Source organism: Zongyangia acetica (assembly GCF_038739695.1).
Lineage (GTDB): Bacteria > Bacillota > Clostridia > Oscillospirales > Ruminococcaceae > Zongyangia > Zongyangia gallinarum.
This window is the reverse complement of record NZ_JBBEWN010000007.1, coordinates 57,098-114,768: the sequence shown is the minus strand read 5'-3', so window position 1 is coordinate 114,768 and position 57,671 is coordinate 57,098. Positions and strand designations below refer to the sequence as shown.

The following is a 57,671-nucleotide window of genomic DNA, read 5'->3' as shown; positions in this document are numbered from 1 at the left end:
GGCCAGCTTTGGCCCAACGGTATCCTAAGCCAAAGCCCAGATCCCCGGTGCCTCCTACAATCACAATATTCATAAGGATTTCCTCCTTCGTTTGCTGTGTCTTAGTCGAGTACGTATTTGGAGATGATCTGCAGGGATTCCATGGGATCTATCCCCATGACCTCGAAGGCCACCGGGTTGTCCACCCCGGCCTCGTTGAGGGCCTTCAGTTTTGCTTTACACTCGTCGGGATCCCCGGCGATGGCCAGCAGGTCCACCATCTCGTCGGTGACAAGCTCGGTGGCGAATTTCCCCTTCATAACCCCTTCCTTAAAGGGCATAATCTGCTCCTCTGTCATGCCGGTGCAGGTCAGGATGGGGTGCACGCCGTGGATGCCCACGAATTTAGCGATCACTTCTTTAACCGCCTGTTTTGCCTTCTTGGAGTCCTTGTCCACATGCATGGGGAAGTATGCGGAAATTTTGATCTCACTGGGATCCCTTCCCGCCTCTTTCGCGCCGGCCGCGATGTGCTCCTTGGCATAGGCTACATAGGGAAGGCTTGTCATGGTGGAGAGCAGAACACCGTCCGCAATCTGTCCGGCGATATGCAGGGCTTTGGGTCCCTTAACACCCAGATAGACTGGCAGGTCTTTGCGGTAGGGGACGAAATCCAGCTCTACATCCCCGGTTTTGAAGATTTCTCCGTCGAATTTCACATGGCCCTTGCCGATGAGTTCTTTAATAATCATAGCACACTCTTTGGTGGATTGGATCGGTTTTTTAAAGGGGATGCCCGCCATATCCTCCATCCAGCGCTTGTTGGAGCCTCCAAGGCCCAGGATGATGCGGCCTTTGGAAATGGCGTCCAGGGAAGCGCTCTCCATGGCGGAGAGAACCGGATGGCGGGTAAAGGGGTTGATGACGCCGATACCGATCTGGATTTTGGAGGTCTGCACCGCGCAGGCCGCCGCTGTGGAGAAAGCGCCGCCATAGAAATAGTCCTCCGCAATCCAAACAGATGCAAAATCATTGTCCTCAGAAGCTTTGACCAGTTTCATAACGGTGTCGCAGTCGTGACCGCCGTAAAATCCGAAGCCTAAATTATAGGGATTTGCCATAATAGATTACTCCTTTCTCTATTTCATTTCATATCCGTAATTTTCTTTCAACGCTTTGGCAAGCTCCTCAAAGGTGGGCTGAATGGTGGGCACTGCCGGCAGATGCTCCGCCGTGGTGGCGGGGTCTTTCAGCCCGGTAGAGGTGATCACCGCGACCGCCTTATCATCAGGCCCGATCTTTCCAGCCTTAGCCAGTTTCTCAATAGCTACCAAAGAAGTGACCGAAGCAGCCTCCCCATAAATCCCTTCTTCCCGGGCCAGCCGCAGCTGCATGGCCATGGTCTCCTCATCAGAGCTGGTCTCGGCGTAGCCTTTCGATTCCTTCAGCGCGGCATAGCCTTGGTAGGTACCCTGGGGTCCGGCGATGGAGAAGGAGATAGACCACTCGGAGGGGACTACTACCGGCCCATCGGCGTTTTCTTTCAGGGACTGTTTCAGGGAACCGAAGACTTCTGAAGCGATCATCTTTGTCTTTTTCTCAGAAACACCGATGGTCTGTAGATCCTTAACCCCTTTCCAGACGCCGTAAAGGCCGTCGGAATAAGCGGAGGGAACAGCGATAAACTCAGGCAGATCCCCCAGCTGCTCATACAGTTCAAAAGCGATGGTCTTATATCCGTCGATGCCAAAACAGTTGCTGCCAATGGGCGGGGACATATATCCGCTGAGAGGATACCAGCCCTTCTCTTTGACACAGGCCTTCATGATAGTCCAGCGGTCGATGGGCTGGGGAGTCACCATGACATAGGCCCCAAAGGACTGCATGAGTGTTTTCATGGTTGTGGGGACCTGGGGCAGGGTAAAGATGACGCAGGGCTTATCCGCCGCAGCGCTGTAAGCCGCCGTGGCCGCACCGTGATTTCCGGTAGAGGAAACGGTGACCACCGGCCGTTTTTCCTGGACAGCCCGGGTCACTGCCACGCTGCACAGCCGGTCTTTATAGGACCAGGTGGGATTGACCGACTCATTTTTCAGATAGAGGTGATTTAGCCCCATGCTTCTGCCCAATTTCTTTAGGTGGAGCAAGGGAGTGTCCCCTTCCCCCAAGGTGACAGGCTCTGTCTCGGGCGCGATGGGAAGAAATTCACGGTGTTTCCACAGCCCCTTTCCCTTGGCGGAGAGGAACGTCTCCTTGGCTTTGGCTTTATCGCCAAAGTCATAGACGGTTGTAAAATTCACATTGATGCCCTTGGCTCCGCAGACAGGGCAGGCGTCGAAAGCCTCCTCCAAGGTGCCTTCATAGCCGCATTTGATGCATTGAATTCCCAGATAATAACTCATAGCTTACTATTCCTCCTACAGGCTCAGTTTGATCAGTTTCCGGGAGGACTTGGTTAAATACCGGGCACTGTCTTTCTCTACGGCCACCGTATCCTCTACCTGGACACCGCCCCAGCCGATTTCATAGTAGGGAGTCTCCACATTCAGGGTCATCCCTTCCTGGAGGACGGTCTTATCTCCAGGTGCCACAGACGGCGGATCATAGACCTCAATGCCAATGCCATGCCCGCAGTGATGACGCTGATAGTGGCGCATCTTCTCCTGGGTTGTGCGCAGGGCAATCTGGAAGATTTCTTCCGCCGTCACGCCGGGACGGATGGCGTCAATGGCCTTTTCCTCCCCCTCCAAGATGGCGGCATAATAATCTTCCGCCTTTTGATTATTGCCCACAACAACAGTCCGGGCAATATCGGAACGATAGCTTTCATAGATACAGCCCAGGTCAAAACGGATCACGCTGCCATCCTTGACTACCTGGGTCCTAGTGTTGATGGTATCAGAATAGGCCGCCCGCTCATCAATGGTGATGACGCAGAAGAAGGGTAGAGCCCCTCTTTTTCCACAGCCCTCGGCAAAAAGCCGCGCGATTTCGTATTCGCTCATTCCCAGTTTGATTTGATCGATAGCCTCATACATGGCATCTTCCGCAATATTGGCGCTGCGTTGGATCAGGGCAATCTCATCCGGATGCTTAATTAGCCGGATCTGGGAGAAAATCCCCGCCGCCGGGATAAGCTCGTGATGGGGCAGCTCCTGCTCCAGCCATTTCCAGGCGGTAATGGGGGTCCGGCTTTCATCCAAGCCGATCCGGCCGCCGGTAGGGCACGCCGCCAAAATCGCTGATTTCAGCGCTTCGATAGCGGAAGGATAACGGTACTGAATGGCTTTTTGCAGCTTCTCCCCCAAGGGGCCAATCCCCTGGTCGCAGTAAGAGAATTGGAATCCTCCCACAGCCAGAATCTCATCTACCTGGCCCGCCTCCAGCAGGGTGGGGACATCAGAAGCGGATGTGACGATGGTTTTTTTGTCCTTCGCCAGGTTATACACCAAATAGGACTGGGTTTTGCTCAGAATCTGCTGCCCTACATTGTCAAAGCCGCAAAGATAATAGATATTCTCCGGCAAAGAGGCCACCAACAGGTCCAAGCTGTTTTTTTCCATTTGGGAACGGGTCCGTTCCCTTTTAAACACAAGCAAACTGCTCATAGGCTTTCCTCCGCGCCGCCGCACCCGGCATAATTTCTCCATGTGCGGTAGATTCAAAAAGGGATTCTATAAAAATGCGGCCGAACTTAGCCGGCCGCATGATTTGCCAGCGGCAGGGTGATGTACCACACACCGGCAATATTGATCATTTGAAGTTTGGCATAACCTCTTCCGAGAACAGCTGCATATCCTCGATGAAAGAATCGACGGTATTTGCGGCAAACAGCATGGCGGAGCAGGTGGTCACGCCGGCTTCTTTATATTTCTGGATCTGCTCGGAAATTTCATCCGGTGTGCCGATCAGGTTTCGCTCCATATAGTTGCTAGCGTCCTGATCCTTTAAGGTAGATTTCTTCAGGCTCACCAGGTGTTTATAGAGCTGGGAGCTTTCAAACTTCTTGCAGGCTTCCTCTTTAGTCCGTGCAATAGAGATGGAAAGCTGAGGCGCAATGTCGATATCCTTGATGTCCCGGCCTTCAGCCTCGCACAGTCTGGCGATATCCTCTACGCCAGCCTTAATTTCACCAGGGGTCAGTACGGCGGGCAGCCAGCCGGTGCCATATTTCGCAACCCTTCTACGGCCGTTGGGGTTGTTTCCACCGATGTAGAAGGGGAAGGGATCCTGAACCGGCTTAGGATAGGACTGTACCCCTTGCAGGTCAAAGTATTTGCCCTTCATGGTTACCCGTTCCTCTTTAAACAGGCGAGCAACCATCTCCAAAGACTCGTCCAGCATCTCGCCCCGGTTGACACCCTGGGCGGCCGCGCCTTCCATAGCTTCGAACTCTTCGCGGTATGCGCCGATGCCTACACCAATGATGGCGCGCCCACCGGAGAGCTGATCCAGAGTGGCCAGTTCTTTCGCGATGATAGCAGGATTGCGGAAGGGGAACACCAACAGGGCGGTAGCTACCTTCAAAGTCGTGGTGTTTTCCGCAATGGCAGCCAGGGTGATCAGGGGAGCGTAGTAGTTGGGGGCGCAGCCGAATTCCTCGCTGACATAATGCTGGGTGGAAACATGGTCATTGCCCCACACAGAATCAAAGCCCAACTTCTCTGCCGCTTTGGCCATTTTAATATTGTCCCGCACATGGGCGAAGGGGATGGGGTACATAAGCCCCTCGGTGCCGGTAGGGATACCAATACCAAATTTCATAAGAACCTTCCTTTCACCGGCCCGCGCCGGTTATTGAGATTTTTAAGAAAGACACACCGGGCGGACAAACTCCTGCCCGGTGTGCGACAGCAAATCTAAATTATTTCCCAGAAGTTTCTTCTGCAACCGCCATGGTGAAGGTTTCACCCTTGGTGCTCTCTTTGTTCTTAAAGATGAGTCCGATAATGGCATAGATAACGATAGCGGAAAGCAGACCGATAATAGCCGGAATGGTCACGTTGGAAACCTTAGCAATGACAACGGCCAGGATCCAGGACACAAAGGCGGTCCAACGGAAGCCAGAGGGCATAAAGACTTTCTTCTTATCCCGGTGGATAATCCAGAAGTGGGCGATAATAATACCGGCAAAGGGAGGCATAACGGTGCCGATAAAGTTGAGCCATACCACAAACTTGGAAGCCAGGCCCAGCATAGCGACTGCAACCGCAATCAGGATAGAGATGACGGTCCAAACAGGCTTGCTTACCTTAATGTGAACCATTTCACTGAGGTTTGTAAACGCCAGAGCCGAGGAGTAAAGGTTGCTGTTGGTGGTGGTCCACAGGGCCAGGGCTAGGATGATAATGCCGGGGATGATCAGGCCCAGGATGGTCATGGTCTGGACAAAATCGCCAGTACCGGTGGCAACAGAGGACAGGACTGCCACGGCCTCATAAAGTCCGGAACCCAGGATATAACCTGCGAAAGCGCCCAGGATAACATGGGAGGCCTTTTTGCAGTAACGGGTAACGTCGGAAACCAGGGCGGCGCCGGTAACCCAGGTGGCGATGGCCGCGCCCATAGCGGTGGAGAAGGAGATGGGCTCCTCAGGCTGGATGGCGAAGATAGCGCCTAAGCCGCCGCCATGCATTATAGTACAGATGAACAGGACAATCAAAAGGATCCACAGAGCCGGGCTGGCAATGGTGCCAACGATAGACAATCCCTTAAATCCAAAGAGTGCGGCCGCGCCAACCAGGATAGCAAACACAATGACCGCAATCCAAGACGGGATCTCTGGCACCAGAGAATGGAGCGCGTCGCCAAAAGAGTTGAGCAGGACGCCGATGAATCCCATAGAAAGAATACCCATGAGCAGGGATGAAATAATCGAACCTTTCTTACCAAAAACAATACGGCCAATAGAATAGGTGGTCAGACCAGTGCGATAACCGATGAGGCCGACGAAAACGGCAATAAGCATCAGTACCAGGTTGCCGGCGAAAACAGCCAGGATGCCGTTTCCTGCCGTACTGCCGGATCCGATGGTACCGCCGGTCATAAAGGCGCTCAGGGAAATACACCAGCCGATCCAGACGGTGGCGGTGGCGATCAGGCTCCGGCGTTTGTCCTTGGGGACAGTATCCAGAGAGTAATCGTCCTGAATGTCATTCTGGATGTCGCTCGTTTGTTTCTTAACTTCTTTGACTTCGTTTGTACTCAATGTTCTCCCTCCAGTTGAAAAAATAAATTTGTATCTCATTACCTCGCCTCTAAAGCCCAATAAGAAGGCTTTATCATTACCTGCTGTAGGCAAAATGCGGGGCAAATTAGCCTTGATAAGCCACCAATTCAATCTCAACCATAGCAGCTTTAGGCAAGGCTGCTACCTGGAAAGCAGCTCTAGCCGGCAGAATGGCGCCATTAAAATACTGGGCGTAAATCTCATTGACAGTGGCAAAATCCCCCATATCAGCCAGAAGCACTGTAGTCTTAACCACATTGTCAAAGCTCATGCCAGCCTCTTCCAAAATTGCCTTCAAGTTTTTGAACACCTGATGGGCCTGGGCCTGAATGCCGCCTTCCACAACAGCGCCTGTCTTGGGATCAATGGGCACCTGACCGGAAACATAAAGGAAATCTCCCGCCCTCACCGCTTGGGAATAAGGGCCAATAGCGTCTGGTGCATTTTTAGTACAAATTTCTTTTTTCATGGGAACAGCTCCTTACCTGTTTGAAATTCAAATCTCCTTCAGGTAACGGTAAACGGTCTGCTCGGATACATCCAGCGCTTGGGCGACTTCACCTACTGCGCCTTTGAGTAAAAACGCTCCTTTACCCTGGAGAGTTGCGACAACTTGTTTTTTCTTCTCAATGGTCATGCGGGAAGCGTCCACCGCATAATCCCCCATGGCAGTCTGGACCATTTGGGAGAGCATTTCTTCAAAGGAAGACGCAAAACTTTCTCTCTGCTCCTGATCCTCCCCATCTTGTATAGCAGTTGTACCCGAAAACATCAACATTCCATCCAATTGCTGACGAACCCGCAGGTAGGGCGAGATGTCGATGTTGATACAAAACATGCCGATCAAATTTTTATCTTCATCTTTTATAAAATAGGTGGACGAACGGAAAATTCTTCCGTCTTCTTTCATCTTTCCGGTGTAATTGGTGATGTAATCTCGGTGTTCATATTCTTTACCATGGATCAGCCCCAAGGCAAAGTCGGTAATCGTTCCTCCTAGTTTTCTTCCCGTTAGGGTGTGATCGCTCAAAGCGATGATAGATTTTTCCAGGTGACGGATATCGTGGAGCACTACCTCCGCATTTTCTCCAAACACCTTTCCTATAAATTTGACAAAGGGGATGTACATTTGCAAAATGTCATCTGCTGTCATTATGTCTTTCCTCCCGATTTTATTAGGGCAGGCCGGCCCTGATTATGTGCAACGAGATAGAAAACTTGTGCCGCCGGCTTATGGAGGAATTATACTCCTATGGATTTAATAAAAAATTATTATCTCAATAAATTATTATTATAATACCTGGTTGCACAGAGTATGTCAATAGACAAAACAGCCTATTTTTTATTAAAATCTCGTCGTTATGCCCAATTTTCTCCTGCTGGAATATCATTTCCTTGTATTTTTTCAAAGTTCCTACCCTGTGGTGAGAATTTTTTCTCACCACAGGGTATTAAAAAAGGCGGTACGATTTGTACCGCCTTTTTGCTAGAAACCAGCTTATTTGTTCAGGTTTTCTTCCAGAACCGCCAGCTGATGACGGAGTTCCTCCGGCAGTTTGTCGCCGAATTTTCCATAGAACTCATGGATGCCCTTAGCTTCCTCTTTCCAGAGGTCGACGTCAACATCCAGCAGGCCCTTGATGGTATCCAGATCCAGGTCCAGGCCGTCGATGTCGATATCCTCGGGCTTGGGCTCGTAGCCGATGGGGGTCTCTACTGCGTCAGCTTTGCCTTCGCAGCGGTTGAGAATCCACAGCAGGACACGCATGTTGTCGCCAAAGCCCGGCCAGATGAAGTGGCCTTCGTCATCGGTGCGGAACCAGTTGACGTTGAAGATCTTGGGAGCTTTGTCGCCCAGCTTCTTGCCCATGTCGATCCAGTGCTGCCAGTAGTCGCCCATATGGTAGCCGCAGAAGGGCAGCATAGCCATGGGGTCACGACGAACAACACCTACAGCGCCGGTTGCAGCTGCAGTTGTCTCAGAAGCCATGATGGAGCCCACAAAGACACCGTGGTTCCAATCGCGGGACTGGTAAACCAGGGGAGCAGTCTTTGCACGGCGGCCGCCGAATACGATAGCGGAAACAGGAACGCCTTTGGGGTTGTTGAATTCTTTGCTGATGCAGGGGCAGTTTCTCGCCGGAGCGGTGAAACGGCTGTTGGGATGAGCGCCCTTGGAGCCGTCGGTGCAATCCCACTTCTCGCCCTTCCAGTTAATGGCGTTCTTCGGCGGGTTCTTGTCCAGGCCCTCCCACCAAACAGTGTTGTCATCCAGGTTGTGGACAACGTTGGTGAAGATGGTGTCGCTTCTGGTGGTTGCCAGAGCGTTGGGGTTAGATTTCTCGTTGGTGCCAGGTGCAACACCGAAGAAACCGTTCTCCGGGTTGATGGCCCACAGGCGGCCGTCAGCACCGATGCGCATCCAGGCGATGTCATCGCCGACGCACCAAACTTTGTAGCCCAGATCCTGATATTTCTTGGGAGGAATGAGCATAGCCAGGTTGGTTTTACCGCAAGCAGAGGGGAATGCAGCTGTGATGTATTTGATTTCGCCCTGGGGATTCTCAATGCCCAGGATGAGCATATGCTCTGCCATCCAGCCTTCCTTCCAGCCCTGGTAGGAAGCAATTCTCAGTGCGAAGCACTTCTTGCCCAGCAGCACGTTGCCGCCGTAACCAGAGTTGACGGACCAAATGGTGTTGTCCTCGGGGAAGTGGACAATGTATCTGTTTTCTTCGTCCAGCTGTGCCTTGGAATGGAGGCCGCGGACAAAGTCGTTGGACTCATCTCCCAGGTGTTTGAAAGCGTCGACGCCCATTCTGGTCATAATGTCCATGTTGAGTACAACGTAAATGGAGTCGGTCAGCTCAACGCCTACCTTGGACAGCTCGGAACCGATGGGGCCCATGCAGTAGGGGATGACATACATGGTACGGCCTTTCATGCTGCCGTCAAAAAGTTTTCTCAGTTTGGGATACATGACCTTCGGGTCTTCCCAGTTGTTGGTGGGACCTGCATTTTCTTTTTCTCTGGAGCAGATGAAGGTTCTTCCCTCCACCCGGGCCACGTCGTTGATCGCTGTTCTGTGCAGCAGGCAGCCGGGCAGCTTCTCTTCATTAAGCCGCTCCATTTCGCCGGTGGCAATCGCCTGATCCCGCAGCTCGCTGAGCTGCTCCTCGCTTCCGTCCAACCAGACGATCTTGTCCGGTTTTGTCAGGGCCGCCATCTCGTCGACCCAGTCAAGAACATTCTTGTTTTTTGTAAGCATTGTCCTATCTCCTTTCGCCGATTGCTTTGGCAATCGGATATAAGCAAAAGTTCCACAAGTACCATTATAAACGGTATGTCCAGGGTTTTCAAGAAAATATTGTTACATTCTTATCAAATTTTCAAAACCGAAACAAATTATACCTCTTTTACCCCAGAAATCTGGTCAATTGGTAGGCTGGCACAGGCATTTAACGCCATATCCGCCACATGTCCGGCCAGAAATTCATGGTAGGCCTGGGCCCCCACCATGGCCGCATTGTCGGTGCAGTAAATGGGGGAGGGGACAGTCAGGGTATAGCCCCTGTCGTCGCACAGCTTTTGCAGATATTCCCGAAGGCCGGAGTTGGCGCTGACGCCTCCTGCCAGAACAATCCGGCGGTAGCCCAGTTCCTGGGCCGCCAGCAGCAGCCGGCCGGAGAGAATCTCCACCACCGCCTTCTGGAAGGAGGCGGCCAGGTCATCCCGGTTGTACCCTTCCCCTTTCTGGGCGCAGTTGTGGATCAGGTTAATCACCGCTGTTTTCAGCCCCGAAAAGCTAAAGTCATAAGGGCTTCCCTCCACCTTAGGGTGGGGGAGTTTGTAGGCGTCAGGGTTTCCCACCTTGGACGCTTTATCAATATAGATGCCTCCGGGATAGGGGAATCCCATGGCCCGGGCCGCCTTGTCAAAGGCTTCTCCCGCCGCGTCGTCCCGGGTCCGGCCCACAATCCGGAAATCGGTATAATCCCGCACCTCGATAATATGGCTGTGCCCTCCCGAGGCCACCAGGCAGAGGAAAGGGGGGACAAGATCCGGATGTTCGATATAGTTGGCGGCAATGTGGCTGCGGATATGGTGGACGGGGATAAGAGGCTTTCCCGAGCCAAGACAGAGCCCTTTGGCATAGTTTACCCCCACCAGCAGGGCCCCGATGAGCCCTGGATAAGCGGTGACAGCCACAGCGTCCACCCCGTCCAGGGTAAGGCCTGCCTCCGCAAGGGCGGAGGTGACCACCCCGTCAATGGCCTCACAGTGTCGGCGGGATGCAATCTCCGGCACCACGCCGCCGTAAATTTTGTGCTCCTCCACCTGGGATGCGATGATAGAAGAAAGGACCTTCCTTCCGTCTTCCACCACAGCGGCGGCGGTCTCGTCGCAGGAGCTTTCAATGGCTAATATCTTCAAAGGTTTTCCTTCCTTTCTTCATTGAGCTGGCGTGAGGAACTCGGCTCCATGCACCTGTTCGGGGAATGCCCGGTCGTGCCAATAATCCTTGGTCATAATCAGGGCGTCCTCTTTTGGCTTCTGGTAATAGCCAGGCCGAAAGCCTACCTGGACAAAACCCAGCCGCTCATACAGGGCAATGGCCCCGGCATTGGAGGCACGAACCTCCAGCGTCACCAGGCGCAGATGGTTTTCTTTTGCAAAGTGAAGCAGCGTCTCCATGAGGGCACGGCCAATCCCCCTTCTCCGGCAGGAGGGACACACCGCCACGTTGGTGACATACCCTTCCCCCACAATGTTGTGCATCCCCGCATAGCCTGCTACCCGGCCTTTGGGATCCAGCGCCACATAAAAAGCCGCCAAGGGGTTGGTCAGTTCATATCGCAGCCCATTTTCATGCCATGGGGTGGAAAAGCACTCCCTTTCCAGCCGGGCCACCTCTTTGATGTGGGAGCCTTCCATCTTTACAATCCGGATTCCTTCTACAGCTTCCATACCATTTCCGTCCTTTGTCCTCAATTGTATTTTTAGCTTCGGTAGGCGGCAATTCGCGCCCTAAATTTTATTTGCGACACCGCCGCGGCCCATGCGATTTTGTCTCGAACAACACCACAGCGCGACTTGGCTGCGGACACTGTCCACCGGTAGGTGGCGCGCCTGGAGGCGGGTAATCCGCGCCCATGGCTTTGATCGTGACACTGCCGCGGCACACGCGCCTGGCGGCGGGCAATCCGCGCCCATGGCCTAGCTAAAATCACCGCCGCGCTGCCCGCGACTAGCGGCGGGCAGGTCGCGCCCATGGCTTTGATCGTGACACTACCGCGGCACACGCGCCTGGCGGCGGGCAATCCGCGCCCATGGCCTAGCTAAAATCACCGCCGCGCTGCCCGCGACTAAGTTACCCATTGCGCCACAGCGCGACTTGGCTGCGGCGACTCGCCGCCCGCCGGCAGGTGGTCAGCCCTTGGCAGCCAGCCAGTTTTCCCCGGCGTGGACATCCACCTCCATGGGGACCTTGAGGTGAACAGCATTTTCCATCTCCTCTTTGAGGATGGCAGAAGCCCTGTCCACCTCCTCCGGCGGAGCGGCCAGAATCAGTTCGTCGTGGACCTGCAGGATCAGTTTTGTCTGTAGTCCCGCTTTTTCCAGGGCCTCGCTGACCCGGACCATGGCGATTTTGATGATGTCTGCCGCTGTGCCCTGAATGGGGGTGTTCATGGCCACCCGCTCTCCAAAGTTGCGCATATTCCGATTGGAGCTGGAGAGCTCCGGCAGATACCTGCGGCGGCCCATCAGGGTTACCACATAACCGTTTTCCTTGGCAAATTCCTTAATATTCTTCATATACTGGGCCACCCCGCGATAGGTGTCCAGATAGCCTTTGATATAGCTGTCGGCTTCGGCTACGCTGACCCCAATGTCCTGGGAAAGGGAGAAGGCGCCGATGCCGTAGACAATGCCGAAATTAACCGCCTTGGCCCGGGAACGCATGAGGGGCGTCACCTCCAAAGGGGTCAGATGGAATACCTGGGCCGCTGTCTGGCGGTGGATATCCTCATGGTTGCGAAATGCCTCGATCATATGCTCATCCTCGGCAATGGAAGCCAAAACCCGCAGCTCGATCTGGGAGTAGTCTGCGTCGATGAGGGTCCAGCCCTTAGGCGCGGTAAAAAACTTCCGCAGGGTGGAGCCCAGTTCGGTGCGCACCGGGATGTTCTGCATATTGGGCTCGGTGGAACTGATCCGGCCGGTCCGGGTTTCGGTTTGGTTAAAGCTGGAGTGAATCTTGCCGTCGGGCTGCACTGCCGCCAGCAGCCCGTCCACATAGGTGGATTTCAGCTTGGTCAGCTTCCGGTATTCCAGAATATCCTCAATGATGGGATGCTTTCCCCGCAAGGATTCCAGCACATCCGCATTGGTAGAATAACCGGTCTTGGTCTTCTTCCGGGCGGGCAGCTCCAGCTTTTCAAAGAGGATCACCCCCAGCTGTTTGGGGGAGTTGATGTTAAAGACCTCCCCGGCAAAGCCATAGATCCGCTCCTGTAAGGAGAGGATGTCCCTATCCAGGCCCTTGCCAAACTCCGCCACCCCAGCGGTATCGATGTCAAAGCCCACATGCTCCATCAGCGCCAGCACCCGGGAGAGGGGCATCTCAATCTCAAAGAGCAGCTTCTCCTGGCCGTTTTCCTGGATGGCGGCCAGCAGGGACGGATACAGCGCCAAGGTCATGGCGGCATCCAGGGCCCCCCGCTCGTCTTTGCGCTCCCCGGTCAGCAGGGGCACCTTGGCGCCGTACTGGGAGGAAAGCATGGTCAGGTCATAGCTTGCCGAGGTGGGGCTGAGCAGATAGGCGGCCAGGGAAACGTCAAAGGCCAGATTGTCCACCCTGTAGCCCCGGCTGATGGCGTGGTGATGGAGGGTCTTGCCATTGTCGGTGATGATTTTCACCTGATCCGCCTGCAAAATCTGATCGATGGAGGCGGTGTCCTCGGTGTGATAAACCCTTTCAGCTGTGGCGGCCCAGGCTTCGGTGATTTCTTCCCCCTGACTCCGTACACAGAGGGAGAAAGGCTCTGCCTCTCCCAACAGCGTCTTTAACGCGGCGGCGTCCAGCTCCTCTACAGGGATGGAGGCCACCGACGCTTCTTCCGTCCGCTCCTTTGGCGCCGGCGCGGAGACCGCTTCAGCCCGCAGCCCCAGCCGCTGGATGGTGGAATACATCTCCAGCTTGGAGAGAAGCCGCACCGCGGCTCCTTCGTCCGGCTCTCCCCGGACATAGCAGCTGGCTCCGCACTTCACCGGCGCATCCACGTCGATGGTGGCCAGGATCTTGCTCATCTGAGCGATGCCCTGGGCGTCCTGGAGCTTCTTGCGGACGCCGGGTTTTAATTCGATTTCCTCAAAGTGCTCAAAGATATACTCAATGCTCCCAAAGCGGGAGATCAGATCGGTGGCGGTCTTCTCCCCGATGCCGGCCACTCCGGGAATGTTGTCGGAGGTATCCCCCATGAGGGCTTTGACATCGATAAACTGCTTGGGGGTGACGCCGTACTTGGCTTTGACCTCCTCGGGGCCGTAGACGGTGTATTCCGCTTTCCCCATCTTGGTAGCGGCCAGCAGCACCGTGACCCCATCTCCCACCAGCTGAAGGGAGTCCCGGTCCCCGGTGGCGATGACGCACTCGTCCCCATCGTTTTTGCAGTGCTGGGCCAGGGTGCCCAGGATGTCGTCGGCTTCGTAGCCCTCTTTTTCCACAATTTTATAGCCCAGGTCGGCCAGCAGCTCCTTGACTAAAGGCAGCTGGACCGCCAGTTCCTCCGGCATCCCCTTTCGGTTGGCCTTGTAATCGTCAAACATGAGATGGCGGAAGGTGGGGGCCTTCAGGTCGAAGGCAAAGGCCACCGCATCCGGTTTCACGTCCTCCATGAGTTTGAGCAGGATATTGACAAACCCAAAAATGGCGTTGGTATAAACGCCGTCCTTATTCGAAAGCAGCCGGATGCCATAAAAGGCCCGGTTGAGAATGCTGTTGGAATCCACTGCCAGTAATTTCATAGCTTCACCTCATCTGCGGCCGGGCAAGCTCTCGATTTCGCCGCCTATTTACCTCTTGGGTAGAAATGGTGCCCATACGAAAGATATTATACCACATTTGTTGCACCTCTCCCACAAATTTGCTAGAATTAATTTTACGCATCAAACAAAGGAGACTATCCATGGAATATATCACCATCGGCAACGTGAAAATCGATAAAACCGCTACCCTGGCCCCCATGGCCGGGGTGGGAGACCGCGCCTTCCGGCAGGTGTGCAAGGAGTTTGGCTGCGCTTATGTGGTGGGGGAAATGGCCTCCTCCAAGGGACTGACCTACTCGGACAGAAAGACCAAGTCCCTGCTCACCGTCACCGACAGGGAGCGGCCTATGGCGGTCCAGCTCTTCGGGGACGAACCCGCCACCCTGGCCGAAGCCGCCCGGCGGGCCATGGAATTTGACCCCGACATCATCGACATCAACATGGGCTGCCCCGCCCCCAAGGTGGCGGGCAACGGCGGAGGCTCCGCCCTGATGAAGCACCCGAAGCTGGCCGGGGAGATTGTGGCCGCCGTGGTGAAGGCAGTTCCGGTGCCGGTGACAGCCAAATTCCGGAAGGGCTGGGACGAGGAGCATGTCAACGCCGTGGAGTTTGCTCAGATTTTGGAGGGGGCGGGAGCCGCCGCCCTCACCATCCACGGCCGGACCCGGCAGCAGATGTACTCCCCGCCTGTGGATATCGGCATCATCCGCCAGGTCAAGGAGGCTGTCTCCATCCCCGTCTTTGGCAACGGAGATGTGACCAGCTTGGAAGGGGCCCTGGCTCTGTATGAGGAAACCGGCTGCGACTGTGTGGCCATCGGCCGGGGCGCTTTGGGCCGGCCTTGGATCTTCGCCCAGATCCGGCGGTATTTCGAGGACGGCACCGTTCTGCCCGAGCCCGATCTGCCCCAGAAGATGGAAACCATGCTTCATCAGATGCAGCTGGCCTGTGAGTACAAAGGGGAATACACCGCCATGCGGGAGGCCCGGCGCCACTGTGCCTATTACATGCACGGGCTGCGGGGAGCCGCTTCCCTGCGGCGGATGGCAGGCTCCCTCCGGGAGTTTGCCGACGCCCAACGGCTGGCGGAGGAGGCGCTTCGGCTTAATCTGGATACCGCGGATCAGTAAGGCAAAAGGCTCCAGCACGAGATAACAGTGCTGGAGCCTTTTGAACACAAAGAGCCGGTCCCGAAGGACCGGCTCTTTGTGTTTGGAGAATATTTTGAGAAGAAGAAGTATTCTTTCGAAGTACGCTCAATCAAGTCGGCCAGTTTGTGGGGAATCAATATGTCACCGCAATGGTTTCATCCCCTGGCCTTTGCTTTTCATCTATCAATATATTGCCTCATCCTGCCGGATCTTATTCACCTTAGTTATAGGTGGTTTCCGCCAGCGTCACTGCAAGAGACACCTGCTGGCCGTTTCTTTCCACTACAATTGTGATCTTATCGCCAGCGGTGTGGCTCTGGATGATCTCCTTAAGCTGAGAGCCGCTTTCAATAGCAGTGCCGTCTACCGATACGATCCGGTCGCCTGCCTGCATACCGGCTAAAGCCGCATTTCCATCTACATTAACCTGCTGGACATAGACGCCCTGTTGATCAACACGGTATCTGGCCTGCGCCTCATCACTGGTAATATCAATGGTGGTGACGCCCAGCTCAAAACGGCCTCTTACATAGCCATAGTCGATCAGGCTGTCTAAAACCTCCTTGACATCATTGATGGGGATAGCAAAGCCCAAGCCTTCCACATTTTCACCGGTGGATTTTGCCACCACCAAGCCGATTAGTTCGCCTTTGTCGTTAAAAAGTCCACCGCCGGAGTTGCCAGGGTTGATGGCTGCGTTGGTCTGCAGCAGGTTCATGGTCTCTCCATCCAGGGTGATCTCACGATCCAGAGCGCTAATGATACCGTTGGTAACGGTACCGCCCAACTGGCCCAGAGGATTGCCGATGGCAATGGCTGTCTGGCCCACCTGAAGGGTGTCGGAATCTCCTAAGGTTGCGGGAGTCAGTCCCTCGGCGTCAATCTTGATGACGGCTACGTCTGTCTCAGGATCGGTGCCCACCAACTTCGCATCATAGGTATCCCCATTTTTCAGCCGGACGGTCACTGTGTTGGCGTCCTCAATGACGTGGTTATTGGTGATGATATATCCATCCTCCGAGATAATGACACCGCTGCCGGCGCCGGAGGAAATATATTGCTCCATAAAGAATCCGCCGTTGGTCACGCTTTCTGTGGTAATCTCTACCACAGAATTCTGGGTCATTTCCACCACCTGCTGTACTGTCAAGCTGCCGGTATCGGCGCTGACGGTAGAGGCCGGTGCGGAGGTGCTTCCGCTGTTGGTCTGTGCCGTTGACCCTTGCCGTAGGCTGGCGGAGAGATATCCACCGCCAAAGCCCGCAGCGGCTGAGACCACAACTCCTGCGGCCAGGATAAAAGCCGCCGCCTTCATCGTCATGGGACGGGATGGCTTTTTCTCCTTAGGCGCTTTCGGTTTTTTCTCCTTTGGCGCCTGTCTCGGCTGGGACGCATACCAATCGGTGCTGCGTCCGGCGCTTCCACCATCCTGCTGGCCGGAAGGTGCGTCCGACATGGTCCAACCGGTTTCCGGTGTGGCGCCGCCGTAAGTTGTCTGACTGTCATCCGGCTGGGGTGCGAAACCGGATGCGCTGGTCTGTTGGGAATCGGATGGGGCCTCATTATCTTTTTCCTGTTGGAACTTATTTTCTTCCCGTAAAAATTCAAACAAACTGTTCTCCTCATTATTTCTGTCGTCATACATAACAGGTTCCTCCTCATTTATATTCATTATCTTTGTCATTTGATATTGGTTGTTTCTTCTGTTCCTGATTACGTTTTATAGTATAACCAGGCCAAGTGACAGTTTTTTGAATGGAAACTGAATAGCGAATGAAAGTAAATCATTCATTTTGTAAACAAAACCGCCGTTTATGGCCAAACAACGAACAACTCTTAAACAATCTTTTATCTGGACTTTTCTGTGATTTTCACCAAGAGATCCGTCAGATTTTCTGAAGGTCCTTTCCTTGCAATTCCCTGTGGGGACAACTATAATAGAGACAGGCGTTTTCACTATTTTTATAAAAGAGGTGTGTGTATTATGAAAAATAATCCCGTCGGTTTGGCCCACATCGGTCTGCCTGTGAAAGACTTTAAAAAATCCGTGGAATTCTATAAGAGCCTCGGCTTTAAAGAAGTCGTTATGCTGGAAGAATCCTGCATGCTGGAGAACAATGGATGTACCATGGAAATCTATCAGCGCCATGACGACCTTTCCCAGAAACCCATCGGCATTATCGACCACATTGCCTTTGTCTCCAACGACATTGACGCCGCCTATGAAGAGGCTGTTTCCTTAGGATACAAAATTACCACCCAGGGCATCGAATCCAATGATATGTTCGCCCCCAAGTCCAACCGGTATTTTAAAATTTCCGGTCCCGACGGCGAAGAACTGGAATTTGCCCAGGTAAAATAAGAGAATCTAAAAAGCACCGGCTAGGCCGGTGCTTTTTTTATCGGATATGATAGGAGTTACCGTTCCATGGGCTCATGGTCCAGAGTGCGGATTTTTTTGACGGACATCGGCATCTCTTTCCCTGAAGCGCGGCGGACAATCCCCACCACGACGCCCATGCAGTATAAGTCGTCGCCGTCGTCCACCTGAATAATCGGCACCTTTCGGTTGATGGAGATCAGCTTGGTAACGCCCTTGCTGTGAAAATATCTTCGCACAAAGCCCTCCCCATTGAGGAGGAACGCGCCGATCTGGTTGTGCTTCGCCTCGCCCTGCCGGACCCCCAGCAGATCCCCTTTGTTGTAAAGAGGCGCCATGGCATCACCCATGACCTGGACCACAAAATCAGATTGGCGGGAGATGTTGTCGTCCTGGATGAGCATTTCCTCCACCAGCGCCGCGCCTATGGCCACGCCCTGTCCGCCGGCGGCCGCTGCCAAATATACCGGAAGCCGCCTGCTCCCGGCCTTTTCTCCCATTCCCCTGACCTGCTGCAGCTGTCCCGCCAGCCGCTCTACTACCTCTTTTTCTCGGGAGGTGCAACATCGGAATCTTTCTACCAATAGCCGTTCCCTCTCACTGATGGCATAAAAGTCGTACTTTTCCGCCAGCGCCGTCACCGCGCCCTCAGCGCATTCCACCGGAACATCGTCGTCCATCAAATAGCGCACCGCTACATCGAAAGCCACCGCCAACCGTTCCACACTGCTCAAAGACGGCCGCTTGGTTTCCCCGCATAAAATTTTGTTCAGGGTACCGATGGGTATCCCGCTCTTTCTCGATAGCTCCCGGGTCGTCATCCTGTCCCGTTTTTTTAGATAAATGAGCTTTTCTACCATGCACGATTTCATCATAATCCCTCCTCAATTATCCGTTTATGGTAAAAAATCCCTATATTTCTTTTGTTTTTCACAAACAGCCCTTGACAATACCAACCGTTTCTTTATAATCAAAATATACAAATTGTAAAGGAGTTGCCATGGGATGAACAGGTACTACGTGGTGAAAAGCCCATCCAACGGTTGCTTTAGCATTCATGCAGTAACCGGTGAGAAAGTTGAGGGCCTTTTTCCCAACCGCCAGATGGCGGAAAAAATTGCACAGCGATTCAATGAGTTGGAACTATCGACCATACATTTTTATGAGGTCATCGAAGATTTGCTGTGCTCCTATAATAAAGCGCTAGAGGTTGCCGGATTGCAGTGGCTAAACCAGCAGCAGTTGCGTTTTTTATGATATCGAATCTATTATATTTCTGTTATAAAACGATGTCAATATGATGTCGTTGTTGGTTTAAAAAGGGCGGCGGACTACGAGTCCGACGCCCTTTTTCTCTGGTCTATTGTTTTAAAAACGTTTCGATAATATACCGAGGCCGATGCTTGACCTCACCATAAATTTTACCTATGTACTCCCCGATGACACCCAAACAGAGCAGCTGGATGCCGCCGATGAGCCAGATGGACGCGGCCAGGGTGGTCCATCCCGGGACGGTATGTCCCATCAGCCACACGATCAAGGAATAGAGGAGCACCAGAATGGAGACAAAGAAGATGACAAAGCCGATGGTGGCAATGAGCCGGATGGGCTTGACGCTAAAGGAGGTAATTCCATCAAAGGCAAAGGCGATCATCTTTTTGAGGGGGTATTTGGATTCCCCGGCAAAGCGTTCGTGGCGTTCATAGGTGACAATCCCGCTTTGATAGCCGATGAGGGGAACGATCCCCCGCAGAAACAGGTTGACCTCATCAAATTGGGAGAGGGATTCCAGCGCACGCCGGCTCATAAGGCGGTAATCCGCATGATCCTCCACAATATCCACCCCAAGGGCCTTCATGAATTTGTAAAAGCCCCGGGCCGTACTCCGTTTAAAGAAGGTGTCGGTATCCCGCTTACTGCGCACGCCGTAGACCACGTCGCAGCCTTCCTGGAATTTTTCCAGGAAGCCATCCACCGCCTCAATGTCGTCCTGGAGATCCGCATCCATGGAGATAGCGCAGTCACACAGCTCTTTGGCGGTCATCAGCCCCGCCAGCAGGGCGTTCTGATGCCCCTTGTTCCGGGAGAGCTTCAGGCCACAGACATAGCTATTTTCCTGACACAGTTCCTCAATGATGCTCCAGGTGGCGTCCTTACTGCCGTCGTTGACAAAGAGCATCCGGCTGTCGCCGGAAATTTTCCGCTGGGCCATCAGGCTTTCCAGCTTGGCGGTCAGCCGTTTGGCCGTTTCGTGGAGCACCTCCTGCTCGTTATAGCAGGGCACCACAATATAGAGTACCGGGCTTGTCACATTCTTCACGCCTTTCTTTTATTTCTTCTCCTGATCCGGCGGATTCTCTTCGCCGGAATCTCTTTCATCGCAATCCTCCAAAAGGTCTTCCCAGTCCTGCGCCGCCGGGATGATTTCCCCCGGCCGGGGCGCTGCCAGCGCCTGGGCGGAGACCCGCTTTTTGCTGCGGCGCACCCACAGCAGATAGGCCGCCAGCACCAGGATGCTGGCCCCTGTCACCCCAAGGCCCGGAATCAACCCTGGCGCCACATATTCAAAGCGGATTTCACAGGGGCCTGCCGGCACCTTCACCGCCATAAAGCCAATGCTCACCTGTTCGATTTCCACCGGTTCCCCGTTGACGGTGGCGCTCCATCCGTCGTCGTAGGGGACGCTGAAGAACATCAGGTTTTCCCTGTCCAGATTGGCCGTGGCCGTAAAGCCGCGGTTGTCGATTTCAAAGGTGTCACAGCTCATGGAGCGCCGGTCCAGGCAGTCCTCCAGATACTGTTCCCGGGTAAGGTCAGGGAAGGCGCTGTTGGGCAGCGGCTCCAATATATCCCCATACTCCGCGATCTGCTCGTCGGTCAGGTAGAGCGCCTGCATCAGCAGGTTGGAGCGTTTGGACTCGGTGCAGGTCTCAAAAGCGGTGTCGTCGATATAGTAATCATAGGCAAAGCCCATGGGTACAAAATACTGGCTTTCGTAGATATCGTGCCCTAACTGGTTGTCCACCTTTTCAAAGCCGGGAAGATCCGGCGCCTCTTCCGCGTCCTGGTCGGCAAAAAGATATTTGACCGAAAAGAGCCCCCGCAGGGCATACAGGGAGATATCCGGCTTGGAGGAAACATCCCGGGTTACCCCCACCTCCGGGTAAAACTCCATGAGGGAAACCGGCACAATGGAGTGGAAGGCCTGGATGTTGGGCAGATGCCAGAACATCCCCAGATTGGTGGTGGTCTCGTAAAAATCGCTGCGGTAGAAGGCGTCATCCTCCGGCAGCTGGAGCTGATCCCGCCCCTGGATGGCGGTCTCTACAATCTCCCCGCCGTTGGTGCTGAAATAGCCCATGCCCAGATAGATCATTCCGAAGCAGGCGCTCACCCCCATGACCCCGCTGAGGAGGAAAGCGATAAACCGGGGATCCTTCCGGTAGTGATGCATAATCAGATAGCACACCACAAAGCAGACCGCCGCCATGAGCACATAGGCCCAGAACTGGCCGGCATCAGCGGCAAGGCCGATCCGCCATTCCCCATCCACCTTCTGGGGGGTGAGCCCCACCGGAACGGCGATGATGAGGGAGATGATCCCGGTCCACCTCATCCCACGCATAAAGTCCACCTGGGGACTGTCCAGAGCCTTGGCGGAGGCCAAAGCCATCAGCAGGACGGGCATGTAAAACCAGCGGGCGTAATAGGAGTTGTTTAACAGGATAAACAGGGCGTTAAAGCCCGGCACCAGAGCCATGACCAGGCAGATGCAGAGCATCCGTTTCAGCCAGTTTTTCTTCACCGAGAGCAGGTAGGCCAAGACCCCCGACATACTAAACAAGGGCAGCCATGCCGAAAGGGAGGACCATTTCCCGCCGTGGTCGGGGAAAAAGTTGGGGGCGGGAGGCAGATCCGGCGGAAAGAACAGGGACTGGATGATCCCGCAGTAGCGCTGGGGATGGCTGTAAAGCCACAGGTTCCACCCCGAGAGGAGGGAGTCGGTACCGGTGCGGGGGTTGCCCAGGATGGCCAGCACCGAGGGCAGGAAGATAAAGAGGGCCAGGCCCATCCCCAGCACCGCCTCGAAAAAGAGCCAGAGGAACCGCTGAAAGCTCAACCGGAAACTGGGGCTTGTCAGCCGCACAAAGAAGTAGAGGATGGTAAAGACTACTTCCCCGATAAAGAACCAATAGTTGACAATGGCGTTGGCCGCTACCGCCAGGGCAAAAACCCCTCTGCGGTCGTGGAGGACAAACTCCTCCAGGGCGATGAGGAGCAGGGGATAGAAGACCATGGCCTCATGGAAATGGTTAAAAAAGATATTATAGATGCCAAAGCCGGAAAACGCATAGAGCAATCCGCCCACCAGGGCGTAATTCTGGTTGCGGACAAACCGGGAGATAAAAGCGTACCCTGTCAGAGAGACGCAGGCGAATTTCAGCACCAGCAAAGGCGCCATCAGGTAGGGAACAAAGCTGGTGGGGAAGAGCAGGGTCAGCCAGAAAAAGGGGCTCATGAGAAGGTAAAAGCTGTAGGAGCCGATAAAGTTGGCCCCTAGATCGGTATACCAGTTCCAGAAGATATCCCCGGAGCGGATGGCCTCATGGGCCAGCTTATAAAAGGGGATCTGCTGGACATTAAAATCCCCGTAGAAGGTAAAGTATCCGCCGCCCATAATGACGTAGGGCAGAAACATCACCGCCGCCGTCAGAAGGGCCAGAAAAAACGCCTGTTTATACTTTTTGGTGGAGCCGTTCTCCAAACTCTGTACCAAATCCATGGGTTTCACCGCCTGTTTCTTTTCTTTCTCAGTGTCATAAAATCTATGAAAAAATGCGTATTTCTTTATTTTGGCGCCGATTTTGCCTTAGCAGCAAAACTGCCGCTTCTGGGTTATTATACCACAATTTACCCATCCGGTCAGCATGGGCCTGAAAAAGTCATAAAAAATTAAGCCCGGCGGTGGAAAACCCCTGTGGGATCAGGTATACTGAAAACAATATCACCCAACATATTCCGCCCTGCCCCGACAGCATGCCAGCAGGGGGCCGGCGGGAAGCAATCTTCAGAGAAAGCAGGCGATCTTTATGGGAAAGGGAAATTTCTTCGCCATGATTTCCCGAATGCAATATATTGACCGGTGGGCCCTCATGCGCAACACCCGCCAGGAAAACCTCAGCGAACACAGCCTCATGGCCGCTGTCATCGCCCACGCCCTGTGCGTCATCGGCAACCGCCGGCTTCACAAAAACCTGGACGGAAACCGGGCCGCCGTCCTGGCCCTCTACCATGACGCGGAGGAAATCCTCACCGGGGATCTGCCCACCCCCGTCAAATACTATAATCCCGCCATCCGGCAGGCCTATCAGCAGGTGGAGCAGGTGGCTGGAAAAAAGCTTCTCTCCATGCTGCCGGAGGATCTGCGCCCCGATTATGAGGCCATCTTCTTCCCGCCCCAAGAGGATGGCTACCTGCTCCGGTTGGTTAAGGCGGCGGACAAAATCTGCGCCCTGATCAAATGCGTAGAGGAGGAAAAAGCCTCCAACTCTGAATTTTCCAAGGCCAAGGTCTCCACAGAAAAGGCCATCCGCGCCTATCAACTTCCGGAGGCCGACATCTTTTTGGACGAGTTCATGGCAGGGTTCTATCTGACCTTGGACGAATTGGATTAACCTTCCCATCCGGGCATAGACTGCCCCATCTTTTAAAAAGGAGTCTTTTCTATGCAGTGCAGCCCTATCATTCAACAGGTGGCGGATAGTATCCGCCAGAGATATCCGGTAGAGCAGATCATCCTTTACAACGAAAAGCATGCCGTGACCGGGGAGACCACCTCCTTTAAACTCTGTCTTATCCTGGACACCCGGCGTCCGTCGGAGGTAGAGCGCCAGCTCTATCTGACCATCGACTGCGATATCCCCTTTGACCTGCTCATCTACACCCCCGCCCAGTGGAACCATCTGAAAAATTGTGAGGGTTCCTTTGCCTGGCGGATCGCGCAGACAGGGAGTGTGATCGATGGGTAGGCGAAGAATTAATCCCCGGGATTCCCGGCGGTATTACGACTGGTTCAACCAGGCCGAGGACGATATGGCCGCCGCTGAACTGCTGATGCAGAATGAGCGGTGCTACAATCTTTCCGCTTTCCACTGCCAACAGGCCATCGAGAAGGGGCTCAAAGGCTATATCCTCTTCCGCACCGGCAATCTGGTGGACGGTCACAACCTGACCTGGCTTTGCAAACAGGCGGTGAAGCTGGACGGGACCTTTGCCCGGTGGCTTTCTCAATCGGCCAAGCTCAACCGGTGCTACATTGAGACCCGGTATCCCGCCGACATCCCTCTGGACCTGTCCCTTTCCAAGGTGAAGGAGGCCTTTCAGATGTCCAGCGATATGCTCGACTTTATCTTTGACCAGTTTGAAAAGGAATCCGGCTTGGAGGCTGATTTTTCCTGACGCCGGCCCTCTTCTCCAGTTGCACTCTTTACTATTTTATAATATAATAGTTGTAGTATCGAAATAGATAAAAACAGGTGCATTTCGTGGAGTGATATTGGGGAGGGTAACGGAGATGGCAGAAAAGCCGCGCAGCAAAATTTGGATGATCGCCGCCGTCGTACTGCTTTTGTTAACCCTGATTCCCATTATCTCCTACGCCTTAGACGACCAGCTTTCGGGAGAGGACGCCCTGTCCCTGCGGGTTGCCGACGTCTATCGGATTTCGGTCCGCCATGGGGATGACTATTGGGAGGTCACCGACCCTGCCCATGTGGCCGCCTTGATGGAGGAGATCCAGGCCCTTTCCTTCCAGCGGCACATCTCCCTGGATGAGACCAGGACCCTGGGCAACACCATTATTGAGGTGGAGGCGCCTGGGCGGATGGAATTTATTTCAGAGGTGAACAACCGCTTTAGCCTGTATTATCACGTTCCCTTCCTTTCCTTCCTCACCACCTATTACGACGTGGAGGACACCGGCCAGCTCTCAGAAATTGTTGCCCTCTCGCAAACTTTATCCGACGAATAAAAAAACCGTGCCCGGGAAGGCACGGTTTTTTTACGCTAAACACGGCGCTTATTTTTTGTTGATGGTCAGTGCCCCTTTCTGCACGGCGATCAGGCCGGTGCGGGCCACCTCCAGGATGCGGTAGGGGGTGAGCAGATCCTCCAGCAGGGCGATTTGCTCGGCGGTATCGGTCATCTCCACAGTCAGAGTGGAGCGGGAGATGTCGATGATCTTGGCCCCCATAATCTTGCACAGGTCCATTACCTCGCTGCGCTGGGAAATCTCGGTCTGGATCTTAAAAAGGACCAGTTCCCGGGTCACCAGCTCCTCCTCGGGGATGGTGCGGACCTTGATAACGTCGATGAGCTTATTGAGCTGCTTTTCCACCTGCTCCACCGTGTAGTCGTTTCCCTCCACCACGATGGTCATCCGGGAAATGGTGGGGTCTTCGGTGATTCCCACCGCCAGGCTGTCAATGTTAAAGCCCCGCCGGGAAAACAGCCCCGACACCCGGGAAAGGACGCCGGAGTGGTTTTCCACCAGGACTGAAATGGTATGCTTCATCTTCTCTTCCGTCCTTTCTTTAGTGTGAAGGCTCGTCCGGCCGGACCAGGCACTGAAGCAGATAGGGGCCCGGATGGCGAAGCATCTCCTGGATGGCCTCTTCCGCCTGGCTCTGCTCCCGGATACTGGCGGCTTTTATGCCATAGGCCCCCGCAATCTTGATGTAATCCGGTCCGCCCTCCAGCCCTACAGCCATATAGTTGCCATGGTATAAATTCTTTTGCAGCTCCCGGATCATCCCCAGGCTGCCGTTTTTCATCAGGATAACCTTTACCGACAGATTCTCCTGGCAGATGGTGGCCAGCTCCATCATCTGCATCTGAAAGGCGCCGTCTCCGCAGACCGCCACTACCGCCCGGCCCGGGTCGGCAAATTGGGCCCCAACTGCCGCCGGCAGGGAATAGCCCATGGTGCCCATCCCCCCTGTGGTGAGGAAACGGCCTCCCGGCCGGACATTGATGTTGTTGGCCGTCCAAATCTGGTTTTGTCCCACATCGGAGACCACCACCGCGTCATCGGGCAGGGCGGCGGAAAGCTGGCGAATCAGCTGCCGGGGATTGATATATCCCTCCCGGTCCTCCAGGTCAAAGGAAACCTCCTCCCGCCACTGGCGGACCTGGACCAGCCACTGGGAAAAGTCGGTGCCCGGCGTCATGTCGTAGAGGTGGTGGAGGATGTGCTTGGCATCCCCTACCAGGGGGATGGCGGTGCCCATATTTTTCCCAATCTCCGCCGGGTCGATATCGATATGGATCACCCGGGTCCGCTTTTCCAAAACGCCGGGAGTGGCTACCGCCCGGTCCCCCACCCGGGCGCCGATGATAATCAATAGGTCGGAGGCGTCAATGGCCCGGTTGGCCGCCCAGGTGCCATGGGTTCCCAGCATCCCAAGGTACAGGGGATGGCCGGAGGCCATGACCCCGATGCCCATCATGGTGGACACCACCGGGATCCCGCACTTCTCCGCGTATTCCCGCAGCTCCCGCTTGGCGCCGGCCGCAATCACCCCGCCGCCGGCACAGATGACCGGCCGCTCGCTGTGGATAATGGCGTCCACCACCCGTTTCATCTGGACAATGTGCCCCTTGGTGTTGGGCTTATATCCCCGGATGCTGACGCCGGAGGGGTAGGAAAATTCAATTTCTGTATTCTGAATGTCAATGGGCACATCAATGAGCACCGGCCCCGGCCGCCCGGTGGAAGCGATATAAAAAGCCTCCTTGAAAATCCGTGGGATCTGGGTGGCGTCCTTAATCAGGTAGCTATGTTTCACAAAAGGTTCCGCCGCGCCGGTAATGTCAGCCTCCTGGAACACATCCCGGCCCAAAAGGTCGCTCTGCACCTGGCCGGTAATGGCCACCATGGGGATAGAATCCATATAGGCGGTGGCCAGGGCGGTAATCAGGTTGGTGGCTCCGGGCCCGGAGGTGACGGCGCACACCCCCACCTTTCCAGAAATGCGGGCATAGCCGCTGGCCCCATGTCCCGCATTCTGCTCCTGCCGCACCAGCACATGGCGGACCGAGGAATGGGACAGACTATCGTAAAACGGGCAGATGGTGGCCCCTGGATAGCCGAATACGACAGATACGCCCTCGTTCTCCAAACATTTTACCATAGCTGCGGCACCTGTCATTCTCATCTGCAATTCCTCTCTTTCCTGCTGCCGTTTTCCAGCTCTCAACAGGCGCAAATCGGGCAAGGCCCATCCAAAACCTGTGAAGCCAGGATTATTTTCGACAGTTAAAGTTGTAAATAATTATACGATTGTGGGCGGCGCCCCGTCAACTCTTTTTTCAGCCCCGCCCCATTTGCAGAAAAAGGCAAAAAAAGGGAAAGAAATTGACACTATAGGAAGAGGAGGGTAAAATAAGAAACAATACCATATGCCTAGGTAGGTGTTGTGTCTTTTTTAGCGCCCCTCTTTGGAGGCGCTTTCGTGGCCCACCAGCAACCGATGGGTTCCACCTTCCAGCCATATTTATCCTTTCTATTTCCGCCTGTTAGGGGCTAGGAAATTCTGTCATTCCAGTGGAGCAGCTGACAAGGAGGTGTCCTGTGAAACGGTTAGTCAATATATTACTTTGCGTCATTTTATTAATTAACTTTACTTCTTGTAATAATCCCGAAGAAGATTCCTCCTCAACGGCGGCTCCTCCCACCACCTCCTCCCAAGAGGAATATCCCTATGAGGTAGATGAAAGCACCGTGGTCCGGAGCGAACCGCTCCGGGTGGCTTCCCTCTCCCCCTCCCTCACCGAAATCGTCTATACCCTGGGGTATGGGGATAAGCTGGTGGCGGTCAGCGACAGCTGTGATTATCCCCCTCAGACTGCCGATCTCCCCGCGGTGGGATCCATCCGCACCCCTGATCTGGAGCAGCTGGAGGAAATCTCCCCCGACTACCTCCTTGTATCCTCCGGCCTGCTGGAAGACGATCTTGCCCAAATCCAGCGGATGGGGATTGTGGTGGTAAAAATTCCCCCGGCTGATTCTTTGTGGGATCTCCGCCGGGTTTATCAGACCCTGGGCGCTGTCCTGGGAGGCCGGGTCACCGGAGCACAGAAGGGGGTAGACCTCTACTCCATCATGGCCACCCGGATTTTCGAGCTGCGCACCGTCCTTAAGCGGGCGGGGAAGAGCTGCTACCTGATCCGGATGCTGGACAACACTGTGGCCACCGGAGACACCTTCGCCGGGGATATCCTCCATCAGATGGGCCTGGTGAATCTGGCGGAGGATTCCACCGGGTGGGCCCTCGCCGCTGACGAGGTGGAACAGACCAACCCCGATATCTTGTTTGTGGACAAATCGGTGGATGTGGAGCTGGTCAAGCTCTGCCCCCTCTATCAAAATTCCAACGCTGTCAAAAACAACGCCGTCTACCAGGTGGACATGCTCCTTTTTGAACGGCAGAGCAAGCGGATGATGCAGGAGCTAGAGGTGATGGCCCTGCTGGCCTATCCTGAAGGGTTCCAGGGCTCCGCTACCTAAAGATAATAAACCCCGCCCTCCCGAAGGAGGGCGGGGTTTTCTGTGGGAAATTCTCTTATTTTCGGTAAGGGTTGATGTAATCCACCACCCCTACCTGTTTGCCGTCTTTCAGATAGACCCGGGGCACCCGCTTTCCAATGAGGCAGACCACCTCATAGCCAATGGTGCCGCACAATGCTCCTACCTCATTGATGTCGATCTCATTGCCCTGGCCGTCCCGGCCCAGGAGGGTGACCACATCCCCATCCTGTACACCGGGGATGTCAGTGACGTCCAGCATAATCTGATCCATGCATACCCGGCCCACCACCGGCGCCTTCTTCCCCCGGACCAGGGCATAGGCCCTGCCCCCCAGCATCCGGTTGTAGCCGTCGGCGTAGCCGATGGGCACGGTGGCAATCCGGGAGGGCCGGGCGCTTGTAAATTTCCGCCCATAGCTGACGGTGGTCCCCTCAGGGATCTCCTTGACCATGGAGATGATGGATTTGAGGCTCATGGCCTGGCGCAGGTCCAGATCCCGGCGCAGCTCGTTGGAAGGCTTCAGGCCGTAGCAGATGATGCCCGGACGCACCATATCCAGGTGCATCTGGGGATAGCTGATGACCCCGGCGCTGTTGCAGCAGTGACGCAGGGGGAAGGTGATCCCCCGCTGCTCCAGGGCCTCCACCACCGCCATGAACTGGGAAAACTGTCTCTCTGTGTACTCCACCGACCTATCGCTGAGCTCATCGGACACGGCAAAGTGGGTAAAAATCCCTGTAGGGTGCAGATGGGGCAGGCAGCAGGCGGCCGCAATCTGCTCCGCCGCTTTGTCAATACCCCCGGTACAGGGGAAACCAATCCGGGTCATGCCGGTGTCCACCTTCACATGAACATCCACCTGAACCCTGGCCTTCACCGCCGCCTGGCTCAACTGCACAGCGTATTCGGGGGAAAATAAAGCCTGGGTAATCCGGTATTTGGCCAGGGTCTCCACCCATTCCACCGGTGTGGCGCCAAAGATGAGGATAGGGCCGGTAATGCCCGCCTCCCTAAGGCCCACGCCTTCCTCCACATTGGAGATGCCGAACCAATCCACCCCGTCCTGCTGCATCTGCAAAGCCACGGTTTTATCCCCATGGCCGTAGGCGTCGGCCTTCACCACTCCCAGCAGCTTACAGTCCGGAGCCAGGAGGGACCGGATGGATTTGACATTATGTGAAATGCAGTCCAGGTCGATTTCGGCCCAGGTGCGCTTGAGATAGTTGTACATATCCTCATTCCTTCTTGTTGGCATTGCAAAACCTGCTTCCCTATCATACACGAGCCCAGGCAAAAAGAAAAGCATATTTTGCGGGCCGGGAGCAGGGCATATTAGTCTTTGGGCTCAAAGGGGAGGATCACATCCTCCAGCCGGCGCTTGGGGATGTGAAGGTATCCTTCCCGGTCCCGGTAGAATTCGGTGGCGTCGGTGCGGTTGATATAATCTAAGAAGATCCGCTCGTTGGGCTTGCCCAGCGCCAGGATCAGCACCGGGTCATACCATTTTTCCAGCCGCAGCTCCCGGGCCAGGGCCGCCTTGTCGAAATTGGCGATCATGCAGCCTCCCAGGCCCTGTTCCACCGCCGCCAGCATCATGGTCTGGGCGGAAATGCCAATGTCAATCCACATCATCTCGTCTTCCGGCATCAGCCCCTTGTCGGCGATGAGCACAATGTAAGCCATGGGTTTTTGGCCCTCCCGTGGCCCGTCATAGCCTCGCAGCAGCACATTCCAATTGATGGCGGGGAAAATTTTCTGGTTCTTCCGCTCGGTACAGCTGATCACATACCGCAGGGGCTGGATGTTCAGGCAGGAAGGCGCATACCGGGCGGCGTCCACCAGACTTTCCAACAGCTCGTAGGGGACAGCCGCGCTCTGGTTAAAGCAGGTATAGCTTCTGTTTTGCTTGGATAAATCCCGGATCATCTTCCTCACCTTCCCTTGATTGGAGCGGCTTATCCGCCCATCCTCTGTTTTTCCTCCCACCTCTGGCGGCAGAGACTATAAATAATATTTACTATACCAAAAAAATAGGATTTTTTCAATTGTCACTGGTATCCCCAGGATGTATAAAATGAAAACTTTCCTTAACATTGGCCGCCTTCGCTGGATTTTTTAGCCAAAGTGCTCTATACTAGTGGTATAGAGTAGGACAAGCCGTCCCTAAAAACGCGAAAAGTGAGGTGTTCCATCCGTTGAAATTCCGCTGGAACCATCGATATACATCCCGGACCATTTCTAATATCATCGTCCTTGCCGCCGGTGTTCTGATTTTTCTTTTCTTTTGGAATCTAGGTTCCATCATGAGCGGCTTTCAAAGGCTGCTCAGCATTCTTACCCCCTTTTTCATCGGCTTCTTTATCGCCTACATCCTCAATACTCCCATGAACTTTTTCGAGCGGATTTACGGCCGGCTCCTGGAGAAAAATAAGCCTCACAAAAAACTCAAGCGCAATCTGGCCGTCATCACCGCTTATTTGGTGGCCTTGGCCGTATTGGTCACCCTCTTTTCCTTTATCCTCCCCCAACTGGTCAGCAGCGTTTATAGCCTGGCCCGCAGCGTTCCCGGCTATGTGGATCAGCTCACCGATTGGGTCAACCGATTCCTGGCTGAACAGCCGGAAATCAGCGCTCTTGTCTCCAAATTTATGATGTCGGGCGAAGAAATCATGACCAAGGCGCTGGAACTTGTCAACATGGCCCTGCCCAGGGTTCTGGATTTCTCTGTCTCCCTGGGGTCGGGGCTGGCCAACTTTTTCCTAGGTTTGGTTGTCTCCTTTTATATGCTGGTCAACAAGGAAAAATTTTGCGCCCAGGTCAAAAAGGTCCTCTATGCCTTCCTGCCCCGGAAATTTATGGACGGCGCTGTCAATTTGGCCCGTCACAGCCATCAGATCTTCATCGGCTTTATCACCGGCAAGCTCATTGACGGCCTGCTGGTAGGCGTGGTCTGCTTTGTCTGCCTGAGCCTTTTCCGCTGGCCCTATCCGCTGCTGGTGGCGGTGATTATGGGAGTGTGCAGCCTGATTCCCTTCTTCGGCGCCATCATCGGCGCCATCATCTCCACCTTGATTATTTTAATGGTCAACCCTCTTCAGGCTATTTTCTTTGTCATCTTTATTGTTGTCATCCAACAGATTGACGGCAACATTATTGAACCTAAAATTTCCGGCAGCAAAACCGGCCTTCCCGCCTTTTGGGCCCTGTTAGCTATCATTTTAGCCGGCGGCCAGTTTGGCTTTCTCGGCATGCTCCTGGGGATTCCGGTCTTTGCCGTCCTTTACTCCATCATCCGGGGCGTCACCGAAAAGCGGCTGGAAAAGCAGGGGATGCCCTGGCGTACCAAAGACTATGAAGCCGAGCCCCAGGAAATCCATCTGGGCAGCGGCAAAAGTGTGAAAATTCCTTTCATCCACATAGGAAAGTGGGGAAACAAGGAGGTCTATCCTCCGCCTCAGCCCCATGATGAGGAGGGCGAAACCGAGGAAGCTCCTTCCCGCACCGAACCCTATCCGGCCCCTTGGGAGGATCAGCCTGAGGAGGACGAGAAAAAATAGCAGCTTTGGCTGCTATTTTTTTGTCCTTTCCTCTCCAAAGCTTGCTTTCCCAGGGCGGGAAGGACTATAATAGAGGGGAACATCCCGTCTTCGGCCCATAGCTGGGCGAAGGCCATCCATAGAGAGGAGATCGGTTATCCATGAATTTTGATATGTATATGCCGGCCCGTGTCATCAGCGGGGAGGACTGTGTCCTCAAAAACAGCAGCAAACTGCGGCAGTTAGGGAATAAATGCCTCATTGTCACCGGCAAGCACAGCGCCAAGGCCTGTGGGGCTCTGGATGACGTCATCCATGCCCTGGAAAAGGAAAACATCGGTTATCAGGTCTTTGACGAGGTCACCCAAAACCCCTATGTCTCCACCTGCCATAAGGCGGGGAGTGTTGCCCGGGAAATAGGCGCCCAGTTCATCATCGGCATCGGCGGCGGTTCCCCTCTGGACGCTGCCAAGGCGGTGGCGGTCTTTACCGCCAATCCCCAGCTTCCCCCCGAAGGGATCTACGGCAGCTGGGAGAACAAAGCCCTTCCCTTTGTTTTGGTGGGCACAACCGCCGGCACCGGCAGTGAGGTGACAGCCGTTTCGGTGCTGACCAACGACGCCACCGGCCAGAAAAAAAGCTTTAAGTGCGATCAAACCTATGCCGCCCTCTCCTTTGGGGATCCCAAATACACCTATAGCTTAAACTATGATTTCACCGTCAGCACGGCGCTGGATGCCCTGTGCCACTCGGTGGAGGGCCTTTTCGCAGCCCATGGCAACGAGGTCTCTGACAGCTATGCCCTCCGGGCCATCTCCATCCTGGGCGGCAGCCTGATCCAGCTGTATATGCACAAAGGGGACAGCGGGGAGCATCTCCCCCACACCCTCCGGGAGCGGCTCTATTACGCCTCCCTCTACGGCGGCCTTGTCATCAATATCACCGGCACCACCTTCTGCCACGCCCTGAGCTATATCCTGACCGAGGATTATCACATCTCCCACGGCAAAGCCTGTGCCGTCTTCCTGGCGGAGTATATCCGCCGGGCTGAGAAAGCCGATCCTCAAAAGTACGCCCGGTTTGAAAGCGTCCTGGGCCAGCACATGGAAACCTTCCTCTGCCTGATCCGGGAAATGAGCCGGATGGACGTAAAGATGACTCCGCCCCAGATCGAGGACTACCTGCCCCGCTTTAAGGGCAACGCCAATTTCCAGAATACTCCCGGCATCTTTACCCTGGAAGACACCAAGCGGGTGTTGACAGAACTTTTCGCCTAAAATCAATGTACCCGACAAAAGAGCTTCCCGTCTCAGGATGGGAAGCTCTTTTTTATCATCTCCACCTCTTTGGAATGGAAAATTCCGGTACAAGTTGCAGAGAAGCAGCGTCTTGTCTTGCTATCAAAAAGTGATATAATAAAAGATGTTGCAAAAACGAAACCTGAAAAACAGGAGGCAAAAAACATGCGTTTTAAAAGATTGGGAAATACGGATCTGAATGTTTCCGTCATCGGCGTAGGTACCTGGGCCATCGGCGGTGACTTCTGGGGCGCTGTAGATGACGCCAATTCCATCAAAACCATCCGCACCGCCATTGACGCAGGTGTGACCCTGGTGGATACTGCTCCTGCCTACGGCCACGGCCATGCGGAAAAAATTGTAGCGGAAGCCATCAAAGGCGTCCGGGACAAGGTAGTTTTGGCCACCAAATGCGGCATCCGCTGGTCTGACACCGAACGGATTATTAAAGACTGCTCTCCGGAGGCCTTGATGAAGGGAATCGAGGATTCCCTGACCCGTCTGGGTGTGGATACCATCGACCTGATGCAGATCCACTGGCCGGAACCGGTTTATAAGACCCCCTTTGAGGATACTATGGCTACCCTGATGAAGGCCAAAGACCAGGGAAAGATTCGCTACATCGGCGTTTCCAACTTCAGCCCTGAGCAGATGGACGCTTGCCTCAAAGCTGGAGAAGTGGTCAGCATTCAGCCCCAGTTCTCCCTGATCTACCGCGATCAGGAGCATCTGCTCCGCTATGCCAAGGAACACGGCATGGGCGTTCTGACCTATGGTTCCCTGGGCTCCGGCGTTCTCTCCGGCAAATATAAAGAACTGCCTAAATTTGGCCCTGGCGACAACCGCGCCAACTTCTATGACTTCTTCCAGGAGCCCAAGTGGAGCAAGTGCATGGCCCTGGTAGAGGTGCTTCGTTCCATCGCCGCCGACCACAATGTGCCGGTGGGACAGGTTGCCATTAACTGGACCACCCAGAACGATCTGGTTTCCACCGCTTTGGTGGGCATGCGCACTCCGGAGCAGGCGCTGCAGAATGTAGCCGCTGCCGACTGGGAGCTCTCTGATGAGGAAATTGCCCGCATTAACAGCGAATATGCCCGGATCTTCGGTGAATAAGCCACATCATTGTCACTGAAAAAGGACCGTGGAAAATTCCACGGTCCTTTTTTCTGTTATATTCAAATACCTGCCGGCGGATGAGACGGCACAGCTTTAATCTGGCCGCGATTCGCGTCAGAAGTCCACTGCTCCGACGCCATCATTGGAGCGGCAGCTTTCTTCCGCAGCCGGGAGGCCTCCTGCTGAGAGCAGGTCAGGCGTCGCGGCCGCAGCACTTCTTATACTTTTTGCCGGAACCGCAGGGGCAGGGGTCGTTGCGGCCGATCTTCTTGCCCTTTTTAATGGGCTGTTTTTTCTCGGAGCCGTCTCCGTCGCCGCCGTGGGAAGCAGTGGTAGGTTTGGCTACCTGCTCCCGTTTGGGGGCTTCCTCGGTCTTGACCTGGATGGTAAAGAGCATCTTCACCGTATCCTCTCGGATGGAGTTGTTCATCTCCTCAAACATGTCAAAGCCTTCCAGACGGTATTCCACGACCGGATCCTTCTGGGCATAGGAGCGCAGGTAAATACCCCGTTTGAGCTCATCCATAGCGTCGATGTGATCCATCCATTTGGCGTCCACATTCCGCAAAAGGACAACCCGCTCCAGTTCCCGCATCAGCTCGCTGCCCAGTTTCTCCTCTTTGGCGGCATAGAGAACCCGGGCCTTATCGGTGATATCCTTCACCAGCTCCTCCCGGGTCAGGCCGAAGAGCTGGTCATCTGTGTATTTCAGATCATCATCTGTCAGCACCCAGCCGAGGAAATATCCCCGCAGGCCGTCTAAATTCCAGTCGTCCTTGTCGTCGGTATCGGGAATGAACTGATCCACAGCGGTCTGGACCACCGCCTCGATCATCTTCGAAATGTTGTCGTGGAGATCCTCCCCATCCAGCACCTTGGAACGCTGGTCGTAGATGATTTCACGCTGGCGGTTCATAACGTCGTCAAACTGAAGGACGTTTTTGCGGATGCCAAAGTTACGGGCTTCCACCTTCTGCTGGGCCGACTCAATGGTGCCTGTCAGCATCTTATTTTCGATGGGCATGTCGTCTTCCAGATTGAGGGCTTCCATCATGTTCTGCATCCGCTCGCCGCCAAACAGCCGCATCAGATCGTCCTCCATGGACAGGTAGAACCGGGTTTCACCTGGGTCTCCCTGACGGCCGGCACGGCCTCGCAGCTGATTGTCAATACGGCGGGACTCGTGGCGCTCGGTGCCCACAATAAAGAGGCCTCCGGCGGCTTTGACCTTCTCGGCCTCACCGGCGATCTCTTCTTTATATTTGGCGTTTAATTCCTGGAAGGTCTTTCTCGCGTCCAGAATCTCCTGATTATCTGTGTCAGAGAAACCGGTGGATTCGCTGATGAGCTCCTCGGGAAGGCCCATCTTGCGCATCTCCGCCTTGGCCATAAACTCGGCGTTACCGCCCAGCATAATATCGGTACCACGTCCGGCCATGTTGGTGGCGATGGTCACAGCGCCGTATTTACCGGCCTGGGCGACAATCTCCGCCTCTTTTTCGTGGTATTTGGCGTTGAGGATTTCATGTTTGATCCCCCGGCGCTTCAGCATATTGCCCAGCCGCTCCGACTTATCGATGGAGATGGTACCGACCAGCACCGGCTGGCCCTTTTCATGGCACTGGACAATCTGCTCAATGACGGCGTTGAATTTTCCAGCCTCATTCTTAAAGACCACATCGGGATGGTCGACTCTCTGGGAGGGCTTGTTGGTGGGGATCTCGATGACGTCCAGCTTATAAATCTCCCGGAACTCAGCCTCCTCGGTGAGGGCGGTACCGGTCATACCGGCCAGTTTCTTGTACATCCTAAAGTAGTTCTGGAAGGTGATGGTGGCCAGGGTCTTGGACTCCCGCTCCACCTTGACCCCTTCCTTGGCCTCAATGGCCTGATGGAGTCCTTCGTTATAACGGCGGCCGATCATGAGACGGCCGGTAAACTCGTCGACGATGATGACCTGGTCATCTTTGACCACATAGTCAATATCCCGGTGCATGATGCCGTGGGCCCGGATGGCCTGGTTAATATGATGCTGCAGCGTCATGTTGTCGGCATCCATCAGGTTTTCTACATTAAAGTAGGCCTCCGCCTTCTTGATGCCGTTTTTGGTCAGGGTGCAGGTCTTGGCCTTTTCGTCCACGATGTAGTCGTAATCTTCTCCTACCTCGTCCTCCTGCTCCTCCTTGTCGTTGAGCTCCTTGACCTTTTTGCAGCGGAGGGTGCGGGCAAACTGATCCGCCATAGAGTATAGATCGGTGGATTTATCTCCCTGGCCGGAGATGATCAGAGGAGTCCTGGCCTCATCGATGAGGATGGAGTCCACCTCGTCCACAATGGCGTAATGAAATCCCCGCTGGACCTTGTCGGTCTTGTAGATGACCATATTGTCCCGCAGGTAGTCAAAGCCGAATTCATTGTTGGTGCCGTAGGTGATGTCACAGTTATAAGCCTTGCGGCGCTCCTCGTTGTTGAGGCCGTTGACAATCAGGCCCACAGACAGGCCCAGGAAACGGTAGACCTTGCCCATCCACTCCGAGTCACGGCGGGCCAGGTAGTCGTTGACGGTGACGATGTGCACGCCCTCCCCTGTCAGGCCGTTGAGATAGGCCGGCAGGGTGGCCACCAAGGTCTTGCCTTCACCGGTGCGCATCTCAGCGATCCGGCCCTGATGGAGGACCACGCCGCCTACGATCTGTACCGGGAAGTGGCGCATCCCCAGCACCCGGTCGGCAGCCTCCCGGCAGGTGGCGAAGGCCTCAGGCAGAATGTCATCCACCGTCTCGCCGTTCTTCAGCCGCTCCTTCAGGGCAGGGGTCATGGCTTTCAGCTCGCTGTCGCTCATTGCCTTGAATTTGTCCTCCAAGGCGATGACCTTATCCACAATGGGGTTGATCCGTTTGAGCTCCTTTTGGGAATAGGAGCCAAAGATTTTTTCCAGAAAACCCATAGTAATTTCACCTCTAATATCTATTGGAAACACCGTTTTATACGGTGCAAACCGGATTCCTGTGAGCATTTCCTATTCTAGCCGCCCTCCTGGCGTTTGTCAACGCCGGGGCGAAGCCGTCTTTGGCCTACAGACGGCAGAAAAACGCGGCCGACGGGCGCCGTCCCGGACATGGCCAACCGCCGGGAGGAAGGGCCCTTTTGGAGGCAAAAGCTTCGGCCAGCAAACATTATCATTATAGTCAAGCTCCCCTGTGAATGGATGAACATTCAGTGAATAAACGGCTTGAAATCAAGCATTTTTGCAGGATTGACACAATTTTAACCGGTTTTTATCTTGATTAATACCCCTGCCCATATTATAATACAAGGTAGGTACGCGATTCTGTCCAAAAACGGCATATTTTGCCGTGAATCAGGTACAGAATGGCGGACGGAGAATTTTACGTCAGCCGCTGTTACCACCGGCCAAGAAAGCGGCCCGGACGTTCAAATCTATGTTCACGGGGATTTCCCGTGGAGCCGAAAGGAGTACCGATATGAACTATTCTCATGAAGTTGAGAAAATGTGTGTCGTCACAAAGGGCCCCAAACACGGCCCGGCGCCCATTCCTGAAGAGGGAAAATGGGTCAAAGCTTATCAGATTTCTGATATTTCCGGTCTTTCCCATGGTGTGGGTTGGTGCGCACCCCAGCAGGGCGCATGTAAGCTCACCCTGAATGTCAAAGAGGGCATCATCGAAGAGGCCATGGTAGAAACCCTGGGCTGCTCCGGCATGACCCATTCCGCAGCAATGGCCGCTGAGATCCTCCCGGGCAAAACCCTGCTGGAAGCTCTCAACACCGACCTGGTCTGCGACGCTATCAACGTAGCTATGCGGGAAATCTTCAAACAGCTGGCTTACGGCCGCAGCCAGACCGCTTTCTCCGAGGGCGGACTGCCCATCGGCGCCGGTTTGGAAGACCTGGGTAAAGGTCTGCGCTCCCAGGTGGGTACCATGTTCTCCACCAAGGAAAAAGGCGTCCGTTATCTGGAAATGGCCGAAGGTTATGTTCTGCAGATCGCTCTGGATGAGAACGGCGAGGTCATCGGCTACAAATTCGTAAAACTGGGCGTCATGCTGGAAAACATCCGCCATGGCATGGATCCGAAAGAAGCTTATGAGAAGGCGATCGGTACATACGGCCGCTATGAGGGCGCTGCCAAGTACATTGATCCGCGTGAAGAATAAGGAAGAAGGAGGTAACAAACATGGCACAGTTTGAAGGTAAAGAAAGAAGAATGGCCAAAATCGAGAAATGCCTGGCTGAGTACGGCTTTGCATCCCTCGAGGAGGCACGTGACCTTTGCTTGAGCAAGGGTATAGATGTTGACGCCATTGTCAAAGGCGTACAGCCCATCGCATTTGAAAACGCCGTCTGGGCTTACACCCTGGGCGTTGCCATTGCGCTGAAAAAAGGTATCAAGGTTGCCGCTGACGCCGCTGAGGCTATCGGCCTGGGCCTGCAGGCATTCTGTGTCCCCGGTTCCGTCGCTGAGCAGAGAGACGTGGGCCGCGGCCATGGTAACCTGGGCGCCATGCTCCTGAGAGAAGAGACCGACTGCTTCTGCTTCCTGGCAGGACATGAGTCCTTCGCCGCCGCAGAAGGCGCAATCGGTATCGCCAGAACCGCCAACAAGGCCAGAAAGAAACCCCTCCGGGTTATCCTCAACGGCCTGGGCAAGGACGCCGCTTATATCATTTCCAGAATCAACGGCTTTACCTATGTAAAGACTGATTATGACTTCGCCACTGGCGAGCTGAAAGTCGTGGAAGAGAAAGCATTCTCCGACGGCGACAAAGCCAAGGTCAAATGCTACGGCGCCAACGACGTTCTGGAAGGCGTTGCCATCATGAAACATGAGAAGGTCGACGTTTCCATCACCGGTAACTCCACCAACCCCACCCGCTTCCAGCATCTGGTGGCCGGTACTTATAAGAAATGGTCCTATGAGAACGGCGTCAAATACTTCTCCGTCGCTTCCGGCGGCGGCACCGGCCGTACCCTCCATCCGGACAACATGGCTGCTGGCCCGGCTTCCTATGGCCTGACCGACTCCATGGGCCGTATGCACGGCGACGCACAGTTCGCAGGTTCTTCCTCCGTCCCCGCACACGTGGAGATGATGGGACTCATCGGCATGGGCAACAACCCCATGGTTGGCGCCACTGTTGCCTGCGCTGTCGCAGTAGAAGAGGCAAACAAATAAGCTGTCAAAACGCAGTTTTTTCAGCATGAATAAACAAGGCCTTCCATGGGCTCCCATGGAAGGCCTTGTTTTTTTGTAGTGGATTTCCCTCCGGTAAAAAACGCCAAGCCCCATAGGAGCTTGGCGTTTTTACAATCGTTTTCCAGCTGCTTGTTGATCAGGAATTCCCCTCAGGGGCTACAGTTTTTTCTGCATCCGGCTTTTTTAGCTCATGCCACAGTTTTTTCAGGATGATCGCAGAAAGGATGGCCGCCAGCAGGGAAGTCCCCGCGAAATTCATCCAGATACCCGTCAAACCTAAGGGCCAGAGAGCGCCTACCAGGACGACGGGGAACAGCAATGCAGTGGATAGGGAGATGAGGGACGCTGGCAGCGGCTTTTCTATAGCCAGCATATAGCTCTGGGTGGCAAAGGAGAACCACCGTGTCACATAGGTCAGGCCAAAGAGCCGCAGGGCGCCAATGGACATGTTGAGGATGTCGTTGCCCGGGTTGGCCACAAACAGCCTGGTGATCTGCTCCGGGAAAAAGGCGATGGCAAATACCGACAGCAGGGAAACAACAGCAGCCGCTGCAAAGCAGCATTTTTCAATGGCGCGGACCCGCGAAAACTTCTGGGCGCCCCAATTGTATCCCACCGCTGGCTGGAGGGAGTCGCACATGCCGTACAGCAGCGGCTGGATAAACCCTTCGGCGAACATCAGAATGCCATAAACCGATACCGCCGTCTCCCCGCCCAGCCGAACCAGGATAAAGTTCATCAGAATGGAGGTAATCCTGCCGGCGATGTTGTTTAAAAAGTTAGGGCTTCCGCAGGCGATAATCTGCCGGATCATCTTCCCCGAAAACCGCGGCTTGCAAAACCGGAGGAGGGCTTTCCCGCGGAAAAAGGGGATAAAGGCGATGGCAGCGCTGATACACATCCCTGAACAGGTAGCCAAAGCTGCCGCCCAGATCCCCCAATGAAATACGCCCAGGAATAAGAACTCCAATCCGGCGCTGATCATAGACATGAAAATATTGAGCCCCATACTCCCTCGGATATATCCACAAATCCTCAAATAATTGTCAACCGCAAAGATAATGGTGGTCACCGGGGAACATAAGGCATAAACCCGTAAATACTGTACCGCCAACCGGGCAAACTCGCCCTCCGCGCCCATCAGCCGCATAAGTAAAGGAGCCGCCGCAAACATAATAGCGCCGATGACAACGCCGGCTCCTATAATCATCAGACAGGCACAGGTGAAGATGTTGTGCGCTTCTCGGCTGTTTTCCTTACCCAGATTGACCGAAATGGGTACCGAGGACCCGACACCGATCAGATCCGCCAAGGAAAAGTTGATAATGACAAAGGGCATGGCCAGATTCAGGGCCGCAAAAGCGGTGGCGCCTAAAAACTGGCCTACAAAGACGCCGTCAATGGTCTGATAAAGGGCGGAAGCCAACATACTGATGGCGCCGGGAATGGACGCCAAAAAGAATAGCTTCAGCGGCGGTGTTTTCGCAAACAATGCGATGGAGCTCATAAATGGTAATCCCTTCCTTTCCTACCATCTTTTGCTTCTCCCTGCCAAAACCGCTGGACGCTGGCGGGGATGCAGGGTTTATTTGACTTCACTTTTCAAAAGACTCACATATTTATGGGTCAGGGACAGTAAGGCATCCCTTTCACTCTTTTCTAATCTCTGGAACGTTCTTTTTTCTGCGCGGATAAGGGGAGAAATGATCTCCTGCATCATTTCGTTTCCCGCTTCTGTCAAGACGATTCGCTTGTTTTTCTGGTTGCCCTCCACCGGTTTCAGTTGGATGTAGCCCTGGTTCACAAGGTTTTTCAGGGCGGAATTGATAGTCTGGGGCGGATAGTGCCAAGCGGAGCATAACTCCCTTTGGGTATAGCCTGCACCGTCTTCATAAAGGGAATATAACAGCCACAAGGCTGTGTCGGAAATCCCCTGTCTTTTTGCATATTGATGGTAAATCTCATCCATTTCCTTATAAAGCTGGTTAAACAACGCAAGGGGATCACTCGTCATATTTTCCATCGGCTCCTCCTTTCCTTCCAGAGGCGGGCATCTGGCATTATAGTCCGAAAACGGATAAAAGTCAATAGGTATCGATAGAGGGTTTCCTCCAGCTTTTTCCGCTCTATTTTCCATCTTATCCTTGGAACCGGCGAAAATCCACCGACCAAAGGGAGGGCAAAAATTCACCAAAGCCCCCGTGAAGATTGACAAATCCTACAAATTCCGTTATGATAGAAGCTAATTGATCAAAGCCAGATGAAAACCGCAGGAAAACAGCGAATGCTTGCCGAAGGAATGATACTCTCAGGCGTCCCCGACGGGGACAGGACTGTGGTTGGATGGCGCTCTGGAGAATCCCATATAGGTGGGTGCCGAAGGTGAAAGTGGCCGCTGGCCATGAATCTCTCAGGCAAAAGGACAGGGTTATGGTCAAATGGCAGAAAGGCCCAGGTGAGAAAACCGCGGGCTAAGGGCTGCCCTTTGCCGTCTGTTGTTCCGGAGCTGACAAATATGTCAGCTCTTTTTTTATGGCCCGCTTTGTTGGAATCTCTGAAAAAAGAGGGGAGATTTATCAGTATGGAAGCAATTTCACAATTCTTCGCGTCCGCCATGGACAGCGTGGACGGGGTCGTACAGCTGATTAACAGCTGGCTTTGGGATTATGCCCTCATTTTCCTGCTGATGGGCACCGGCATCTTTTTCACCATCCGGCTGGGCTTTGTCCAGATCCGCAAGTTTGGCGCAGGCATGAAAAAACTTTTCGGCAACTTTTCCCTCCATGGCAAGGATCAGGAAAACGGCCTCAGCTCCTTCCAGGCGCTGACCACCGCCATCGCAGCCCAGGTGGGCACCGGAAATATTGCCGGCGCCGCCACCGCCATCGCATCCGGCGGACCTGGCGCCATCTTCTGGATGTGGCTTTCCGCCTTCTTCGGCATGGCCACCATCTACGCGGAGGCAGTACTGGCCCAAAAGACCCGGAAAGAAGAGGACGGCCAGCTTATCGGCGGCCCTGTCTACTATATCAAATATCTATTTAAAGGGAAATTCGGTAAATTCCTGGCAGGTTTCTTCTCTGTAGCCCTCATTCTGGCACTGGGCTTTATAGGCAACATGGTCCAGTCCAACTCCATCGGAGACGCCTTCCACACCGCTTTCGGGATTCCCGCTTGGTCTATAGGCATCGTTGTCGCCCTCATCGCCGGCTTTGTCTTTTTGGGCGGCGTCAAGAGGATCGCCCGGGTCACCGAAAAGGTAGTGCCCCTCATGGCGGTCTTCTATATGGTGGGCTGCCTCATCATCCTCTTTATGAATGGCTCCGGTGTCGCTCAGGCTTTCCGGGATATCTTTGTGGGCGCTTTTTATCCCCAGGCCGTCATGGGTGGGGCCCTGGGCATAGGGGTCCAACAAGCCATGCGCTACGGTGTGGCTAAGGGACTTTTCTCCAACGAGGCAGGTTTGGGTTCTACCCCCCATGCCCACGCCATCGCCAAGGTCAAACACCCCAGCGATCAAGGCATCATCGCCATAATGGGCGTTTTTATCGACACTTTTATCATCCTGACCCTGACTGCTCTGGTCATCCTTTCCACCGGAGTGTTAGGCAACGGATTGACTGCCGCGCCCCTGGCCCAGTCGGCCTTTGACTCTGCTTTTGGCTCTTTCGGAAAGATCTTCATCGCCATCTGTATGTTCTTCTTTGCCCTCACCACCATCATCGGCTGGTATTTCTTCGGCGAGGTCAATGTCAAGGCCCTCTTTGGAAAGAAAGCTGTCAAGATCTATGCTGCCTTGGTGGTTCTCTTTGTCCTGTTGGGCTCCAGCCTAAAGGTAGACTTAGTATGGAACATGTCCGATATGTTCAACGGCCTCATGTTCCTGCCCAACATCATCGCCCTCTTAGCGGGCGCTGGGATTGTGGCTAAACTCAATAAAGACTATAACTCTTTAGGAAAGCATTAAAACAAAAAATAGAAAGGCCGGGGACTTGAAGTCCCCGGCCTTTTTGGGCCTTTTATACAATGAAAAAAGAGGAGATTCATGGTATAATAAAGATAATCTATTCATTGTGATCCCAGAGCTTTTCTTACTGCGAGGGATTCTGAAATAAACCGTTGGAAAGGAGCGTATTCATGTCAATGAAAGCTGTGATTGTAGGCGGGGTAGCAGGCGGCGCCGGTGCGGCGGCACGGCTGCGCCGGAAGGATGAAACAGCACAGATTATCATGCTGGAAAAGGGGGAGTATATCTCCTTTGCCAACTGCGGCCTGCCCTACTATGTAGGAGACGTCATCACCCAGCGGGAAGAGCTTCTTCTGCAAACGCCGGAAAGCTTTAACGCCCGGTTCCAGGTGGATGTCCGGGTCAACAACGAGGTCCTTTCTGTGGACACCGGGAAAAAGACGGTCACCGTCCTCAACCATAAGACAGGGGAAACCTATACCGAAAGCTATGACAAGCTGGTTCTCTCTCCCGGAGCCAGCCCCATTGTCCCCAACATGGAAATCCAGCATCCGGAACATGTTTTTACCCTGCGCAACATCCCCGACACCTTTAAGATCAAGGACTATCTCAACAGCCACAATCCCCGGACGGCGGCGGTCATCGGCGGCGGCTACATCGGCCTGGAAATGGCGGACAACCTGTGCCGGCTGGGACTAGAGGTCAGCGTCATCGAGGCCGCTTCCCATGTCATCGCCAGCCTGGATGAGGACATGAGCCATGAACTGCAAAATCATCTGCGCTCCAAAGGGCTGGACCTTCACCTGGGAAGCATGGCCCAGCGCATCGACCGGGATCAGGTCATCCTTTCTGACGGCAGGGAGATCCCGGCGGATATGGTCATCCTCTCCATCGGCGTCCGGCCGGAGACCGGTTTTCTCAAGGACAGCGGCATCGCCCTGGGAAGCCGAGGCGAAATCCTGGTGGACGAGTACCTGCAAACCAATGTGCCCGACGTTTACGCTGTGGGGGACGCCATCGGCGTCAAGTCCTTTGGCACCGGCGCCGACGCCATCATCCCGCTGGCTGGCCCTGCCAACAAGCAGGCGCGGATTGTGGCCGACAACCTGTGCGGGGAGAAGAAAGCCTACCACGGCACCCAGGGGACAGCCATCGCCAAGGTCTTTGACATGACCGCAGCGGTCACCGGAGAAAATGAGACCACCCTGCAGCGGGCGGGTATAGCGTACCGCAAGACCTTCACCATCTCCCCCTCCCACGCTGGATACTATCCCGGCGGCAGCACCATGGTGGTCAAGCTCCTTTACACCTCCGAAGGCAAGGTCTTAGGCGCTCAGATTGTGGGCCGGGACGGTGTGGACAAGCGGATGGATGTGCTGGCCTCCGCCATCCGGGCCGGCATGGATGTCTTTGACCTGCAGGAGCTGGAACTGGCCTACGCGCCGCCCTTCTCCTCCGCCAAGGACCCTGTCAACATGGCTGGTTATGTGGCCGGCAATGTGGTGGAGGGACGGATGATCCCCTTCTATGTGGAGGATCTGGCCAACCTGCCAGAAAACGCCTTCCTTTTGGATGTGCGCACCCCCGGCGAATTTGCCCATGGCACCATTCCCGGCGCCGTCAATATCCCGGTGGATGTTCTGCGGCAGCGGCTTTCTGAGGTGCCCAAGGACAAGGAGATTCATATCTTCTGCGCCGTGGGGCTCAGAGGCTACATCGCCCAGTGCATCCTGCGGCAAAACGGCTATAAAACCAAAAACCTCAGCGGCGGCTACCGGCTGTATGCCGCGGCAAAGAACGATCTGGCCGCCCAAGGGGTTCCCATGGAAAACTGCAAGCCCTGCGGCGCTCCTCTTGAATAAAGTAATTTTTCGATAGAAAAACTCCGGCAGCGGGACTCACTGCCGGAGTTTTTACATTTTTCAATTGTTGCAACGTCTGTATCAGATTCCCTTGGCGCGGGAGATAGCCCTTTTGGGGGTTATATCTGGGCACAATCCATGATTTCACCCAGCACCTGCCGGACACTTTCATTACTATTTGTATATAATGCAATTAAATTATCCTTTTGGTATATCTTCGCGCTCAAATCCTGGCCTTTTTCCAAGGATTGCTCCAGAAAAAGCTCCAGAGACTTCTGAGCCTGGCTGCCATCGGTAAAGCGGAAAATCATCAGCATCGGCTGCGGATTCCCCTTGCTGCACACAGTATACATCTCCGCCTCCTGGAAGATAGGGCCTGTGCCCTGACTTTCCAAAACAGAGCCTACCAGGCCCAGGCGCCCCACCAATGTATTGTAAAGGGTCTGAGGGGTAAGTCCCTTTTCTATCCGCAGGGGGGTGGTGGAAATTTCGGGTGGATTGGATTCGGCAGCAGGCGCCGGCTCATGGCATCCGGTCAACAGCAGGATCAGCAGTAAAGCTATAACGCTAAGTTTTTTCATTCGTACCCCTCCTTTATACATTCCCTTTTATATTATAGTGTGGCCCACAGATTTTTTTGTTGCATTCCGTGAAAAAAGAAAAAAGGGCAGAAGGAGGGGATTTTCAACAAAAAACAAACCCGAACCCATGATTTTCATGAGCCCGGGTTAAAGATTTAGACATTCCCTTTAGAAGCTAGCCTCTTTAAATTTTCTCTTCTGATAGTAATCCACCGCTTTATCATTTAAGGTGAGCTGGACATTGTTGCCCCAATCCTCGATCTCTTTGTCAAAGTCGTCGGCTTTCAGGTCGCTGGTGAGCTGGGCCTCCAGTGCCTCCACGACGGCGTCCTCATCCTCGGTGATGTCCAGGCGCTGGAACACATAGTAGTAATCTATGTCTTCCACAGTACCAAACTCCCCTTCGTCTACGGCAGCGACAGCGTCCAGCAGTTCCGCAGAAACGTCGGTGCTGTCCTTACGCAAAACGCTAACATGGGCATTCTCTTCAGCATGGTCATGTCCATAATCGGAGGTGGTGGGCTCGTAGCTCTCATCGCCCCTGAGATCCTTAATATAATTATCCTCGGATTCGATGATCAGCTGGTCAAAATCCTCGCCATCCTGGGCGCGTTTGAGATAATTCGCCTGTTCTTCCTCTGCCGCGGCCAGCTCTTCATCGGACAGCAGCACGCCATCCGAATTGGTTCTGGGCAGCATGATGGTCTTAAATCTCAGATAGTTTTCTTCCAGTTCCTGTTTCAGTTCGTCCACAGAAAGGCCCTGGGTGCCACCCGGGGCATAGGTGTTCTGGAAGATAACGCTGCTCTTCATCTGGTTCATATAGATGGCGACGACGGAATCAGAACTGATGCCATTGGCCTCATACAGGCCGCTGTAATAGTTATACCGCTGGGTCGCCTGGTTCTCGGCGTAGGCCTCCTGCTCTTCTGCCAGGGTATAGCCCAGCTCTTCGAATTTTTCTTCCACTGCCGCATAGTTTTTCACAGCCTGGAGGGCTTTATCGTGCACCCATTCATAGCCGGTCTTGCCCTCGATCTCCTGATCCCATGCCTCGCCAGCTTTATCCTCCACCAGGTCCAGCGCCTCGGTATAAGCCTCCAGACGATGGTAGAGATAGACGCCCACCGGGATGGCGTTCCCATCTTTGTCGGTGGCGATCCAGCTGGTATCTTGACTGCCGCATCCAGCGAAGGTCAGTATGGCCATACAGGACGCCAAGACCGCGGCAAGAATTTTCTTCGCGAGTTTCATTTGATTTCCTCCCAGTTTCACTACATTCTTTCGCACCTAACGGTATTTTCCCCAAACATCTGGAAAATGCCGCTGATAGAATAAAATTATACACGCCTTCTGTCAAAAAGTCCACAAAAAAACATGAATTTTCCTTGTTTTTTGCTGTTGAAGTGAAAAACAAACGGGTCCGGAAAAATCCGGGCCCTGTTTTTATGATTCGGTGGGGGCGTCCGCCATATCCATGGCGGAAAGAATCTGCCGCATAGCCTCCAACGGCGTCTGCTGATCGGCGATTTTTACCGTCAGATAGGGCTTCTGGCCGGCGGAGAGAAGCACCCGGCCCCGCATTTGGGATACCAGGGAGCCGATCATCTTCATATCCACCCGGGAGAGGGAGAAGACGATCTCATTATTCTTCTGGGTGATTTCGGTAATTCCCATCCGGGAGGCGGTGTTGCGCATCAGGCTGACGTCAATGAGCCCCTTCACCGAGGCCGGCGGCTCGCCGAACCGGTCGATGAGCTCATCCATTACATCCAGGCTGTCTTCATAGGTGCGGATACCGGCGATTTTCCGGTAAACCTCGATGCGCTGGGCCTGGTTTTCGATATACCGGGGCGGGATGTGGGCCTCGATGCGGATGTCGATAAGGCATTCCTCCACCGGGTTTTCGGGAATTTCTCCCCGCTTTTCCGCCACAGCGTCGGAGAGCAGCTTCAGGTACATCTCATAGCCCACGGCCTCCATATGGCCGTGCTGCTGGGCGCCCAGGATATTGCCGGCGCCACGGATCTCCAGATCCCGCATGGCGATCCGGAACCCTGAGCCAAAGGAGGTAAATTCCCGGATGGCGGCCAGCCGTTTGGCCGCCACATCGGTGAGGACCTTGCCTTTTTGAAAGGTGAAGTAGGCGAAAGCCCGGCGGCTGGACCTGCCTACCCGGCCCCGGAGCTGGTAGAGCTGGGAAAGGCCCATCCGGTCCGCGTCCTCAATGATGAGGGTGTTGCAGTTTGGCACATCCACACCGGTTTCGATGATGGTGGTGCAGACCAAGATGTCGATTTCATGATCCAAAAGCCCCTGCCAGATGGAGGAAAGCTCCTCCTCCCCCATCTTGCCGTGGGCTACCATGATCCGGGCGTCGGGCACCATTTCCTGAATCTTGGAAGCGCACCGGTCAATGGTCTCCACCCGGTTGTGGAGGTAAAACACCTGGCCGCCCCGCCGCAGCTCCCGCTTGATGGCGTCGCCAATGACCCCTCGGTTGTATTCCAGCACATAGGTCTGCACTGGGTGCCGGTCGGAGGGGGCCTCCTCGATGACCGACATGTCCCGGATCCCCGACATGGCCATGGACAGGGTCCGGGGGATGGGGGTGGCCGAAAGGGTCAGCACATCCACCGTGGAGCGAAGCTCCTTAAACCGCTCCTTGTGGGCCACCCCAAAGCGCTGCTCCTCGTCGATGATGACAAGCCCCAGGTCCTTAAACCGGACATCCTTTTGAATCAGGCGGTGGGTGCCCACCACAATGTCCACCTCGCCCCGGCCTATTTTTCTGACAATCTCCTGCTGCTGTTTGGGGGTTTTAAACCGGGAGAGGATCTCCACATGGACGGGAAAGCCCTCCATCCGGGTGAGGATGGTGTTGTAGTGCTGCCAGGCCAGGATGGTGGTGGGCACCAGAATGGCGCACTGCTTGCCGTCCAGAACGCATTTGAAGGCGCCCCGCAGGGCCACCTCGGTTTTCCCAAAGCCCACATCCCCGCAGAGCAGCCGGTCCATGGGAACGGTGGACTGCATATCCCCTTTGATCTCCGAAATGCACCGGAGCTGGTCGTCGGTTTCCTCATAGGGGAAGTGCTCCTCAAACTCCCGCTGCCACTCGCTGTCAGGGGAGAAGGCATAGCCTTTGACCTGCATCCGCTGGGCATAGAGCTTGATCAGCTCATCCGCCATGTCGTCCACCGCCTTTTTGACCCGGCTGCGGGTCTTCTGCCATTCGGTGGAGTTGAGCTTGTTGAGCCGGATATTGCCGTTTTCACGGGGGCCAATGTATTTATTCACCAGATCCAGCTGAGTTACCGGCACATAGAGGGTGTCGGCCCCGGCGTAACGGATTTTAATATAGTCCTTGACCACCCCGTGGATATCCATCTTATGGATTCCCTCAAAGACGCCGATGCCGTGGGAGATGTGGACCACGTAATCCCCTGGGGTCAGATCGGCCAGGGAGCTGATCTTATCCCCCGGCGCTTTGGCCCGGCGCTTCCGCTTGGGTTCCCCCAGCCTCCGGGTGGCCGCCTGGGTGATGAGGGCAAACCGGATGCCCGGCAGGTCAAACCCGCCGGAAAGACCGCCCTCCAGCACAAAGACCCGGCCGAAGACGATGGACTTCACATCCTCGGCAAACTCGGCGGGGATATTTTCTTTCCGCAGATCCGAGACAAGGGCCTGGGCCGCCCGGCGGGTTCCCGCCAAAACAGCCACGCAGTATTTTCGCTCCAAAAAGCTTTTCAGGTCGTCGGTGAGATATTTAATTTCGCCGCTCCAGCCCGAAAGCTGGATGGCGTCAAAGTTCACCAAGGTTTTCACCGGGAGCTCCGGCAGGGCCCGGGCAAAGGTCTCCAGCACCACGGTGCGCCGGGAGGCCAAAGCCTGCATTAGCTCTCCCCGCTCCAGATAAAAGCGCTCCAGCCCCCGGCAGAGGACACCTTCCTCAAAGAGGGTTTTCAGGTCCTCCTCCATCTGCCAGGAAAAATTCTTCTGGGTCTCCCGCAGTTTGATATAATCCGAGACAAAGAGAAAGCCCTCGGGCAGGTAGTCCAACAGGGTGGCCCCCTGTCCATAGGCCAGCGGCAGGAACCGGTCAAAGCTCGCAAAGCTGAGATGATCCCGCAGCCGCTGGATGTCCCGGTCGATGTTCTCCTTGGCCCCTTTCCCGGCCTTGCCCCGCTGCAGTTCCCGCAGTTTTTCCAGCTTTTCTATCAGCTCCTCAGAGGAGGAGAAGAGGACCTCCCGGGCCGGGGAGATGCTCACCCGCTCCACCGGGTCCAGCCGCCGCTGGGTCAGCACATCAAAATAGGAGAGGGTATCCACCTCATCCCCCCAAAACTCCACCCGAACCGGATAGGGGCTGTCAGGGGGATAGATATCCAGAATGCCGCCCCGCAGGGAAAACTGGCACATGCCGTCTACCTGATCGGCCCGGACATAGCCCGCGCCAATGAGCCGCTCTATAAGCTCCGGCAGCCGGTATTCCTCCCCGGAAGCGATGTCAAAGGCAAGCTCCCGGTACCGCTGGGGCGGGATGGTCAATTGGCTGAGCCCTTCCACCGAACAGAAGACCAGGGTTGTTTCCCCTTTGAGCAGCTTTCCCAGCACCGAAAGCCGGGCCTGCTCATACTCGTGGGAGACACTGTCCGCGTCCCGATAGGTAAAATCCCGGGCGGGATAGACAAGGGCCCTGTTATCCTCAAACAGGGCGTTCACGTCCTCGCACAGCCGGGTGGCCGCCGCCTCATCCGGGCAGAGGACCAGAGCCGGGACATCCAGATTGACGCAGGAGGCATAGATCATCAGGGCCTTGTGCACCCCGGAAAGGCCGGTGAGCACCACCGGGAACTGGGATTTTTCCACCCCCTCGATGTACTGGCGGTATTCCTCCAGGGCGGTGAGCAGCTGGGCGAAATGTTTCATGGTCTCCTCCTGTGTCGTCTTTCCGGCGGCAGGCTAGGCCTTGCTTTCGCCGGGATTTTCTTGAGCGGCATTCTCTGCCGGCTGGGATGGATGGGAAACCGCCGGGGCTTTGTTTTCCCGGGCGGCCCGTTTTTCCTGGGCCTTCTGCCGGCCGGTGCCGTTGTAGAGATTCATGGCCTTATCGATGTTGCCGGCCACAATCTGCTCCACCGCCCCCTGGGCCAGGATGAAAGCGTTTTTCATGGGTTCCACTTCCTCCTTTTTAAAGCCGGAGAGAACCCAGTCGGCCAGGTCGTAATCCGGATGGGGCTTTTTCCCCACCCCAATCTTCACCCGGGGGAAGTCGTCGTGGCCGGAGAGATAGATGATATTTTTAATGCCGTTGTGGCCCCCATCGGTGCCCTTCCGCCGCACCCGGATAGCCCCGGGCTCCAGAGAGATGTCGTCAAAGAGGACGACGACCCGGTCCATGGGCACCTTATAAAAGGCGGCGGCTTCGGTCACCGACTGCCCGGACAGGTTCATAAAGGTGGAGGGCTTTAAAAGAAGCACCTTTTTCCCCGAGATCACCGTCTCGCAACACAGCCCCTTGAATTTGAGCCGGTCGATTTTGCAGTGGTACTGCTCCGCAATCCGGTCAAGGGCCATAAAGCCGGTATTGTGGCGGGTACCGTCATATTTGGCGCCGGGATTGCCCAGCCCCACAATAATGTATTCCACCGGGCCGGCGGGAACTGGTGGATTCTTTTGTCTTATCCGGTCAAAGAGCCGGTCCAGCATGTTTTCCATCTGTGTTTTCCTCTCTTTTTTCGTCTTTTGGGGAAAAATCACGGCAAAATCCCCGTTTTTGCCCCACGTCAAACACAGCGGGATAGCTCGCTACCCCGCTGGTTCTTTCTCTTCCTTGCCAGGAAAAACCTGGCTCTATTTTTATGGCAGTCTCTAGGCTGTCCGCCCTCTCCACGGTTATGTAGAACCGGCGTCACGGCGGCATCCCTCATCGGGAAAATTAGACAAACAGAGGAGAAACCGGCTTATCCTCATAGATGCGCTCAATGGCCTCGGCAAAGACGGGAGCCACCGGGATCATCTGAATCTTGCTGCACTTTTTGTCGCCCAAGGGGATGGTATCCAGAAGCACCAGCTCCTTGATGGCGGACTTCTCAATCCGCTCGATGGCCGGTCCCGACAGGACGCCGTGGGTGGCGCAGGCATAGACTTCTTTGGCGCCGCCCTTTTCCACAATGGCGTTGGCGCCGTTGCACAGCGTTCCGGCGGTATCGATCATATCGTCGACCAGGATGACGGTTTTATCCTTCACGTCGCCGATGATATTCATGACCTCGCTGACATTGGCCTTGGGCCGGCGCTTGTCGACAATGGCCAAGGGAGTATCCATCCGTTCGGCAAACTTCCTCGCCCGGGTCACAGAGCCGAGATCCGGGGAAACTACCACAATGTCGTCCTTGCAGTCTTTAAATTTCTCGATAAAATGGGGCACCAGGATGGGCACGCCCAGCAGGTGATCCACCGGGATGTCGAAAAAGCCCTGGATCTGGGGCGCATGCAGGTCCATGGTCAGGACACGGTCCGCGCCGGCGGTGGTGATCAGATCCGCGCAGAGCTTGGCGGAGATGGGGTCTCTGGCCTTGGCCTTCCGGTCCTGGCGGGCATAGCCGAAATAGGGGATGACCGCGGTGATCCGGCCGGCGGAGGCCCGTTTGAAGGCGTCGATCATGATGAGAAGTTCCATGAGGTGATCGTTGACGGGCTGGCAGGTGGACTGCACCACAAACACGTCGGAGCCTCGGACCGACTCAAAAATAGAACAGGAGATTTCCCCGTCGGAGAAGGTGACAACGTCGCTCTTTCCTACGGGAAGCCCCAATTCCTTGGCCATCCGGTACGCCACGTCCTTGTTGGAGTTACCAGCGAAAATCTTGATATCCTTACCGTGAAGATTCATAGTTTTGACTCCCTTTTTTTATTTTTGCTTCCAACCGATGCTTCTTAATATCCTCTAAAGTGCCGGGGAGTGAATCCCCCGGACTTCTGTCCGAAACAATGGCTACTTTTTCAGCTTCTTGATGGCGTAGCCGGGCTTATTTTCCTGACGGGAGCGGCCGATGGCCATGGCTCCGTCCGGCACATCCTTGGTGATGGTGGAACCGGCCGCCGTATAGGCGCCGTCCCCGACCCGCACCGGGGCGATGAGATTGGTATTGCAGCCGATAAAGGCCTGATCCCCTACGGTGGTGCGGGATTTGACCCGTCCGTCGTAGTTGACGGTGACACAGCCGCAGCCAAAGTTGACCCCCCGGCCCACGTCGGAATCCCCTACGTAGGTCAGATGGGGCACCTTGGTCCCCTCGCCGATGTTGGAGTTCTTAATCTCCACAAAATCGCCGATTTTTACCTTGTCAAAGATCACTGTATTGGGCCGGATGTGGACATAAGGTCCCATCTTCACACCCTTGCCCACCTGGGACTGATAAATCTGGGAGGCGTTGATGATGCAGCCATCCCCGATGGTGCTGTCCTCAATGCGGGACATGGGGCCGATGACGCAATCCTCCCCGATAACCGTGTCTCCCAGCAGCATACATCCTGCCAGGATCCGGGTATCCGCTCCGATCTGCACGTCCGGAGCAATGAGGACCCCGTCGGTGGAGACAAACTCCACCCCGTTTGCCATGTGCTTCTCGATGACCCGCATCCGGGCAATTTCGCCCAGCCTGTGCAATCCCTGGCGGTCGTTGGCTCCCAAAATCACATCCGGATTCTGAGAAAGATATCCGCTGACCCGTTTTCCTTGCTGCACGGCGATCTTCACCGTGTCGGTCAGATAATATTCCCCTTGGCTGTTCTGCGGGGACAGCTCCACAAGGGCTTTCTGTAAAAAGGCGCTGTCAAACCAAAAAGCGCCGGAGTTGACTTCTGTAATGGCCCGGGTGGCCTCGTCGGCGTCAGCCTCCTCCACAATAGCGGCGATGGCGTCTCCCTCCCGGACAATCCTTCCGTATCCTGTGGGGGAATCCAGCCGGGCAGTGACGACGGTGACGGCGGCCTCCGTCCTGGTGTGAAGGTCATAGGCTCCCAGAATGGCGGCCTGATCAATAAAAGGAGCGTCTCCGCAGAGCACCAGGACATCCCCCTGGGTCTCCCGCAGAAACTCCATAGCCTGAGCCGCTGCATGGCCGGTGCCCAGCCGTTCTTTCTGCTCCGCAAAGGAGCAACCCTCAGCCGCTTCCCGAACCAGCTCCCCGTTTTTGCCGGTGATGACGCAGATTTTTTCAATTCCCGCGTCTCTGACGCTGCGAAGCACCCACTGGATCATGGGCTGCTCCAGCACCCGGCAGAGGACCTTGGGGTATTTGGACTTCATTCTCTTTCCATCCCCCGCGGCCAGGACCAAGGCGCAAACATCGTTCAATCCATCCGCCTCCCCTTAATCTTTATCCTATGTTTTTTAAAGCTCTCTGCCAGTTTCTTTTCCCAAAGCCGGCAGATGGGCGCAATTGTTTACATTAAATATTATGGCAACTTTCCGGCCAATTTGCAAGGGTTTCTTTGAAATTGAGCAGAAAACCAGGTATTTCCCACAAAACAAATAAATTTGAGAAAAATCTTCTCAAAAATATGGAAAACTCCCATTGAATTTGTTATACTAATAATTGAGCCTGTCCTGGGTCCGAAAAATGGCATGAGAATGCCGTTTTTTGGACCGTCTTTGGGTGGTTTCCCCCTGTGGGAGGCGGCCCATCAGGAGTGTGAAATGCGGCGGGCAGCGTTTTGTGTATGCGTTTCCGCCGTTTTTGCCAAACCAGAGGCAATCAATATTTCAGGAGGTAGATTACCAGTGAGCAAAAAGTACGTGTACATGTTCTCCGAGGGCAACGGAAAAATGCGTGAGCTCCTCGGCGGCAAAGGTGCAAACCTGGCTGAGATGACCAATCTCGGCATGCCTGTACCCCAGGGCTTCACCGTCTCCACCGAGGCTTGCACCCGGTATTATGAAGACGGCAAGAAGATCGGCGACGACATCCAGGAGCAGATTTATGAGTGCCTGGGCAAATTGGAGCAGATCGCTGGCAAAAAATTCGGCGACATGGAGAATCCTCTCCTGGTTTCCGTTCGTTCCGGCGCTAGAGCTTCCATGCCCGGTATGATGGACACCATCCTCAACCTGGGTCTCAACGACGAAGTCGTAGAAGTCATGGCCAAGAAAACCGGCAACCCCCGTTTTGCTTATGACTCCTATCGCCGCTTCATCCAGATGTATTCCGACGTCGTAATGGAAGTGGGCAAGGCATACTTTGAGAAGCTCATCGACGAGATGAAGGAGAAAAAAGGCGTTAAGCTGGACACCGAGCTGGACGCTGACGACCTGAAAGAGCTGGCTCGCCAGTTCAAGGCTGAATACAAAGCAAAGATCGGCAAGGATTTCCCCTCCGATCCGAAAGAACAGCTCATGGGCGCTGTGATGGCTGTTTTCCGTTCCTGGGACAACCCCCGCGCTATCTACTACAGAAGAATGAACGACATCCCCTCCGATTGGGGTACTGCTGTTAACGTGCAGATGATGGTCTTCGGCAACACCGGCGACAATTCCGGTACAGGCGTTGCCTTCACCCGTAACCCGGCCACCGGCGAAAAGAAACTCTTCGGTGAGTTCCTCATGAACGCCCAGGGCGAAGACGTGGTTGCTGGCGTTAGAACTCCTCAGACCATCGATCAGCTCAAAGAGGTTATGCCCGAGTGCTATGAGCAGTTCGTCAAGATCTGCGATACCTTGGAGAAGCATTACCGCGACATGCAGGATATGGAGTTCACCATTGAGGACAAGAAACTCTATATGCTGCAGACCAGAAATGGTAAGAGAACCGCTGCCGCCGCTCTGAAAATCGCCTGCGACCTGGTGGACGAGGGCATGATTTCCGAGCAGGAAGCTGTTGCTATGATCGATCCTAAATCCCTGGATGCACTGCTTCATCCCCAGTTTGACGCTGCCGCTCTGAAGAACGCAAAACCCGTTGCAACCGCTCTGGCTGCTTCTCCGGGTGCTGCCTGCGGTAAGATCGTCTTCACCGCTGAGGACGCTACCGAGTGGGCCAAGAAGGGCGAGAAGGTTGTCCTGGTCCGTTTGGAGACCTCTCCTGAGGACATCGAGGGTATGCATTACTCCCAGGGTATCCTGACCGTTCGCGGTGGTATGACCTCCCACGCAGCTGTTGTTGCACGTGGTATGGGTACCTGCTGCGTATCCGGCTGCGGCGATATCAAGATGGATGAAGAGAACAAGTGCTTCACCCTGGCTGGCCGCACCTATCACGAGGGTGATTATATCTCCCTGGATGGCTCCACCGGTAACATTTACGGCGAAGCTCTTCCCACCGTCCCCGCATCCATCTCCGGTGACTTTGGCCGGATCATGGGCTGGGCCGACAAATACAGAACTCTGCAGGTTCGCACCAATGCTGATACTCCTGCTGACGCTCAGAAGGCTGCTTCCTTCGGCGCTCAGGGCATCGGCCTGTGCCGTACCGAGCACATGTTCTTTGATACCGACAGAATCCCGGCTATGCGTGAGATGATCGTCTCCGAGACCGTGGAGCAGAGAGAGAAAGCACTGGAGAAACTGCTGCCCATGCAGCGCGGCGACTTCGAGGGCCTCTATGAAGCAATGCAGGGTATGCCTGTTACCATCCGCTTCCTGGATCCTCCTCTCCATGAGTTCCTGCCCACCGCTGAGGAAGACATTGTCGCTCTGGCCAAAGAGATGAACATGACCGTAGAGGCTCTGAAAGCTGTTATCGCTTCCCTCCACGAGTTCAACCCCATGATGGGTCACCGTGGCTGCCGTCTGGCTGTCACCTATCCGGAGATCGCTGCGATGCAGACCCGCGCTGTTATCGAGGCTGCCATCAATGTGATGAAGAAACATCCGGATTGGAACATCGTTCCTGAGATCATGATCCCGCTGGTTGGCGAAGTCAAAGAGCTGGCTTATGTCAAGGGTGTTGTCACCGAGACCGCTGACAAGGTTATTGCTGACGCTGGCGTCAAGATGACCTATAAAGTTGGTACCATGATCGAGATCCCCCGTGCAGCTCTCACCGCTGACGAGATCGCACAGGAGGCTGAGTTCTTCAGCTTCGGCACCAACGACCTGACTCAGATGACCTTCGGCTTCAGCCGTGACGACGCAGGCAAGTTCCTGGGCGCTTACTATGACAAGAAGATCTATGAGTTTGATCCCTTCGCTAAACTGGACCAGAAGGGCGTTGGCAAACTGGTAGAAATGGCTGCAAAACTGGGCCGTCAGACCCGTCCGGACATCAAACTGGGCATCTGCGGCGAGCACGGCGGCGATCCTTCCTCTGTGGAATTCTGCCACAAGGCTGGACTCAACTATGTCTCCTGCTCTCCCTTCCGTGTGCCAATCGCACGTCTGGCAGCAGCACAGGCCGCTATCAAATATGGCGATTGCAAGTAAGCTACGATCCTGAAATAGATACACAACCGAAAAAGGGACGCGGAAAAAACCGCGTCCCTTTTTCTTTTATTAAAGCGGTGGAGGCCCCTCCGCTTTTTTCTTTACTCTAGGCTTTCAATGACATCCAGCATCTCCCAGCCATCCACCACCTCATAGCAGGACACATTGTCCCGGTTATAAAAGGAGGGGAAATATTTGATCAGGTAAACCTTTTCCTTATAGGCCACCAGTTCCAGCCGGCTCCACACCTGGGGATTATCCAACAGGGGAGAGGAGGTATGAGAGA

The 57,671-nt window shown here is 54.8% G+C and carries 46 protein-coding genes and 1 riboswitch (2 of these 47 running past the window's edge); of the genes, 16 read left to right on the top strand and 30 right to left on the bottom strand.

Features of this window, described 5'->3' with window-relative positions; translation table 11 throughout:
- From npdG to polA, 12 genes are all read right to left on the bottom strand, one after another.
- A protein-coding gene (gene npdG, locus WGC32_RS08005) for an NADPH-dependent F420 reductase (protein ID WP_191481350.1) crosses the window boundary here: on the bottom strand, positions 1 to 73 show its 5' end (the start). Its footprint begins 572 nt before the window's first position; the window shows 73 of its 645 coding nt (coding positions 1-73); it begins with the start codon at positions 71 to 73; its stop codon lies beyond the left edge, outside the window.
- A 28-nt stretch (positions 74 to 101) separates the two neighbouring features.
- Positions 102 to 1,100: an LLM class flavin-dependent oxidoreductase gene (locus WGC32_RS08000; protein WP_342681320.1), complete on the bottom strand. Its 999-nt coding sequence runs from the start codon at positions 1,098 to 1,100 to the stop codon at positions 102 to 104.
- 18 nt (positions 1,101 to 1,118) lie between these two features.
- Positions 1,119 to 2,381 (bottom strand): threonine synthase, encoded by a 1,263-nt coding sequence (locus WGC32_RS07995; RefSeq protein WP_342681319.1) that lies wholly within the window; start codon positions 2,379 to 2,381, stop codon positions 1,119 to 1,121.
- A gap of 15 nt (positions 2,382 to 2,396) precedes the next feature.
- Positions 2,397 to 3,587, bottom strand: a complete 1,191-nt coding sequence (locus WGC32_RS07990; RefSeq protein ID WP_342681318.1) for a Xaa-Pro peptidase family protein — start codon at positions 3,585 to 3,587, stop codon at positions 2,397 to 2,399.
- A gap of 145 nt (positions 3,588 to 3,732) precedes the next feature.
- Positions 3,733 to 4,743, bottom strand: coding sequence for an LLM class flavin-dependent oxidoreductase (locus WGC32_RS07985; protein WP_342681317.1), 1,011 nt, complete (start codon positions 4,741 to 4,743; stop codon positions 3,733 to 3,735).
- A gap of 100 nt (positions 4,744 to 4,843) precedes the next feature.
- Positions 4,844 to 6,187, bottom strand: a complete 1,344-nt coding sequence (locus WGC32_RS07980) for a cytosine permease (RefSeq protein WP_342681316.1) — start codon at positions 6,185 to 6,187, stop codon at positions 4,844 to 4,846.
- Positions 6,188 to 6,293: 106 nt separating this feature from the next.
- The gene (locus tag WGC32_RS07975) at positions 6,294 to 6,677 is read right to left on the bottom strand and encodes a Rid family detoxifying hydrolase (protein ID WP_191481344.1); all 384 of its coding nucleotides are present in this window, start codon (positions 6,675 to 6,677) and stop codon (positions 6,294 to 6,296) included.
- A gap of 27 nt (positions 6,678 to 6,704) precedes the next feature.
- Complete coding sequence (locus WGC32_RS07970) at positions 6,705 to 7,361, bottom strand: helix-turn-helix transcriptional regulator (RefSeq protein WP_342681315.1); 657 nt, start codon at positions 7,359 to 7,361, stop codon at positions 6,705 to 6,707.
- A gap of 345 nt (positions 7,362 to 7,706) precedes the next feature.
- Positions 7,707 to 9,476, bottom strand: a complete 1,770-nt coding sequence (locus WGC32_RS07965) for a phosphoenolpyruvate carboxykinase (GTP) (RefSeq protein ID WP_191509332.1) — start codon at positions 9,474 to 9,476, stop codon at positions 7,707 to 7,709.
- Positions 9,477 to 9,613: 137 nt separating this feature from the next.
- The gene (tsaD, locus tag WGC32_RS07960) at positions 9,614 to 10,642 is read right to left on the bottom strand and encodes a tRNA (adenosine(37)-N6)-threonylcarbamoyltransferase complex transferase subunit TsaD (protein WP_342681313.1); all 1,029 of its coding nucleotides are present in this window, start codon (positions 10,640 to 10,642) and stop codon (positions 9,614 to 9,616) included.
- Between the two features lie 18 nt (positions 10,643 to 10,660).
- Positions 10,661 to 11,176, bottom strand: coding sequence for a ribosomal protein S18-alanine N-acetyltransferase (rimI, locus tag WGC32_RS07955; RefSeq protein ID WP_342681312.1), 516 nt, complete (start codon positions 11,174 to 11,176; stop codon positions 10,661 to 10,663).
- A gap of 462 nt (positions 11,177 to 11,638) precedes the next feature.
- A complete protein-coding gene (polA, locus tag WGC32_RS07950) occupies positions 11,639 to 14,236 on the bottom strand; it encodes a DNA polymerase I (RefSeq protein WP_342681311.1) in 2,598 nt (865 codons plus the stop codon).
- Between the two features lie 161 nt (positions 14,237 to 14,397).
- Between polA and dusB the strand changes: the two genes are divergently transcribed.
- Entirely contained in the window at positions 14,398 to 15,387 is a 990-nt protein-coding gene (gene dusB, locus WGC32_RS07945; RefSeq protein ID WP_342681310.1) for a tRNA dihydrouridine synthase DusB, read from the top strand.
- A 241-nt stretch (positions 15,388 to 15,628) separates the two neighbouring features.
- Here the strand turns inward: dusB and WGC32_RS07940 are convergent, their stop codons facing one another.
- Positions 15,629 to 17,053 carry a S1C family serine protease gene (locus WGC32_RS07940; RefSeq protein WP_342681309.1) on the bottom strand — a complete coding sequence of 475 codons (1,425 nt, stop codon included), beginning with the start codon at positions 17,051 to 17,053 and terminating at the stop codon, positions 15,629 to 15,631.
- Positions 17,054 to 17,392: 339 nt separating this feature from the next.
- Here WGC32_RS07940 and WGC32_RS07935 point away from each other — a divergent pair, with 339 nt between their 5' ends.
- Complete coding sequence (locus WGC32_RS07935) at positions 17,393 to 17,770, top strand: VOC family protein (protein WP_191481337.1); 378 nt, start codon at positions 17,393 to 17,395, stop codon at positions 17,768 to 17,770.
- 56 nt (positions 17,771 to 17,826) lie between these two features.
- On the opposite strand, the gene WGC32_RS07930 is transcribed toward WGC32_RS07935, so the two are convergent.
- The gene (locus WGC32_RS07930; protein ID WP_342681308.1) at positions 17,827 to 18,660 is read right to left on the bottom strand and encodes an XRE family transcriptional regulator; all 834 of its coding nucleotides are present in this window, start codon (positions 18,658 to 18,660) and stop codon (positions 17,827 to 17,829) included.
- Positions 18,661 to 18,793: 133 nt separating this feature from the next.
- On the opposite strand from WGC32_RS07930, the gene WGC32_RS07925 reads away from it, so the two are divergent.
- A complete protein-coding gene (locus tag WGC32_RS07925) occupies positions 18,794 to 19,045 on the top strand; it encodes a hypothetical protein (protein ID WP_342681307.1) in 252 nt (83 codons plus the stop codon).
- A gap of 103 nt (positions 19,046 to 19,148) precedes the next feature.
- Here WGC32_RS07925 and WGC32_RS07920 read toward each other — a convergent pair whose 3' ends face one another.
- Both WGC32_RS07920 and WGC32_RS07915 read right to left on the bottom strand, forming a co-directional pair.
- Positions 19,149 to 20,099, bottom strand: coding sequence for a glycosyltransferase (locus WGC32_RS07920; RefSeq protein ID WP_191481474.1), 951 nt, complete (start codon positions 20,097 to 20,099; stop codon positions 19,149 to 19,151).
- 18 nt (positions 20,100 to 20,117) lie between these two features.
- The gene (locus WGC32_RS07915; protein WP_342681306.1) at positions 20,118 to 22,571 is read right to left on the bottom strand and encodes a YfhO family protein; all 2,454 of its coding nucleotides are present in this window, start codon (positions 22,569 to 22,571) and stop codon (positions 20,118 to 20,120) included.
- Positions 22,572 to 22,878: 307 nt separating this feature from the next.
- Here WGC32_RS07915 and yfbR point away from each other — a divergent pair, with 307 nt between their 5' ends.
- From yfbR to WGC32_RS07895, 4 genes are all read left to right on the top strand, one after another.
- A complete protein-coding gene (gene yfbR, locus WGC32_RS07910) occupies positions 22,879 to 23,463 on the top strand; it encodes a 5'-deoxynucleotidase (RefSeq protein ID WP_191481333.1) in 585 nt (194 codons plus the stop codon).
- Between the two features lie 51 nt (positions 23,464 to 23,514).
- Positions 23,515 to 23,817: a hypothetical protein gene (locus WGC32_RS07905; RefSeq protein WP_191481332.1), complete on the top strand. Its 303-nt coding sequence runs from the start codon at positions 23,515 to 23,517 to the stop codon at positions 23,815 to 23,817.
- Positions 23,810 to 24,247 carry a HEPN domain-containing protein gene (locus WGC32_RS07900; protein WP_191481331.1) on the top strand — a complete coding sequence of 146 codons (438 nt, stop codon included), beginning with the start codon at positions 23,810 to 23,812 and terminating at the stop codon, positions 24,245 to 24,247. Before WGC32_RS07905 ends, WGC32_RS07900 begins: the two co-directional genes overlap by 8 nt.
- A 115-nt stretch (positions 24,248 to 24,362) precedes the next feature.
- Positions 24,363 to 24,818 (top strand): hypothetical protein, encoded by a 456-nt coding sequence (locus WGC32_RS07895; RefSeq protein WP_191481330.1) that lies wholly within the window; start codon positions 24,363 to 24,365, stop codon positions 24,816 to 24,818.
- Positions 24,819 to 24,866: 48 nt separating this feature from the next.
- On the opposite strand, the gene ilvN is transcribed toward WGC32_RS07895, so the two are convergent.
- Positions 24,867 to 25,361 (bottom strand): acetolactate synthase small subunit, encoded by a 495-nt coding sequence (gene ilvN / locus WGC32_RS07890; protein WP_191509343.1) that lies wholly within the window; start codon positions 25,359 to 25,361, stop codon positions 24,867 to 24,869.
- A 19-nt stretch (positions 25,362 to 25,380) separates the two neighbouring features.
- Positions 25,381 to 27,003 carry a biosynthetic-type acetolactate synthase large subunit gene (gene ilvB / locus WGC32_RS07885; protein WP_342681305.1) on the bottom strand — a complete coding sequence of 541 codons (1,623 nt, stop codon included), beginning with the start codon at positions 27,001 to 27,003 and terminating at the stop codon, positions 25,381 to 25,383.
- A 416-nt stretch (positions 27,004 to 27,419) separates the two neighbouring features.
- Between ilvB and WGC32_RS07880 the strand changes: the two genes are divergently transcribed.
- Positions 27,420 to 28,355 carry an ABC transporter substrate-binding protein gene (locus tag WGC32_RS07880; RefSeq protein WP_342681304.1) on the top strand — a complete coding sequence of 312 codons (936 nt, stop codon included), beginning with the start codon at positions 27,420 to 27,422 and terminating at the stop codon, positions 28,353 to 28,355.
- A gap of 55 nt (positions 28,356 to 28,410) precedes the next feature.
- On the opposite strand, the gene alr is transcribed toward WGC32_RS07880, so the two are convergent.
- Positions 28,411 to 29,631 (bottom strand): alanine racemase, encoded by a 1,221-nt coding sequence (gene alr, locus WGC32_RS07875; RefSeq protein ID WP_342681303.1) that lies wholly within the window; start codon positions 29,629 to 29,631, stop codon positions 28,411 to 28,413.
- A gap of 77 nt (positions 29,632 to 29,708) precedes the next feature.
- Complete coding sequence (locus WGC32_RS07870) at positions 29,709 to 30,302, bottom strand: nitroreductase family protein (protein WP_191509346.1); 594 nt, start codon at positions 30,300 to 30,302, stop codon at positions 29,709 to 29,711.
- A 269-nt stretch (positions 30,303 to 30,571) separates the two neighbouring features.
- Here WGC32_RS07870 and WGC32_RS07865 point away from each other — a divergent pair, with 269 nt between their 5' ends.
- From WGC32_RS07865 to WGC32_RS07855, 3 genes are all read left to right on the top strand, one after another.
- The gene (locus tag WGC32_RS07865) at positions 30,572 to 31,933 is read left to right on the top strand and encodes an AI-2E family transporter (protein ID WP_342681302.1); all 1,362 of its coding nucleotides are present in this window, start codon (positions 30,572 to 30,574) and stop codon (positions 31,931 to 31,933) included.
- Between the two features lie 140 nt (positions 31,934 to 32,073).
- Entirely contained in the window at positions 32,074 to 33,189 is a 1,116-nt protein-coding gene (locus WGC32_RS07860) for an iron-containing alcohol dehydrogenase family protein (RefSeq protein ID WP_342681301.1), read from the top strand.
- A 186-nt stretch (positions 33,190 to 33,375) separates the two neighbouring features.
- Entirely contained in the window at positions 33,376 to 34,326 is a 951-nt protein-coding gene (locus WGC32_RS07855; RefSeq protein WP_342681300.1) for an aldo/keto reductase, read from the top strand.
- Between the two features lie 196 nt (positions 34,327 to 34,522).
- On the opposite strand, the gene secA is transcribed toward WGC32_RS07855, so the two are convergent.
- The gene (gene secA, locus WGC32_RS07850; RefSeq protein ID WP_342681299.1) at positions 34,523 to 37,276 is read right to left on the bottom strand and encodes a preprotein translocase subunit SecA; all 2,754 of its coding nucleotides are present in this window, start codon (positions 37,274 to 37,276) and stop codon (positions 34,523 to 34,525) included.
- Positions 37,277 to 37,814: 538 nt separating this feature from the next.
- On the opposite strand from secA, the gene WGC32_RS07845 reads away from it, so the two are divergent.
- Positions 37,815 to 38,507 (top strand): iron-sulfur cluster assembly scaffold protein, encoded by a 693-nt coding sequence (locus tag WGC32_RS07845; protein WP_191481320.1) that lies wholly within the window; start codon positions 37,815 to 37,817, stop codon positions 38,505 to 38,507.
- Between the two features lie 20 nt (positions 38,508 to 38,527).
- Positions 38,528 to 39,526, top strand: a complete 999-nt coding sequence (locus tag WGC32_RS07840; RefSeq protein WP_191509351.1) for a GGGtGRT protein — start codon at positions 38,528 to 38,530, stop codon at positions 39,524 to 39,526.
- 157 nt (positions 39,527 to 39,683) lie between these two features.
- Here WGC32_RS07840 and WGC32_RS07835 read toward each other — a convergent pair whose 3' ends face one another.
- Both WGC32_RS07835 and WGC32_RS07830 read right to left on the bottom strand, forming a co-directional pair.
- The gene (locus tag WGC32_RS07835) at positions 39,684 to 41,054 is read right to left on the bottom strand and encodes an MATE family efflux transporter (protein WP_342681298.1); all 1,371 of its coding nucleotides are present in this window, start codon (positions 41,052 to 41,054) and stop codon (positions 39,684 to 39,686) included.
- Between the two features lie 78 nt (positions 41,055 to 41,132).
- The gene (locus tag WGC32_RS07830) at positions 41,133 to 41,570 is read right to left on the bottom strand and encodes a MarR family winged helix-turn-helix transcriptional regulator (protein ID WP_342681297.1); all 438 of its coding nucleotides are present in this window, start codon (positions 41,568 to 41,570) and stop codon (positions 41,133 to 41,135) included.
- Between the two features lie 318 nt (positions 41,571 to 41,888).
- Positions 41,889 to 41,983, top strand: a riboswitch (glycine riboswitch).
- A 178-nt stretch (positions 41,984 to 42,161) separates the two neighbouring features.
- Between WGC32_RS07830 and WGC32_RS07825 the strand changes: the two genes are divergently transcribed.
- Both WGC32_RS07825 and WGC32_RS07820 read left to right on the top strand, forming a co-directional pair.
- The gene (locus tag WGC32_RS07825; RefSeq protein WP_342681351.1) at positions 42,162 to 43,514 is read left to right on the top strand and encodes an alanine/glycine:cation symporter family protein; all 1,353 of its coding nucleotides are present in this window, start codon (positions 42,162 to 42,164) and stop codon (positions 43,512 to 43,514) included.
- 170 nt (positions 43,515 to 43,684) lie between these two features.
- Positions 43,685 to 45,376, top strand: a complete 1,692-nt coding sequence (locus tag WGC32_RS07820) for an FAD-dependent oxidoreductase (protein WP_342681296.1) — start codon at positions 43,685 to 43,687, stop codon at positions 45,374 to 45,376.
- Between the two features lie 119 nt (positions 45,377 to 45,495).
- Here WGC32_RS07820 and WGC32_RS07815 read toward each other — a convergent pair whose 3' ends face one another.
- The 6 genes from WGC32_RS07815 to glmU all read right to left on the bottom strand — a co-directional run bounded on the left by WGC32_RS07815 (position 45,496) and on the right by glmU (position 54,322).
- On the bottom strand, positions 45,496 to 45,957 hold the full coding sequence (locus WGC32_RS07815; RefSeq protein WP_342681295.1) for a hypothetical protein: 462 nt from the start codon (positions 45,955 to 45,957) through the stop codon (positions 45,496 to 45,498).
- A gap of 168 nt (positions 45,958 to 46,125) precedes the next feature.
- Positions 46,126 to 47,211, bottom strand: coding sequence for a hypothetical protein (locus WGC32_RS07810; RefSeq protein WP_342681294.1), 1,086 nt, complete (start codon positions 47,209 to 47,211; stop codon positions 46,126 to 46,128).
- A gap of 192 nt (positions 47,212 to 47,403) precedes the next feature.
- On the bottom strand, positions 47,404 to 50,889 hold the full coding sequence (gene mfd / locus WGC32_RS07805; protein WP_342681293.1) for a transcription-repair coupling factor: 3,486 nt from the start codon (positions 50,887 to 50,889) through the stop codon (positions 47,404 to 47,406).
- A gap of 33 nt (positions 50,890 to 50,922) precedes the next feature.
- Positions 50,923 to 51,678, bottom strand: coding sequence for an aminoacyl-tRNA hydrolase (gene pth / locus WGC32_RS07800; protein WP_342681292.1), 756 nt, complete (start codon positions 51,676 to 51,678; stop codon positions 50,923 to 50,925).
- 220 nt (positions 51,679 to 51,898) lie between these two features.
- Entirely contained in the window at positions 51,899 to 52,855 is a 957-nt protein-coding gene (locus WGC32_RS07795) for a ribose-phosphate diphosphokinase (protein ID WP_191509357.1), read from the bottom strand.
- 102 nt (positions 52,856 to 52,957) lie between these two features.
- Complete coding sequence (gene glmU, locus WGC32_RS07790) at positions 52,958 to 54,322, bottom strand: bifunctional UDP-N-acetylglucosamine diphosphorylase/glucosamine-1-phosphate N-acetyltransferase GlmU (protein WP_342681291.1); 1,365 nt, start codon at positions 54,320 to 54,322, stop codon at positions 52,958 to 52,960.
- A gap of 426 nt (positions 54,323 to 54,748) precedes the next feature.
- On the opposite strand from glmU, the gene ppdK reads away from it, so the two are divergent.
- Entirely contained in the window at positions 54,749 to 57,385 is a 2,637-nt protein-coding gene (gene ppdK / locus WGC32_RS07785; RefSeq protein WP_342681290.1) for a pyruvate, phosphate dikinase, read from the top strand.
- 101 nt (positions 57,386 to 57,486) lie between these two features.
- On the opposite strand, the gene WGC32_RS07780 is transcribed toward ppdK, so the two are convergent.
- A protein-coding gene (locus tag WGC32_RS07780) for a hypothetical protein (protein ID WP_342681289.1) crosses the window boundary here: on the bottom strand, positions 57,487 to 57,671 show its final stretch. It continues 367 nt past the right edge of the window; only the last 185 of its 552 coding nucleotides appear in the window; the start codon falls outside the window, past its right edge — the gene reads right to left on this strand; it ends in the stop codon at positions 57,487 to 57,489.

What these genes read in the sequence shown, in the direction of transcription:
- WGC32_RS08000 (WP_342681320.1), bottom strand. Translation starts at nt 1,100, where the DNA reads ATGGCAAATCCCTATAATTTAGGCTTCGGATTTTACGGCGGTCACGAC.
- WGC32_RS07995 (WP_342681319.1), bottom strand. Translation starts at nt 2,381, where the DNA reads ATGAGTTATTATCTGGGAATTCAATGCATCAAATGCGGCTATGAAGGC.
- WGC32_RS07990 (WP_342681318.1), bottom strand. Translation starts at nt 3,587, where the DNA reads ATGAGCAGTTTGCTTGTGTTTAAAAGGGAACGGACCCGTTCCCAAATG.
- WGC32_RS07985 (WP_342681317.1), bottom strand. Translation starts at nt 4,743, where the DNA reads ATGAAATTTGGTATTGGTATCCCTACCGGCACCGAGGGGCTTATGTAC.
- WGC32_RS07975 (WP_191481344.1), bottom strand. Translation starts at nt 6,677, where the DNA reads ATGAAAAAAGAAATTTGTACTAAAAATGCACCAGACGCTATTGGCCCT.
- WGC32_RS07970 (WP_342681315.1), bottom strand. Translation starts at nt 7,361, where the DNA reads ATGACAGCAGATGACATTTTGCAAATGTACATCCCCTTTGTCAAATTT.
- WGC32_RS07965 (WP_191509332.1), bottom strand. Translation starts at nt 9,476, where the DNA reads ATGCTTACAAAAAACAAGAATGTTCTTGACTGGGTCGACGAGATGGCG.
- rimI (WP_342681312.1), bottom strand. Translation starts at nt 11,176, where the DNA reads ATGGAAGCTGTAGAAGGAATCCGGATTGTAAAGATGGAAGGCTCCCAC.
- polA (WP_342681311.1), bottom strand. Translation starts at nt 14,236, where the DNA reads ATGAAATTACTGGCAGTGGATTCCAACAGCATTCTCAACCGGGCCTTT.
- dusB (WP_342681310.1), top strand. Translation starts at nt 14,398, where the DNA reads ATGGAATATATCACCATCGGCAACGTGAAAATCGATAAAACCGCTACC.
- WGC32_RS07940 (WP_342681309.1), bottom strand. Translation starts at nt 17,053, where the DNA reads ATGTATGACGACAGAAATAATGAGGAGAACAGTTTGTTTGAATTTTTA.
- WGC32_RS07935 (WP_191481337.1), top strand. Translation starts at nt 17,393, where the DNA reads ATGAAAAATAATCCCGTCGGTTTGGCCCACATCGGTCTGCCTGTGAAA.
- WGC32_RS07930 (WP_342681308.1), bottom strand. Translation starts at nt 18,660, where the DNA reads ATGAAATCGTGCATGGTAGAAAAGCTCATTTATCTAAAAAAACGGGAC.
- WGC32_RS07925 (WP_342681307.1), top strand. Translation starts at nt 18,794, where the DNA reads ATGAACAGGTACTACGTGGTGAAAAGCCCATCCAACGGTTGCTTTAGC.
- WGC32_RS07915 (WP_342681306.1), bottom strand. Translation starts at nt 22,571, where the DNA reads ATGGATTTGGTACAGAGTTTGGAGAACGGCTCCACCAAAAAGTATAAA.
- yfbR (WP_191481333.1), top strand. Translation starts at nt 22,879, where the DNA reads ATGGGAAAGGGAAATTTCTTCGCCATGATTTCCCGAATGCAATATATT.
- WGC32_RS07905 (WP_191481332.1), top strand. Translation starts at nt 23,515, where the DNA reads ATGCAGTGCAGCCCTATCATTCAACAGGTGGCGGATAGTATCCGCCAG.
- WGC32_RS07900 (WP_191481331.1), top strand. Translation starts at nt 23,810, where the DNA reads ATGGGTAGGCGAAGAATTAATCCCCGGGATTCCCGGCGGTATTACGAC.
- WGC32_RS07895 (WP_191481330.1), top strand. Translation starts at nt 24,363, where the DNA reads ATGGCAGAAAAGCCGCGCAGCAAAATTTGGATGATCGCCGCCGTCGTA.
- ilvN (WP_191509343.1), bottom strand. Translation starts at nt 25,361, where the DNA reads ATGAAGCATACCATTTCAGTCCTGGTGGAAAACCACTCCGGCGTCCTT.
- ilvB (WP_342681305.1), bottom strand. Translation starts at nt 27,003, where the DNA reads ATGAGAATGACAGGTGCCGCAGCTATGGTAAAATGTTTGGAGAACGAG.
- alr (WP_342681303.1), bottom strand. Translation starts at nt 29,631, where the DNA reads ATGCCAACAAGAAGGAATGAGGATATGTACAACTATCTCAAGCGCACC.
- WGC32_RS07870 (WP_191509346.1), bottom strand. Translation starts at nt 30,302, where the DNA reads ATGATCCGGGATTTATCCAAGCAAAACAGAAGCTATACCTGCTTTAAC.
- WGC32_RS07860 (WP_342681301.1), top strand. Translation starts at nt 32,074, where the DNA reads ATGAATTTTGATATGTATATGCCGGCCCGTGTCATCAGCGGGGAGGAC.
- WGC32_RS07855 (WP_342681300.1), top strand. Translation starts at nt 33,376, where the DNA reads ATGCGTTTTAAAAGATTGGGAAATACGGATCTGAATGTTTCCGTCATC.
- secA (WP_342681299.1), bottom strand. Translation starts at nt 37,276, where the DNA reads ATGGGTTTTCTGGAAAAAATCTTTGGCTCCTATTCCCAAAAGGAGCTC.
- WGC32_RS07845 (WP_191481320.1), top strand. Translation starts at nt 37,815, where the DNA reads ATGAACTATTCTCATGAAGTTGAGAAAATGTGTGTCGTCACAAAGGGC.
- WGC32_RS07840 (WP_191509351.1), top strand. Translation starts at nt 38,528, where the DNA reads ATGGCACAGTTTGAAGGTAAAGAAAGAAGAATGGCCAAAATCGAGAAA.
- WGC32_RS07835 (WP_342681298.1), bottom strand. Translation starts at nt 41,054, where the DNA reads ATGAGCTCCATCGCATTGTTTGCGAAAACACCGCCGCTGAAGCTATTC.
- WGC32_RS07830 (WP_342681297.1), bottom strand. Translation starts at nt 41,570, where the DNA reads ATGGAAAATATGACGAGTGATCCCCTTGCGTTGTTTAACCAGCTTTAT.
- WGC32_RS07825 (WP_342681351.1), top strand. Translation starts at nt 42,162, where the DNA reads ATGGACAGCGTGGACGGGGTCGTACAGCTGATTAACAGCTGGCTTTGG.
- WGC32_RS07820 (WP_342681296.1), top strand. Translation starts at nt 43,685, where the DNA reads ATGTCAATGAAAGCTGTGATTGTAGGCGGGGTAGCAGGCGGCGCCGGT.
- WGC32_RS07815 (WP_342681295.1), bottom strand. Translation starts at nt 45,957, where the DNA reads ATGAAAAAACTTAGCGTTATAGCTTTACTGCTGATCCTGCTGTTGACC.
- WGC32_RS07810 (WP_342681294.1), bottom strand. Translation starts at nt 47,211, where the DNA reads ATGAAACTCGCGAAGAAAATTCTTGCCGCGGTCTTGGCGTCCTGTATG.
- mfd (WP_342681293.1), bottom strand. Translation starts at nt 50,889, where the DNA reads ATGAAACATTTCGCCCAGCTGCTCACCGCCCTGGAGGAATACCGCCAG.
- pth (WP_342681292.1), bottom strand. Translation starts at nt 51,678, where the DNA reads ATGGAAAACATGCTGGACCGGCTCTTTGACCGGATAAGACAAAAGAAT.
- WGC32_RS07795 (WP_191509357.1), bottom strand. Translation starts at nt 52,855, where the DNA reads ATGAATCTTCACGGTAAGGATATCAAGATTTTCGCTGGTAACTCCAAC.